The sequence below is a fragment of the Sphingosinicella sp. CPCC 101087 genome (assembly GCF_004151485.1).
GTDB lineage: Bacteria > Pseudomonadota > Alphaproteobacteria > Sphingomonadales > Sphingomonadaceae > Allosphingosinicella.
The window spans coordinates 1-57,419 of sequence record NZ_SBFF01000016.1; the positions used below are offsets into that span (position 1 = coordinate 1).

Annotated in this window: 50 protein-coding genes (1 of these 50 running past the window's edge); 31 read left to right on the plus strand and 19 right to left on the minus strand. The window is 65.3% G+C overall.

Annotated elements, in window-relative coordinates:
* The coding region (locus tag EKM57_RS20555) for a thiamine pyrophosphate-requiring protein (protein ID WP_129794415.1) at positions 1 to 1,235 on the minus strand (1,235 nt) is incomplete at its 3' end.
* On the minus strand, positions 1,222 to 3,549 hold the full coding sequence (locus tag EKM57_RS22820; RefSeq protein ID WP_129794416.1) for an acyl-CoA dehydrogenase family protein: 2,328 nt from the start codon (positions 3,547 to 3,549) through the stop codon (positions 1,222 to 1,224). The genes EKM57_RS20555 and EKM57_RS22820, both read right to left, overlap by 14 nt.
* A 207-nt stretch (positions 3,550 to 3,756) precedes the next feature.
* On the opposite strand from EKM57_RS22820, the gene EKM57_RS20565 reads away from it, so the two are divergent.
* The 14 genes from EKM57_RS20565 (at position 3,757) to EKM57_RS20625 (ending at position 19,502) form a co-directional block, all read left to right on the plus strand.
* Complete coding sequence (locus EKM57_RS20565) at positions 3,757 to 4,485, plus strand: SDR family oxidoreductase (RefSeq protein ID WP_129794417.1); 729 nt, start codon at positions 3,757 to 3,759, stop codon at positions 4,483 to 4,485.
* Between the two features lie 108 nt (positions 4,486 to 4,593).
* Positions 4,594 to 7,521, plus strand: a complete 2,928-nt coding sequence (locus EKM57_RS20570; RefSeq protein ID WP_165357586.1) for a TonB-dependent receptor domain-containing protein — start codon at positions 4,594 to 4,596, stop codon at positions 7,519 to 7,521.
* Between the two features lie 97 nt (positions 7,522 to 7,618).
* Positions 7,619 to 9,763: an acetate--CoA ligase family protein gene (locus tag EKM57_RS20575; protein ID WP_243451170.1), complete on the plus strand. Its 2,145-nt coding sequence runs from the start codon at positions 7,619 to 7,621 to the stop codon at positions 9,761 to 9,763.
* Positions 9,760 to 10,560, plus strand: a complete 801-nt coding sequence (locus tag EKM57_RS20580; RefSeq protein ID WP_129794419.1) for a crotonase/enoyl-CoA hydratase family protein — start codon at positions 9,760 to 9,762, stop codon at positions 10,558 to 10,560. Before EKM57_RS20575 ends, EKM57_RS20580 begins: the two co-directional genes overlap by 4 nt.
* Positions 10,561 to 10,563: 3 nt before the next feature.
* Positions 10,564 to 11,736 (plus strand): thiolase family protein, encoded by a 1,173-nt coding sequence (locus tag EKM57_RS20585; protein ID WP_129794420.1) that lies wholly within the window; start codon positions 10,564 to 10,566, stop codon positions 11,734 to 11,736.
* Between the two features lie 10 nt (positions 11,737 to 11,746).
* Positions 11,747 to 12,175, plus strand: a complete 429-nt coding sequence (locus EKM57_RS20590; RefSeq protein ID WP_129794462.1) for a Zn-ribbon domain-containing OB-fold protein — start codon at positions 11,747 to 11,749, stop codon at positions 12,173 to 12,175.
* A 157-nt stretch (positions 12,176 to 12,332) separates the two neighbouring features.
* Positions 12,333 to 13,301, plus strand: a complete 969-nt coding sequence (locus EKM57_RS20595) for a D-glycerate dehydrogenase (protein ID WP_129794421.1) — start codon at positions 12,333 to 12,335, stop codon at positions 13,299 to 13,301.
* Positions 13,298 to 14,158 carry a kinase gene (locus EKM57_RS20600; RefSeq protein WP_371414162.1) on the plus strand — a complete coding sequence of 287 codons (861 nt, stop codon included), beginning with the start codon at positions 13,298 to 13,300 and terminating at the stop codon, positions 14,156 to 14,158. Before EKM57_RS20595 ends, EKM57_RS20600 begins: the two co-directional genes overlap by 4 nt.
* Positions 14,159 to 14,248: 90 nt before the next feature.
* Complete coding sequence (locus EKM57_RS22050; RefSeq protein WP_165357587.1) at positions 14,249 to 14,419, plus strand: hypothetical protein; 171 nt, start codon at positions 14,249 to 14,251, stop codon at positions 14,417 to 14,419.
* 180 nt (positions 14,420 to 14,599) lie between these two features.
* Complete coding sequence (locus EKM57_RS20605) at positions 14,600 to 15,931, plus strand: nitrate/nitrite transporter (RefSeq protein ID WP_243451171.1); 1,332 nt, start codon at positions 14,600 to 14,602, stop codon at positions 15,929 to 15,931.
* Between the two features lie 221 nt (positions 15,932 to 16,152).
* Positions 16,153 to 17,163 (plus strand): protocatechuate 3,4-dioxygenase, encoded by a 1,011-nt coding sequence (locus EKM57_RS20610; RefSeq protein ID WP_129794422.1) that lies wholly within the window; start codon positions 16,153 to 16,155, stop codon positions 17,161 to 17,163.
* 7 nt (positions 17,164 to 17,170) lie between these two features.
* Positions 17,171 to 17,833, plus strand: coding sequence for an RraA family protein (locus tag EKM57_RS20615; RefSeq protein WP_129794423.1), 663 nt, complete (start codon positions 17,171 to 17,173; stop codon positions 17,831 to 17,833).
* Positions 17,833 to 18,507, plus strand: coding sequence for an RraA family protein (locus tag EKM57_RS20620; protein ID WP_129794424.1), 675 nt, complete (start codon positions 17,833 to 17,835; stop codon positions 18,505 to 18,507). The genes EKM57_RS20615 and EKM57_RS20620 overlap by 1 nt, the downstream gene beginning before the upstream one ends.
* Complete coding sequence (locus EKM57_RS20625) at positions 18,504 to 19,502, plus strand: amidohydrolase family protein (protein WP_129794425.1); 999 nt, start codon at positions 18,504 to 18,506, stop codon at positions 19,500 to 19,502. Before EKM57_RS20620 ends, EKM57_RS20625 begins: the two co-directional genes overlap by 4 nt.
* A gap of 34 nt (positions 19,503 to 19,536) precedes the next feature.
* Here the strand turns inward: EKM57_RS20625 and EKM57_RS20630 are convergent, their stop codons facing one another.
* Together EKM57_RS20630 and EKM57_RS20635 are read right to left on the minus strand one after the other, a co-directional pair.
* A complete protein-coding gene (locus EKM57_RS20630; RefSeq protein WP_129794426.1) occupies positions 19,537 to 21,231 on the minus strand; it encodes an FAD-dependent oxidoreductase in 1,695 nt (564 codons plus the stop codon).
* Positions 21,232 to 21,433: 202 nt separating this feature from the next.
* Positions 21,434 to 22,708: an aromatic ring-hydroxylating dioxygenase subunit alpha gene (locus tag EKM57_RS20635; protein WP_129794427.1), complete on the minus strand. Its 1,275-nt coding sequence runs from the start codon at positions 22,706 to 22,708 to the stop codon at positions 21,434 to 21,436.
* 186 nt (positions 22,709 to 22,894) lie between these two features.
* Here EKM57_RS20635 and EKM57_RS20640 point away from each other — a divergent pair, with 186 nt between their 5' ends.
* Both EKM57_RS20640 and EKM57_RS20645 read left to right on the plus strand, forming a co-directional pair.
* Complete coding sequence (locus tag EKM57_RS20640) at positions 22,895 to 23,518, plus strand: MarR family winged helix-turn-helix transcriptional regulator (protein ID WP_129794428.1); 624 nt, start codon at positions 22,895 to 22,897, stop codon at positions 23,516 to 23,518.
* An 87-nt stretch (positions 23,519 to 23,605) separates the two neighbouring features.
* Positions 23,606 to 25,057 (plus strand): aldehyde dehydrogenase family protein, encoded by a 1,452-nt coding sequence (locus tag EKM57_RS20645; RefSeq protein ID WP_129794429.1) that lies wholly within the window; start codon positions 23,606 to 23,608, stop codon positions 25,055 to 25,057.
* 124 nt (positions 25,058 to 25,181) lie between these two features.
* Here EKM57_RS20645 and EKM57_RS20650 read toward each other — a convergent pair whose 3' ends face one another.
* Positions 25,182 to 26,900: a thiamine pyrophosphate-requiring protein gene (locus EKM57_RS20650; RefSeq protein ID WP_129794430.1), complete on the minus strand. Its 1,719-nt coding sequence runs from the start codon at positions 26,898 to 26,900 to the stop codon at positions 25,182 to 25,184.
* 161 nt (positions 26,901 to 27,061) lie between these two features.
* Between EKM57_RS20650 and EKM57_RS20655 the strand changes: the two genes are divergently transcribed.
* From EKM57_RS20655 to EKM57_RS20670, 4 genes are all read left to right on the plus strand, one after another.
* A complete protein-coding gene (locus tag EKM57_RS20655) occupies positions 27,062 to 28,174 on the plus strand; it encodes a 5-methyltetrahydropteroyltriglutamate--homocysteine S-methyltransferase (protein ID WP_129794431.1) in 1,113 nt (370 codons plus the stop codon).
* Between the two features lie 10 nt (positions 28,175 to 28,184).
* Entirely contained in the window at positions 28,185 to 29,369 is a 1,185-nt protein-coding gene (locus EKM57_RS20660) for an alpha-hydroxy acid oxidase (protein ID WP_129794432.1), read from the plus strand.
* Positions 29,370 to 29,730: 361 nt separating this feature from the next.
* Complete coding sequence (locus tag EKM57_RS20665; protein ID WP_165357588.1) at positions 29,731 to 30,285, plus strand: MarR family winged helix-turn-helix transcriptional regulator; 555 nt, start codon at positions 29,731 to 29,733, stop codon at positions 30,283 to 30,285.
* Positions 30,263 to 31,096, plus strand: coding sequence for a p-hydroxycinnamoyl CoA hydratase/lyase (locus tag EKM57_RS20670; RefSeq protein WP_129794434.1), 834 nt, complete (start codon positions 30,263 to 30,265; stop codon positions 31,094 to 31,096). The genes EKM57_RS20665 and EKM57_RS20670 overlap by 23 nt, the downstream gene beginning before the upstream one ends.
* Here EKM57_RS20670 and EKM57_RS20675 read toward each other — a convergent pair.
* Together EKM57_RS20675 and EKM57_RS20680 are read right to left on the minus strand one after the other, a co-directional pair.
* Positions 31,093 to 32,400 carry an MFS transporter gene (locus tag EKM57_RS20675; RefSeq protein WP_129794435.1) on the minus strand — a complete coding sequence of 436 codons (1,308 nt, stop codon included), beginning with the start codon at positions 32,398 to 32,400 and terminating at the stop codon, positions 31,093 to 31,095. The two genes, EKM57_RS20670 and EKM57_RS20675, sit on opposite strands and share 4 nt — an antisense overlap.
* Positions 32,401 to 32,518: 118 nt before the next feature.
* A complete protein-coding gene (locus tag EKM57_RS20680) occupies positions 32,519 to 33,817 on the minus strand; it encodes a Rieske 2Fe-2S domain-containing protein (protein WP_129794436.1) in 1,299 nt (432 codons plus the stop codon).
* A gap of 77 nt (positions 33,818 to 33,894) precedes the next feature.
* Between EKM57_RS20680 and EKM57_RS20685 the strand changes: the two genes are divergently transcribed.
* The 3 genes from EKM57_RS20685 (at position 33,895) to EKM57_RS20695 (ending at position 37,881) form a co-directional block, all read left to right on the plus strand.
* A complete protein-coding gene (locus EKM57_RS20685; protein ID WP_129794437.1) occupies positions 33,895 to 35,388 on the plus strand; it encodes an FAD-dependent oxidoreductase in 1,494 nt (497 codons plus the stop codon).
* Positions 35,389 to 36,131: 743 nt separating this feature from the next.
* On the plus strand, positions 36,132 to 36,746 hold the full coding sequence (locus tag EKM57_RS20690) for a YdeI family protein (RefSeq protein ID WP_129794438.1): 615 nt from the start codon (positions 36,132 to 36,134) through the stop codon (positions 36,744 to 36,746).
* Positions 36,747 to 36,945: 199 nt separating this feature from the next.
* Positions 36,946 to 37,881, plus strand: coding sequence for a serine hydrolase (locus tag EKM57_RS20695; protein WP_129794439.1), 936 nt, complete (start codon positions 36,946 to 36,948; stop codon positions 37,879 to 37,881).
* A 35-nt stretch (positions 37,882 to 37,916) separates the two neighbouring features.
* On the opposite strand, the gene EKM57_RS20700 is transcribed toward EKM57_RS20695, so the two are convergent.
* A complete protein-coding gene (locus EKM57_RS20700) occupies positions 37,917 to 39,128 on the minus strand; it encodes an arylamine N-acetyltransferase (RefSeq protein ID WP_129794440.1) in 1,212 nt (403 codons plus the stop codon).
* Positions 39,125 to 39,673 carry an NADPH-dependent FMN reductase gene (locus EKM57_RS20705; protein WP_129794441.1) on the minus strand — a complete coding sequence of 183 codons (549 nt, stop codon included), beginning with the start codon at positions 39,671 to 39,673 and terminating at the stop codon, positions 39,125 to 39,127. Before EKM57_RS20705 ends, EKM57_RS20700 begins: the two co-directional genes overlap by 4 nt.
* A gap of 87 nt (positions 39,674 to 39,760) precedes the next feature.
* On the opposite strand from EKM57_RS20705, the gene soxR reads away from it, so the two are divergent.
* Positions 39,761 to 40,237, plus strand: a complete 477-nt coding sequence (gene soxR / locus EKM57_RS20710) for a redox-sensitive transcriptional activator SoxR (RefSeq protein ID WP_129794442.1) — start codon at positions 39,761 to 39,763, stop codon at positions 40,235 to 40,237.
* Here the strand turns inward: soxR and EKM57_RS20715 are convergent, their stop codons facing one another.
* The 4 genes from EKM57_RS20715 to EKM57_RS20730 form a co-directional block, all read right to left on the minus strand.
* Positions 40,238 to 41,167, minus strand: a complete 930-nt coding sequence (locus EKM57_RS20715; RefSeq protein ID WP_129794443.1) for a class I SAM-dependent methyltransferase — start codon at positions 41,165 to 41,167, stop codon at positions 40,238 to 40,240.
* 372 nt (positions 41,168 to 41,539) lie between these two features.
* Entirely contained in the window at positions 41,540 to 42,838 is a 1,299-nt protein-coding gene (locus EKM57_RS20720) for a sodium:proton antiporter (RefSeq protein WP_243451172.1), read from the minus strand.
* Positions 42,839 to 42,892: 54 nt separating this feature from the next.
* Positions 42,893 to 43,153 (minus strand): hypothetical protein, encoded by a 261-nt coding sequence (locus EKM57_RS20725; protein ID WP_129794444.1) that lies wholly within the window; start codon positions 43,151 to 43,153, stop codon positions 42,893 to 42,895.
* A 15-nt stretch (positions 43,154 to 43,168) separates the two neighbouring features.
* Positions 43,169 to 43,546, minus strand: coding sequence for a PRC-barrel domain-containing protein (locus EKM57_RS20730; protein ID WP_129794445.1), 378 nt, complete (start codon positions 43,544 to 43,546; stop codon positions 43,169 to 43,171).
* Between the two features lie 539 nt (positions 43,547 to 44,085).
* On the opposite strand from EKM57_RS20730, the gene EKM57_RS20735 reads away from it, so the two are divergent.
* Both EKM57_RS20735 and EKM57_RS20740 read left to right on the plus strand, forming a co-directional pair.
* Positions 44,086 to 45,306: a sulfotransferase gene (locus EKM57_RS20735; protein ID WP_165357589.1), complete on the plus strand. Its 1,221-nt coding sequence runs from the start codon at positions 44,086 to 44,088 to the stop codon at positions 45,304 to 45,306.
* An 8-nt stretch (positions 45,307 to 45,314) separates the two neighbouring features.
* Positions 45,315 to 45,830, plus strand: a complete 516-nt coding sequence (locus tag EKM57_RS20740) for a sterol desaturase family protein (protein ID WP_129794447.1) — start codon at positions 45,315 to 45,317, stop codon at positions 45,828 to 45,830.
* Here the strand turns inward: EKM57_RS20740 and EKM57_RS20745 are convergent.
* From EKM57_RS20745 to crtY, 3 genes are read right to left on the minus strand one after another with little or no spacing between them, the layout of a single operon-like run.
* Positions 45,804 to 46,736, minus strand: coding sequence for a phytoene/squalene synthase family protein (locus tag EKM57_RS20745; protein ID WP_129794448.1), 933 nt, complete (start codon positions 46,734 to 46,736; stop codon positions 45,804 to 45,806). The two genes, EKM57_RS20740 and EKM57_RS20745, sit on opposite strands and share 27 nt — an antisense overlap.
* Positions 46,720 to 48,198: a phytoene desaturase gene (locus tag EKM57_RS20750; RefSeq protein WP_129794449.1), complete on the minus strand. Its 1,479-nt coding sequence runs from the start codon at positions 48,196 to 48,198 to the stop codon at positions 46,720 to 46,722. The genes EKM57_RS20745 and EKM57_RS20750 overlap by 17 nt, the downstream gene beginning before the upstream one ends.
* Positions 48,195 to 49,361: a lycopene beta-cyclase CrtY gene (crtY, locus tag EKM57_RS20755; protein ID WP_129794450.1), complete on the minus strand. Its 1,167-nt coding sequence runs from the start codon at positions 49,359 to 49,361 to the stop codon at positions 48,195 to 48,197. Before crtY ends, EKM57_RS20750 begins: the two co-directional genes overlap by 4 nt.
* 65 nt (positions 49,362 to 49,426) lie before the next feature.
* On the opposite strand from crtY, the gene EKM57_RS20760 reads away from it, so the two are divergent.
* The 4 genes from EKM57_RS20760 (at position 49,427) to EKM57_RS20775 (ending at position 53,663) form a co-directional block, all read left to right on the plus strand.
* Positions 49,427 to 50,173 (plus strand): sterol desaturase family protein, encoded by a 747-nt coding sequence (locus tag EKM57_RS20760; protein WP_129794466.1) that lies wholly within the window; start codon positions 49,427 to 49,429, stop codon positions 50,171 to 50,173.
* Positions 50,118 to 50,537: a DUF2141 domain-containing protein gene (locus EKM57_RS20765; RefSeq protein ID WP_129794451.1), complete on the plus strand. Its 420-nt coding sequence runs from the start codon at positions 50,118 to 50,120 to the stop codon at positions 50,535 to 50,537. Before EKM57_RS20760 ends, EKM57_RS20765 begins: the two co-directional genes overlap by 56 nt.
* Before the next feature lie 63 nt (positions 50,538 to 50,600).
* Positions 50,601 to 51,626, plus strand: coding sequence for a 4-hydroxy-3-methylbut-2-enyl diphosphate reductase (gene ispH, locus EKM57_RS20770; protein WP_129794452.1), 1,026 nt, complete (start codon positions 50,601 to 50,603; stop codon positions 51,624 to 51,626).
* 102 nt (positions 51,627 to 51,728) lie between these two features.
* The gene (locus EKM57_RS20775) at positions 51,729 to 53,663 is read left to right on the plus strand and encodes a PAS domain-containing sensor histidine kinase (RefSeq protein WP_129794453.1); all 1,935 of its coding nucleotides are present in this window, start codon (positions 51,729 to 51,731) and stop codon (positions 53,661 to 53,663) included.
* Positions 53,664 to 53,728: 65 nt separating this feature from the next.
* On the opposite strand, the gene EKM57_RS20780 is transcribed toward EKM57_RS20775, so the two are convergent.
* Positions 53,729 to 54,958 (minus strand): sensor histidine kinase, encoded by a 1,230-nt coding sequence (locus EKM57_RS20780; protein ID WP_165357590.1) that lies wholly within the window; start codon positions 54,956 to 54,958, stop codon positions 53,729 to 53,731.
* A 189-nt stretch (positions 54,959 to 55,147) separates the two neighbouring features.
* Positions 55,148 to 55,582, minus strand: coding sequence for a GtrA family protein (locus EKM57_RS20785; RefSeq protein WP_165357591.1), 435 nt, complete (start codon positions 55,580 to 55,582; stop codon positions 55,148 to 55,150).
* A 312-nt stretch (positions 55,583 to 55,894) separates the two neighbouring features.
* Here EKM57_RS20785 and EKM57_RS20790 point away from each other — a divergent pair, with 312 nt between their 5' ends.
* Complete coding sequence (locus tag EKM57_RS20790) at positions 55,895 to 56,791, plus strand: iron-containing redox enzyme family protein (RefSeq protein ID WP_129794456.1); 897 nt, start codon at positions 55,895 to 55,897, stop codon at positions 56,789 to 56,791.
* 221 nt (positions 56,792 to 57,012) lie between these two features.
* On the opposite strand, the gene EKM57_RS20795 is transcribed toward EKM57_RS20790, so the two are convergent.
* On the minus strand, positions 57,013 to 57,419 hold the 3' end of the coding sequence (locus tag EKM57_RS20795) for an ATP-binding protein (protein ID WP_206185527.1). The gene runs 1,885 nt beyond the window's last position; 407 of the gene's 2,292 nt are visible here — the last part of the coding sequence; its start codon lies beyond the right edge, outside the window; it ends in the stop codon at positions 57,013 to 57,015.

Here is a 57,419-nt window from a genome sequence, read left to right on the forward strand (position 1 = left end):
GTGGACTTGCCCCATCCGATGTAACTGTGCGGCGCGATCGTCTTCCAGAAGGGCGAGAGCTGGTCGCGCGGGCTTCCGGCGTCGTGCGTGATGATCGTGTCCGCGACGTCGACGGTCTTCTGGAGGTCCCAGAGGACACGATAGGGGCTGAGCGGGCTCGCGTCGGAGGTAAGCTTCGGCAGCCAGCGGGCGAGCCATTCCGACTCCACCGACCTGATCTCGGCCGCAATGTCCGAAGGATCACGCGCGGCTCCGCCCAGCCGAGCGCTGCAGGCTTCGATCAGCGCACGCAGCGTCAGCTTGGCGTCGCCGATGAGGGCGTGCCGCACGGGCACATATTTGTTGATGTCGGAGGGATCGAGCGTTGCGTGAATGACCGTCTTGCCCTTGGGCATGGCGACTCCGAACGCGGTTTCGGTCAAGCTGCAGCCGGCGCCGAGAATCACGTCCGCCTCGTCCAGGAAATGGCGCACCGTCCTCGGCATCGCCGCGCCGCCCGAGCCGAGGGCGAGCGGATGCGTCTCGTCGAACGCGCTCTTCCCCGGGAGGCTCGTGCAGACCGGCGCGGCGAGCAGCTCGGCCAGCTCTTTCAGCTCGTCATAGGCGGCGGACCAGTGGATGCCCTGGCCGGCATATATGACGGGCCGCTTGGCCGTGACCAAAGCTTCCGCGGCCTTGCCGATCGATTCGCCGTCCGGCGCGAAACGGCTGCGCACGACCGGCTCGTAATCCAGCGGCCCTTCGAATGCCGGGCCGTGGGTCACGTCGGACGGCAGCTCGACGACGACCGGGCGAGGTCGCCCGTTGCGCAGAGCCGTGAAAGCGCGGCGGAAGACGCTGGGGATCTCGGACGCGGCGGTCAGCGGCTCGGCATGTTTGGCAACATGGCCCATAACGGCGGTCGAGTTGAAGTTTCCCGGCACATGGGCGCTGCGGGTCGGAAACCCGCCGGGCAGGACCAGTACGGGCACCGACTCCGCATAGGCCTGAGCGACTCCGCCGACCGCATTCTCGGCGCCGGGGCCATATTGCATCGCGAAGACGCCCATCTGCTCGCCGCGAGTCATGCGCGACAGCGCATCCGCCATATGCAGGCCGGTACGCTCCTGCCGGACGATGATGGTGCGGATGCCGGCGGCGGCCGCCGCCTCGATCACCGCATTGCGCGGATAGGCGAACAAGGTCTCGACGCCCTCGCGCTTCAGGACTTCGACGATCGCTTCAGCGGATTTCACGGGTGTTGACCCTTTCGTTCGTGCCGTTCGCCTGGAGACGCGACAATGAGGCGAAGCGCTGCAGGTGATCGTCGCCGTCGCCGAACGCCCGTTCGAACAGGCCGAGCCGCGCGAAGTAATGGGAGGCGGGATATTCCTGGGCAAGCCCCATCCCCCCATGGAGCTGGACGCACTGCTGGCCGACGAGGCGCGCGGATTCCCCTAGCTTGACCTTGGCGGCCGAAACCGCACGGGCCCGCGCCGTCGCGTCCGCACCGCGGCAGGCCTCAAGCGCGGCATGGGTGATCGGCGCGGCCAGTTCCTCGGCTATGGCCATGTCCACCAGCCGGTGCTGCAGCACCTGGAAGCTGTCGAGCGTGCGGCCGAATTGGCGGCGGGTCGCGGCATGTTCGCGCGTCAGGCGATTGGCTGCGCGGATCGCGCCCAGCGCGTCCGCGCAGGCGAGCGCCGTCGCCTCATCGAGGGCAAGATCGAGGGTGGCCTCGGTGCCATCAAGGCGGGCTTCGGCCGGCAGTACGAGACCGGAAAGATCGAGGTCCGCAGCCCCGGTCCAATCGAAGCAGCGATACGACCGGCGAGCGACCTTTTCGGCCGGCGCGAGGAAAAGCCCGATCTCGCCTTCGGCGCGGGCCGATATGATGAAGACATTGGCGGCATCACCCCCGGCGACTGCGCTCTTGCGGCCAGCGAGGCGCCACTTCGAACCGTCTCGCCGCGCCTCCGCCAGGACCGGAGCGCTCAGGCGTCCGGCCCCTTCATGATGGGCAAGCGCCGCCTTGGCCGAGCCGGCGGCGAGCGCAGGCAGCCAGGCGGCCTGCTGATCCTGCGTGCCCGCCGCAGCGAGCAGCCGCGCGGCCACGATCGTGGCCAAATACGGCTCCAGCGCCAGGGCGCCGCCAAGAAGCTCCGCCGCCATGGCGATCTCGGTCAGCCCGCCCGGCATGCCGCCATGTTGCTCGGGCAATCCCAAGGAAAGCAGCCCCAGCTCGCCATAAGCGGCCCAGGCCCTCTCCGAATGGCCCGACGGCGAGTGGAAGGCATCGCGCCGCTGGTCGAAGGCGTAATGTCGCGAAAGGACCGTTTCGAGCGATCGGCGGAGCAGGGCCAGGACTTCCGCGGCTTCGTCGGCGGCGGTCGGGGCGGGGGCGATGCCGTTCAAAGCTCCCATTCCGAGCGTCTTGGCGATGATGTTGCGCTGGATTTCGTTGGAGCCGCCATAGATGGTCACCACGCGGGCATCGAAATGACCCTTGAACAGCCGGTCGGCCCAGGGCCGATCGGGGTCATGAGCGCCCGGTCCATAGGGAGCCGCGCGTCGCCCCGCTGCCTCGACGAGCAGCTCTGCCAGACGCTGCTGCAATTCCGATCCCTTGATCTTCAGCATGTTCGCTTCGATTCCCGGCTCCGCGCCCGCGCGGGCGCGGTCCAGCATCGAGAGCGCCATTGCCTCCAGCGCCGCGAGATCGATCTCCGCAGCGGCGACCTTCGCGGCAAATGAAGGTGCATCGTTCAGCCCCTCCGCCGCGGCCACTCGCTTCAGCCTGGCGAGCTGCCGCCTGTTGAGCCCGATGCGCGCGATCGTCAGGCGTTCGTTGCCGAGCACCACTCGCGAGTAGGTCCAGCCCTTGTGGGGCTCGCCCACCAGATTTTCGGCGGGCACGCGCACATTTTCGAAGAACACTTCGTTGGTGGAGCGCTCGCCGTTCAACAGAATGATCGGTCGGATGTCGATGCCGGCTGTGCTGAGGTCGATGAGCAGCATCGAAATGCCCAATTGCGGCTTCGGCGCGGACGGATCGGTGCGGACCAGCGCGAACATCATGTTCGCCTCGTGCGCCATGGTGGTCCACATCTTTTGCCCGTTCACCACCCAATGGTCGTCGATGAACTCGGCGCGCGTCTTGAGCGAAGCGAGATCGGAGCCGGAGCCCGGCTCCGAATAGCCCTGGCACCAGAAGTCCTCGCCGGAGAGGATCCGGGGCAGATAGCGGCGCTTCTGATCCTCGGTGCCGTAGCGGATGAGGGTCGGCGCCAGCATCTTCAGTCCGAAGGCGCTCAAGTCGGGCGCACCCTCCTCGGCGAGAGTCTCGGAAAATATGTAGGTCTGAACCGTGCTCCATCCGGTACCGCCATGTTCGACCGGCCAATGCGGCGCCGCCCATCCCCGCCGATACAAAGCGGCATGCCAGGCGCGGCGTTCCTCCGAGGTGACCCGCTCCCCGGCGACGACCTTGTTGCGGACCGACTCGGGGCACTCGGCGCGGACGAACGCGCGCACTTCTTCCGCGAACGCCTGTTCTTCATCGGTCTGCATCTCGTCTCCCAGCCGGCCGCTTGCCAAACAGGGCCCGGTGGCGACCGCCGCAGCGTCGCCGTCAGACCCATCGCAAGTCGCTTTATATAAACCGCCTAGCGAAACATAGTTGTCATTAGCACCGATTCGCGCAACAATGGATCCGCAGCCTTCACCTTCAAGCCCAGCATAGGGCAACCGGTACGAGGGCTCGGGAGAGGCGCTGTCGTGAACTACATCGCTGACAAGGTTGTCGTGGTGACTGGCGCAAGCTCGGGCATCGGTGCGGCCGTGGCCGTCGAGTTCGCGGCGGCGGGGGCAAAGCTCGTGCTCGGCGCGCGGCGCAAGGACAGGCTCGACAGCCTCGCCGCGGAGATCGAGACCAAGGGCGCCGCCGTCGCCACTGTGGCCTGCGACGTCCGACGAGAGGCCGACGTTCTTTCCCTGTTCGCCGCCGGCCTGGATCGCTTCGGGCGCATCGACATTCTGATCAACAATGCGGGGGTGGCCGATCACACGCCGACCGCAGATCTTTCGCTGGAGCGCTGGTCGGAGGTGCTCGACACGAACCTTACCGGCGCCTTTCTCTGCGCGCGTGAGGCCTTCCGCATCATGAAGGCCCAAGGGGCGGGGCGGATCATTCATATCGGCAGCCTTTCGGCGCAGGTGCCGCGGCCCGACACGATCGCTTATGCGGCAAGCAAGTTCGGGCTTGCCGGCCTCAACCATTCGCTGGCGATCGATGGCCGAGCACACGGCATCGCATCGTCGATCTTTCATCCGGGCGTGGTCGGGACGGAGCTCGTCCGGTCGAGCGGCGCGCGTGATCCAAGCACGGTGATCGGCTCCGACGTCGCGGCCCGCGCAGTGCTGGCGATGGCGGATTTGCCGGATCATGTGAATGTCGTCGAGAGCACGATCCTGCCGCTGACCATGCCCTTTCTCGGGCGAGGTTAGAAGCTGGGTCATACAATAATATGGTCGTACGTCCGTCTCCAAGTTCATCGTACGGCAGTCATAAATGACCTGGGCTCGATGAGCTCCAGGCGTCACGGGGAGAGGAAAATGAACCGTCGCTCTTGGTTGCTTGGATCGGTCGCCGTCGGCGCGACCTTGTCCCTGACAGTGCCCGCTTCCGCGCAGGACACCACCAACCCCGAGCCAGCTACGCCATCTCCGGCCGAAGGGGAGGCGCCAGTTGGCAACGAGACGATCGTCATCACCGGATCGCGCGTCGCCCGCGACGGTTTCCAGGCGCCGACGCCGACCACGGTCCTCACTTCCGAGGCGCTCGACAATCGCGGCCTCGCCAATGTCGGTGACTTCCTCAACGAGATTCCGTCGTTTCGCCCCAGCGTGTCGAACCAGACGAATACGCAGTCGTCGAACCTGTCCGGCGGTACCTTCGCGGACCTTCGCGGTCTGGGCAATATCAGGACGCTCGTGCTGGTGGATGGCCGCCGGCACGTCCCGACTGCGGCCACCGGTCAGGTCGACCTCAACCTTATTCCCACGATCCTGATCGACCGGGTCGACGTCGTCACGGGCGGCGCGTCGGCCGCATACGGCTCAGACGCGGTTTCGGGCGTCGTCAACGTCATCATCAACAATCGGCTACAGGGCTTTCGAGGCGATCTTTCGCTGGGTATTGCGGAGGAAGGCGACAATTTCGAGCGTCGTGTGAGCCTGGCCTGGGGTACCGACTTCGCGGACGGCCGCGGCCACTTCGTGATAGGGGGCGACTACGTCCGCTCCGAGGGCGTGGACAGCTGGGAGGATCGCGACTGGAGTCGCCGCTATGAGGAGGTGGTCACTTTCTCGAACAATCGTCCGGCGGGAACGCCGTCGCGCGCCTATTTTGGTGGCGTCCGGTTCATCAACTCGCTGCCCGGCGGCCTGATCGTCGGCAACAACGCCGACACCAATCCTGCAAACGGCGCCGATGTGCTGCGCGGCATCTGGTTTCCGAGCCCCGGCGTGGTCGCGAACTTCGATTATGGCGAGGAATCCGGCGGGTCCTCTTACAATTTCTCGAGCTCGGCGGGAACGCCGCCGCGGCTTGGGCACACCCTGGTCCTCCCGGTGGACCGCCATGTCGCAATGGCGCATCTCGACTATGAGATCAGCGACGCCGTCACTTTCTTCGCGGAGGGAACATACGGCCGCTCGGGTTCCAACTATTCGGGGCCGATCCCGCGCGACACGGCGACGGCGGGTCCCCGCGCGATCACCATCCGCCGCGACAATGCGTTCCTCCCGGCGGAAGTCGCCGACATCATGGATGCGAACGGAATCACCTCGTTTGCGATGGGGCGCGCAAACGCGGACTATTCGTCCGTGCGCATCGTCAACTTCAATACGACCTACCGCATCGCGGGCGGTCTGAGTGGGGATCTCGGCGGCGGCTGGGGCTGGGACGGTTATGTCCAATATGGCGAGAACCGGACGGACTGGCAGATCCGCAACATGCGCATCCAGCGGAACTGGGGCTTCGCTTACGACGCGATCCGATTGCCGAACGGGCAGATCGTCTGTCGCAGCGAAGCCGCCCGCGCCGAGGGCTGCGTTCCGCTCAACCTATTCGGCAACGGCGCAATGTCGCCGGAAGCGATCGACTATGTGAACGGAACCCAGTTCCATGAGGTGACGCTCACCCAACTGGTAGCCGCTGCCAATATCCGCGGCGAGCCTTTCTCGACCTGGGCCGGCCCGGTCTCGGTCGCGGCGGGCGTCGAGTATCGGCGCGACACGGCGGAGGCCATCTCCGATTCGATTGCCGAGGCCGGCGGGTACAATTTTTCCAATCCCCGACCGTTTGAAGGCGCGTTCGACACCAAGGACGCCTATGTCGAAGCGGTGGTGCCTCTGGCCCGGGAGGTGCCCTTCCTGCACTCGCTCGAGCTCAATGGCGCGATCCGTTACACCGATTACAGTTCGTCGGGGGGCGTGACGACGTGGAAGATCGGCGGTTCCTGGGAACCCATCCCGGACCTGCGCTTCCGTGCCGTACGCTCTCGAGACATTCGCGCGCCGAACAGCTCGGAGCTGTTCTCCGAGAGCTCGACCCAATCGACCCTGCGCAATCCGTTCAGCGGCGCTTCGCGCTCGTACACGGTCATATTTGAGCCCAGCTCGACCCTGGCTCCCGAACGGGCCGACACGCTATCGATCGGCGCGGTCCTCGCACCCCGATTTCTGCCGGGCTTCACGGCTTCGGTCGACTTCTATGACATCGACATCAGCGGTGCGATCGCGAGCTTCCCCGCGCAGCAGATCCTCGACAATTGCTTCGCCGAATTTCAGGCGGGCGGCCCTGGGTCGTTCTGCGACTTCGTCAGCCTGACGGGCTCCGGCACGGCCACGGAAATCAATTCCGTCAGCGTGCAGTTGCTGAACCTTGCCTCGCTGCGCACCCGCGGCGTCGATTTCGAGGCGGCGTATCGCTTCAATGCCGGCCCCGGCCAGGTCGTCTCCCGTCTCTACGGAACCTATGTGGCCGATCTCATTTCCGACGACGGGCTGGGCATTGAGCCCACCTATGACTCGGCGGGCGTCATCCAGACCCGCGGCAGCGTGATCGACCGCGCAGGCCAGGTCGGCGGATTCACCTCCGGCCTCAATCTCGGCGCGACCAGCGTGCCGACCTGGCAGCTGAACGGCAGCGTCAGCTACGAGACTTCGCGTTGGTCGACGACCCTGATGGCGCGCTGGATCGACGGCGGCATCGTCGATGCGACGCTCGTCCAGCCCGGCGATCCGGACTACGATCCGGCGTCCCCCATTTCGGTCCTCGACATGAACGTGAATTCCCGATTCTATCTGAACTGGTCGGGCACGATCAACGTCATCGACGAGGGACAGCGCCGCCTTCAATTCTATTTCGTGGTGAACAATCTGCTCGATGCGGAGCCGCCGTTCCCCAACACGCAGGTCGCCGGCTTTTACGATAGGATCGGGCGCAGCTACAAAGTCGGCTTGCGCTTCGGGTTCTGACCTTCACGGCATCGGCGGTGCTGCGCCGTTGGTGCTTGCACCTTCTGTGGCCCGGCCATGTTCCGGGGTCGCGGTCCATTGAGAACGGAATGTGCGAATGACGGGTTCTGAAACGGGTAGGGGTGCTCCTGCGCTCAGCGGAGCCGAAGCGGTCGAGATTTTCATGCGCCCGCGCTCGATCGCCGTGGTGGGAGTGTCCTCCAAGCCAGGGACCGCCGGCCGCACCGTCCTCGCGAACCTCGGACTCAACAGCTACGCTGGCGGCGTTCATATCGTGGGCCGCGCCGAAGGCGAGATAGACGGACGCCCCGTCAAGCAGAGTATCGACGATCTGCCGGAGGGCGTGGACCTCGCGGTGTTCACGCTGCCGGCCGCGGGCGTCAAGGAGGCGCTTCAGGCCTGCGCACGGCGCGGCGTACGCGCCGTGACGGTCTTTTCGTCAGGCTTTGCGGAAGTCGGCAACCATGCGGCGCAGAACGAGCTGGTCGCGATCGCAAACGACGCAGGGATCGCCCTGCTCGGGCCAAATTGTCTCGGCTACACGAATCTCGTCGACGGGTTGCCCATCGGCTTCGCCAACGCCCGCAAGGTCGCGCTCGTGCCGAAGGACGGAAGGAATCCGGCCGTAGCGATGGTGTCGCAGAGCGGCGGGCTGATGGCCTATGCGAGCCTGACGCTGGCGGCTCGTGCCCTGCCCGTTTCCTATACGGTAGCCACCGGGAACGAGGCCGGCGTCGGCATGGCCGACTTCATCGACTTCTTCGCCGAAGACGCGGCAACCAGGGTGATCGCCCTCTATCTCGAGGAGGTTCGCGACCCGAAAGGCTTTCTCGCTGCGGCAGCGCGTGCGCGTTCGGCCGGAAAGTCGTTGGTCGCCATTCATCCGGGCCGGGGTGAGAAGGGCAAGGCCGCGGTCCAGTCGCATACGGGCGCCTTGGCCGGAGACTATGCGGCAATGCGCGTTCACCTCGAACGTGCCGGCGTCGTGCTGGTCGACACTCTCGAAGAATGGGTCGACGTCGTCGAGCTGCTCGCGCGCTATCCCGAGGCGCCGACCCAAGGGCCCGGCGTGCTCACTTTCTCAGGCGGCTTCTGCGCAATCGCGCACGACTTCTTCGAGGATCTCGGGCTCGAACTACCGCCGCTGACGGATGAGTCGGCGGCCGAGCTCGCGCCCCAGCTTCCACCCTACATACCTCCCAGGAACCCCCTCGACCTCGGTACGCAGGCCATTTGGCAGCCTGAGCTGACCGGTATCGGCACCTCGGCGCTTATCAAGGACGAAGGCGTCGGCAGCGTGCTCATCGCGATCAACAGCGGTACGGCGAAGTCGCAGGCCGTCTATGCCCCGCACTTCATCGCAGCGCTGAAGGGGCAGAAGAAGCCGGCGATACTGGGCTTCCCGGCGCCGGAGATGAACGAGGCGTTCGAGGCCTCCGTGCGGGAGAACGGCCTCATCCTCAGCCGCTCGCTCGAGCGGTCGATGCGGGCGCTGGCGCGCGTGACGCATCATGGCCGCAACCTGGAGCGTGCGGCGCGCTCGGTGTCGCATGCGTCGTTCGGCGATCTCCCGGAACTCGGCGTCGGGGCACAGCCGGAATGGCTCGGCAAGCAGCTTCTCGAAGCTATCGGCGTGCCGATCCCCCGAGGCGGCCTCGCGAAGAACCTCGCCGCAGCGCAGGAGATCGCCGGGCGAGTCGGCTATCCGGTCGCGGTGAAAGCACAGGCCGGCGCGCTCGCCCACAAGACGGAAGCGGGCGGCGTGCTGCTCGGCATCGGTGATGCGGACGCGCTCGCTGCCGCCTGGGGGACCCTTCATGACAATATTGCCAGGGCTGAGCCCGACCTCGTGCTCGACGGTGTGCTGGTCGAGCGAATGGCGCCCAGGGGACTTGAGCTGATGGTGGGGGCTAAGCGTGACGCCAGGTGGGGTCCGGTCGTATTGGTCGGGCTTGGGGGCGTCTGGGTCGAGGCATTGGGTGACGTGCGTCTGCTACCCGCCGACATGGCAGAGGCGGATATTGTCGAAGAGCTGGGTAGGCTGCGCAGCGCCAAGCTGCTCGGTGGGTTCCGCGGTTCCCCACCTCGGGACGTGGCGGCGGTCGCGCGCATCGCAAGCTTGGTAGGACGGCTCATGATGACCATTCCCCGGATCGTCGAAATCGACCTGAATCCGGTATTCGTCCACGGTGAAGGGGAAGGGCTGACCGCCGTCGATGCGCTCGTGGTGACCGCGTCATGAGCGAGCCGCTGGCGACCTACGAACTGGACGGAGAGACCGCGCTCGTCGGAATCAACCGCGCAGCCAAGCGCAACGCGGTGAGTAGCGCGGTCATGGCCGAGCTGCATGCGGCCTTCGAGCGGGCCGCTCAGGAAGCGCGGGTGGGCATCCTTTTCGGGCACGGCGACAATTTCTCGGCCGGACTGGACCTCGCCGAGGCCGCCTCGCGTATGGGCAAGCCGATCAAGCCTTGGGAGCGGGGTCGCTGGACGGTGCCGCTGGACCTCGTCGCGCGCGGACCGATACCGTGGGTGGCGGCGCTGAGGGGCGCCTGCATCGGCGGAGGCCTGGAGATCGCCTCGGCCTGCCAGATCCGTGTAGCGGACGAGACCACCTTCTTTGCGCTTCCCGAGGGCAAACGCGGCATCTTCGTCGGCGGCGGCGGCGCGGTACGCATCCAGCGGTTGGTCGGCTATGCGCGCATGGCCGACATGATGCTGACCGGGCGAGTGCTGAGCGCCGCGGAGGGAGAACGGGCGAATCTCTGCCAATATGTCGTGCCTGCGGGGCAGGCGCTGGCGAAGGCGAAGGAACTGGCGCTGCTCGTCGCGAGCAATCCGCCCAACACCAATTGGGCGATCTGCGCCGGCCTGCCCCGGCTCAACGACATGGGCCACGCAGACGGTCTCTTCTTCGAAGGGCTGGTCAGCGGCGGCGCGCGCAACGAGGAGGGCGCCAAGCGGATCGCCGCCTTCCTCGATCGCGGCGAGAACAAGGTCGCCGCCCCGCCTCGCGAACCGGACGACGAGGAAGGCTGAACGATGGCCCTGCACGATTCCGCCATCGTCGGATACGCCGAAACCAAGATCGTCCCGAAGAGCGAGGTCGACGTCTGGGAACTCGGGGCGGAGATCCTCGAAGCTCTGCTGCAGCGCACCGGCTTCGAAAAAGCCGAGATCGATGGGCTCGTCCTCTCTTCCTCCTCGACCGGGGCTGGAAACATCTTCTGGTCCCAGACCACGGCCGACCAGCTCGCGCTGGAGCTGGACTTCTGCCAGACGGTCGACATCGGCGGCAGCTCGCCGCTTGGTGCGGTCGCCCGCGCCAGCGCCGCGATCGATGCGGGCCTGTGCGAGACGGTGCTCTGCCTCTTCGCCGACACGGCGGTCGCCGAGAATAATGGGCGTCCTCGATCCTACGGAGCCGAATGGACCACACCCTATGGCTATCTCGGCGCGCCCAATGCTTTCGGTATGCTGAGCTCATATTATGACGGGTATTTCGGGCTCGACTTCCAGGCGCTCGGCAAGTTGGCCGTCGCCCAGCGCGCGCACGCTGTGCTGAACGACAATGCCTGCGAGAAACTGCGCAAGCCGATCACGGTCGAGGATTATCTGAACTCGCGGATGATCAACGATCCGATCCGCTTACTCGATTGCGTCATGCCGTGCGACGGCGCCAGCGGGCTCATTATGACGAAGCGCAAAACCGTCGAGAAGCGCGGTTTCGGCAAGATCGCGGTCCCAGTCGGCTATGGCGAGCGTACCAATTTCGGCGCGGCTCAGTCGGTCGTCGATCCCACCGTCACCGGCCACCGCGCGGCCGGCGAGAAGGCCTTTGCCCAGGCCGGCCTCGAGCCCGCCGACATCGCCTCCTTCCACCCTTATGACGATTTCATCATCGCGATCATGATGCAGCTCGAGATGCTGGGCTTTTGTGCGCACGGCCGGGGTGCGGGATTCATCCACGAGAGAGATTTCCTCTTCTCCGGAGACCTGCCGCTGAACACTGGGGGTGGGCAGATCTCCGCCGGACAGTGCGGACTGGCTGGCGGTGGCACCAACCTGGTCGAGGCGGTGCGGCAGCTGTTCGGCGAGGGCGGAGCGCGGCAGGTGAAGAACAAGGCCAACGCGCTGGTCACCGGAATCGGCGGAATTCCCTATGGGCGAAACTGGAACACCAGCACCGTCCTGATCCTCACTCCGGATGCATGAGGTGGCGGCGATGCGCGAAGTGAACGACCTGTTCGAGATCGAGCGCCCGCTGCCGCCGGAGCGCAGCTTCTCCCGGCCCTTCTGGGCAGCGACGCGCGAGAAGAAGCTGGTCATACAGTACGACCGGGCCGCAGACGCCTGGCAATTCTATCCACGCCCGACGAGCATCTATAGCGGCCTTCGCGCGGATCTCGAATGGCGCGAGGTTTCGGGTCGCGGCCAGGTGTTCAGCTTCACGATCGTGCGCCGCGCCCGTCCGCCCTTCCGCGACCACGAGCCCTATCTGCTCGCGATGGTGACGCTAGACGAGGGCGTGAACGTGATGAGCAACCTGATCCGCTGCCCACTCGAGGAGGTGCGGATCGGCCTTCGCGTGAAGCCCTGCTGGCAGCCGCTCCCCGACGGCCGCCACCTCCTGCTGTTCGAGCCCGACCGGTGATGGCGGATCCCACCTCGTGCCAGCGAGGGTCGCGGTCGCACCCGACGTTGCGGACGGCGGCCGCCCGAACCAGGTTAGGCCCCCGCCCGAAATGGTCCAGGCTTATCGGGCGACCCGCATATTCCCTGCACGCGGCCGTGTGCTTGCGAAGGGCTAGATGATGCGGCCGCGCGTGCTGCTGACCCGGCGCTGGCCTGCCGAGGTCGAGGCGCATCTTGCCGGCCTCTACGACCTGACGCGCAACGAGGCCGACGTGCCCATGTGTACGGAAGACCTGGCAGAGGCTTGCCGGGTTTACGACGCGATATGCCCGACCGTGACGGACAGAATCGACGCAAAGGTGCTTGCCCGGCCGCTCCGTGTTCGCATCCTGGGCAATTTCGGGGTCGGCACCAATCACATCGATAGCGAGGCCGCAAAGGCGGCCGGGCTCGTCGTCACCAACACGCCGGACGTGCTGACCGATGCCACGGCCGACATCGCAATGACCCTGCTGCTGATGATCGCGCGCCGGGCAGGGGAAGGGGAGCGGCTGCTCCGCGCCGGCCGGTGGGAGGGCTGGAACCCGACACAGCTCATGGGCGGGCAGCTTTCCGGCAAGACCCTCGGCCTGATCGGCTTCGGGCGCATTGCCCAGGCGACCGCACGCCGGGCCGCGCACGGCTTCGGCATGCGCATTCTCTATCATGGTCGCCGCCGCGCACCCGCCGAGGTCGAGGCGGAGACGGGCGCCGCCTATGTGGAAACGGTCGAGGCTCTGCTGCCCGAGGTCGACTTTCTCTCGATCCACACACCCGGTGGGGCGACCACGCACCATCTCCTGGACGCCCAGCGGCTGAGCCTGTTGCGGCCGCATGCGCGGATCGTCAACACGGCGCGCGGCACGGTGATCGACGAGGCGGCGTTGGCCGACGCGCTGGCGCAGGGGCGGCTCGCCGGGGCCGGGCTCGACGTCTACGAGGCGGAACCGCAGGTCCATCCGCGCCTGCTGGATCTGGAGAATGTCGTGCTTCTCCCGCACCTCGGCAGCGCGACGGTCGAGACGCGTGTCGCCATGGGAATGCGCGTGGCCGCCAATCTCGACGCCTTCTTCGAAGGCCGAAATCCGCCGGACCGGGTCGCTTGACCGGAGATGCGCTCGAAGCCATCGCGCGCACGCTCGGGCTCCCCGTGCCCTTTCCCTCGGTCGAACATTATCGGCGAGTCGCCGCTGCGATCGCCGGGCGGGCGGGGAACGGACCCCTGCTCGCAGGCATTAGCGGGCCGCAGGGGAGCGGCAAATCGACCATGGCCGCCTTCGTTGCGGCCTTGCTGGAAAAGTCAGGTCTGCCCACCGCCGTGCTCTCGCTCGACGATCTCTATCTCGATCGCGAGGACCGGCCGACGGCCCTTCATCCGCTCTTCGCCACGCGCGGAGTGCCGGGAACCCACGACGTGGCGCTGGGACTCGATGTAATCGACCGGCTCTTTGCCGGGGGCGGGAACATCCCGCGCTTCGACAAGGCACGGGACCGGCGGCGGCCGCCAGCGGAGTGGGACAATTTCCCACGGTCGGCCGGGGTCGTTCTGCTCGAGGGATGGTGTGTCGGCGCGGGTCCTGAGGACGAGACGGCCTTGGCGGCGCCGATCAACCGGCTCGAGGCGGAGGAGGACCCGGCGGGCATCTGGCGGCGCCAGGTCAATGCTTTCGTCGCCGGCCCTTATCGCACCCTGTTCGACCGGATCGGCTTCCTCGTCTATCTGCGTGCGCCGTCCTTCGATTGCGTCCTGCGGTGGCGGACTCTGCAGGAGCGCAAGCTTCGCGCCCTCGAAGGGAAGAGGGCGGGCATGGATGATTCGGAGCTCGCTCGCTTCGTCAGCCACTACGAGCGGCTGACCCGCCACCTTGCGGCGACGTTGCCGGCACGGGCGGACCTCCTGGTTCATCTGGACGAGGCCCAGGCGATCGCTGGACTGGTTGTTCGAGACAACTATGTGGATTGACTCGGCCGCTATCGACAGGGATAGATATAACCATAATACAAACAGCTTCGCCGGGCGCTTCAGGCGGCGGCAAGCGCGGTGGAGAGAGGGATGAGCGAGCACCTGCTCAGTTCATGCGACGATCATCACGATCCCTACATGCTGCCGGCCGCTGTGTGGACTGGACGCATGCCCGCCCAAGAGGGCCGCACGGGCCATATCGAGATTTGCGACGGCAACGTCGTCCGGCTCCGTGAGGTCGGCGGCGCGCGGGCCGGGTAGATGGGGATCGCGATCGCCGCCAAGATGAAGCCTCCACTCTATCGTCGCCGGGGCGGTATTTTCGACCAGACGAAGCTCGACGCTTTCGATCTGCATGGGTCACGAGAGGCCATCGCGATCGCTGCGGAATAAGGAGGCCGGAAGGCACCGCGGCGACCGGAGAGGGAGAGGAACAGACTAGTGGCGACGACCGAGCTTCCGACGACCCCCGCTTCGCCCTCCGGTCCCGCTCCGATCGCGCTGAAGAGGGGCCTTGCTTATCCCGGATGGTGGGTGGTGGCGGCGGGCTTCGTCATCTTCTTCTTCTCCTTCGGCGGCCCGACCCTTTCCATGTCGCTCCTCTACAACGAAGTGATTGCGGAATTCGGCTGGACGCGAACGCAGGCAACCGGGATCTATGCATGGAAGGGGATCACCGGCGCGGTCGTCGCCATCCTGCTGATCGGGCCGGCCGTGCAGCGCTTCGGGTTGAAACCGGTCTTTCTGACCGTCCTGACCTTGCAGGCGCTCGGCTTCTTCACGTTTCTGAACGTCAATTCGATCCCGACCTACTTCCTCGCGGGATTCCTGATCGGCCTCGGGCAGGGGGCCGTTCTGCTCTGCATCAAATTGCTCGTCGCGCGCTGGTTCATCCGCAATGTCGGCTTTGCCGGCGCGATGGCCCTGGTGGGATCGAGCGCCGGCGGCGTGGTCTTTCCTATCGTCATCGCGTCGCTGCTGCCGGACCTCGGCTGGCGCACGACCTACGCGCTGATCGGCGTCTCCATCCTCGCCATCTCGGTGCCCCTCGTCCTTTTCACGAAGCTGAATCCGACCGAGGAGGACTTGCTCCCCGAAACGGTGGGAGCCAAGGGCCCTCCGCCGAGCCCGGAGCTGGTCGAGGCCACGCGCGCGGCGGACATACCGGCTACCTACGGCGAGCTGATCCGCAAGCCGATGTTCTGGGCGATCATGGTCGGCATCTTCGTCATTGCCGGCGTGGACCAGGGGCTGTTCCAAAACATGCAGCTCTATTTCGTCCAGGAGGTGGGCCTCAGCCGCGGCACCGCCGCTTGGCTGCTCTCGTTGACCGCCCTCATCGGCCTGCTCGCCAAGTTCATCGCGGGCAAGTTCTTCGACGTCTATTCGGTGAAGGGAATCGCCATCTGGTACCTGCTGATCGCCGCAATGGTCTTAATCGCCTTCACGGTGAGCAATCTTTGGACCGCCATAATCTTCGCGTGCGTGCTGGGCCTCGCCCATGGCGGACTCGTGTGCGAGGGCCCGGTTCTGGCCAAACATGTCTTCGGGCCGAGAAACATGGACAAGGTCCTGCCGATCGTCACCGGCTGCTTTGCCCTGGGATCGTCGGCGGGGCCGATATCCCTGGCCTTCATCTACGACCAGATCGGCCATTACGATCTGGGATTCGCCTTGTTCTCGGTCCTGGCGCTCCTCGCCGCCTTCCTCCTCACGTGGTTCGTGCGCCCCCTGTACCGCGACCGCCTGCGCGTTGCGATCGGCGGCGCCTGAGCCGTGCAGCGCCGGGCGCTGGCCGTCCCGACGGTCCGTCATCGGCCGGAACCTTCGCGACCCGCGGGAAGAATCGTCTGGGACGCAGCTGTCGGCGCGCATATGGCTGACGATCGGCATCTCCGCGCGGTTCCTCCGGCGATCGAACTGCCGGAGGCCGTTGCGCAGCGCACCGTAATTGTTTACTCAGTCTACTAAATAGACTGTCAGGGACGAGGATTATGGCCGAGATCGCATTGGGCATGTGGACGTCGCACGGGCCGACCCTTTCCACGACGCCGGAGCAGTGGCTGCTGCGCGTATCGGCGGACAGGAAGAACAGGCATCCCTTCCGCGGACGGGTGTACGACTTTGACTCGCTGGTCGAGCTGAGGAAGGACGAGGGGCTTGCGGAGTCGAGCTCGCTCGCCGAGCGGGAGCGCAAGGCCGCATCCTGCCAGAGATCGATCGAGGAGATGGCTGACCGCTTCGCCGCCGCCCGGATCGACGTCGCGGTGATCATGGGCAACGATCAGAGGGAGCTTTTCCTCGAGGACATCACCCCGGCGATCACCGTTTACCTGGGGGACACGATCTGGGACCAGCCGGCCAGCGAGGAACAGGCGGCGCGCATGCCGCCGGGCATTCACGAGGCCGAACCGGGTCACAGCCCGCCCGAACGGCGCGAATATCCCTGCCTGCCGGACCTCGGCCTCCACGTCTGCAACTCGCTCGTGCCGCAGGGCTGGGATCTGGCCGTCTCCAAGAAGCTGCCCGAGCCGCCGGGGCATTGGTCGAGCGGCGCGCCGCACTCCTTGGGTTTCATCTATCGGCAGATCATGCGCGACGAGGTGATCCCGAACCTGCCCATCATCATCAACACCTTCTTCCCTCCCAACCAGCCCACGGCGCGGCGCTGCTTCGAGTTGGGCAAGGCGGTGGGCGCAGCGATCAGGAACTGGGACAAGGACCTGCGCGTCGCCGTGTTCGGCTCGGGCGGCATGAGCCATTTCGTGATCGACGAGGCGTTCGACCGCATGTTCTTCGAGGCGCTTCGCACCCGAGATGCGGAGACCCTCTGCGGAATAGAAGACAAGTATCTCCAGTCCGGCACGTCCGAGCTCAAGACGTGGATCGCTGCCGCTGGCGCGCTCTTCGACACCGATCTCAAGGGCGATGTCGTCGGCTACGAGCCCTGCTACCGCTCGGAAGCCGGGACCGGCACCGCCAACGGCTTCGTCGCCTGGCAGTGAGCTGGACATGAGCGATCCCAATGCCGAACGCCTCCGCCGCCTCGATGCCTGCGCCGTCTCCGACGCGCTCGACAAGCTCGGCCTGCCGGGATGCGTCACCGGACTCCGCTCCGCCTCTCCCGGCCGGCGCATTGCCGGCCGCGTGCACACGGTCAAGCTGAAGGCCGGCACGCCGCCCCCCGGCCGGCCGCCCGTTCATCTCGGCGCCGCGGCGATCGATGCGAGCGAGCCCGGCGACGTGATCGTCGTCGAGCAGTCGACCGGCATCGACGCCGGCTGCTGGGGCGGCATTCTCTCGCGCGGAGCCCAGCACAAGGGTGTTTCCGGCGTGATCTGCGAAGGGCTGGCACGCGATGTCGACGAGGCGCGCGGGATCGGCTTTCCCGTCTTCTGCCGTGGCTATACCGCGCGGACCGCGCGCAACCGCGTCCATGAGGAAGCGACCGACGTGCCGATACAGGTCGGCAGCGTCACCGTGGAGCCGGGCCATTACGTGATCTGCGATTCCAGCGCAGCCGTCTTCGTGGCACCAGAGGACATCGAGCGCGTCCTGGCCGCCGCCGAGGAGATCGCCGCGCGCGAGGCGGAGATGACGCGCCGACTCGATACCGGCGAGGCGGCGTCCGCCGTGCTCGGCGCCAGCTACGAATATATGCTGAGACGGGACTGATGAGCGACGATCCCAATGTGGCGCGCGCACGCGCGCTCGACACGGCGACGCTCAGCGACGCGCTCGATCGGCTCGGCATCGTCGGCCAATGCTACCGGATCGCAGGACGAGATCCCGACTTTGCCATGGCGGGGCGCGCCTTCACGATGCGATGCGGCCCGGCGTCGACGCCTCCAGGGACGGTCGGCGACTATATCGACGACGTGCCGGTCGGCCACGTCGTCGTGATCGACAATGGCGGGCGAGAGGACGCGACGATCTGGGGTGACATATTGACCGAGATCGCCCACCGCCGCGGCCTCGCCGGAACCGTCATCGACGGAATCAACCGTGACGTCGCGCTCTGTCGCAAGCTCGGCTATCCCGTGTTCAGCCGCGGCCACTGGATGAGGACGGGCAAGGACCGCGTCCAGGTCGAGGAGACGGACTGCGTGGTCGAGATCGGCGGCGCCCGCGTCGCGCCCGGCGACATCGTGCGCGGCGACGCGGACGGCGTGATCGTCATTCCACAGGCGCACGAGACGGACGTGCTCGGCGCAGCCGAGGAGATACAGGACGCCGAGGCCCGCATACGCGAGGCCTGCCGGGGCGGCATGCGCCTCGACGAGGCCCGCGCCCAGTTCAAATACCACCAGCTTCAGACAAGACAGAAACAAGAGGGACGCTCGGAATGATCATCGATTGCCACGGCCATGTCAGCGCGCCGGTGGAGCTCTGGGCGTACAAAGCGGGCCTGCTCGCGCATCGCGGCTCGCATGGGCGGGGCGGCGTCAGGGTCACGGACGAGCAGCTGATGGCGGCCGCCCATCACAAGGAAACCTGGCCCGACGGCCATGTCGAATTGCTGCACAGCCACGGCACCGATCTGCAGCTCATCTCTCCGCGGCCGTTCCAGATGATGAACTCGGCCAAGCCGGCGCGGCTGGTCCACTGGTTCTGCGAGGAAGTGAACACGATCATCCATCGCCAGTGCACGCTGCTGCCCAACCTGTTCATTCCCGTCGCCGGCTTGCCCCAGGCGGCGGGGGAGCCGATCGAGGCCTGCTTTCCGGAGATGGATCGCTGTGCCTCGATGGGCTTCAAGGGCTTCCTGCTGAACCCGGACCCCTATGAAAACGGCGAGGAGGAGGCTCCGCCACTCGGCGACCGTTATTGGTATCCGCTCTACGAAAAGCTCTGCGAGCTCGACCTGCCGGCCCACATCCATGCCACCGGCTCGCAATCCGAGCGTACGCCTTATTCGCTTCACTTCATCAACGAAGAGACGATCGCGACCTACAATCTCTGCACATCGTCGGTGCTCGACGATTTCCCGGAGCTCAAGATCGTCGTCAGCCATGGGGGCGGCGCGATTCCCTATCAGCTCGGCCGTTTCGAGTCCCAGTCGCGGCGAACCAAGCACTTGTTCTCGGAGCGTATGGCGAAGCTCTATTTCGACACCGTGCTCTACACCGAAGAGGCGCTGCGCCTCCTGATCAAGACGGTGGGGCCGGACCGTTGCCTCTTCGGTTCGGAATGTCCGGGGGTCGGCTCGACCATCGACCCTGCCACCGGTCACACGATGGACCATATCGCCCCCTTCATCGCCAGGTTCGACTTCCTGAGCGATGCGGACAAGAAGCTGATCTTCGAAGACAATGCGAGGAAGGTGTTCAACCTCGACGTCTGAACGGCGGTCTCGCGCCGGCCTTCGCCCCGCGACCCTATCCGGATGCCGCCCGGCTATGTTCGGGCGCGGCGGCAACGGGCGCTTCGTCCCCGATATGGAGCAAGGCGCCCTGAGCGCGTAGCGCCTGCTGCACGGCCGTGACGTCGACGTCGCGCGGTACCACGCCGGCCCGGACCGCGATGGCGGCAGCGGCGCCGGCGGCCTCGCCCATAGACATGCAGGTCGCCTGGTCGCGGACCGCGCCCAATGCTGCGAAGGTGGTCGAGACGCAGCGGCCGGCGACGAGAAGGCCCTCGACGCCCCGGGGCAGGAGGATGCGGTACGGGATATCGTAGGGCGCCTTGAACGGCGAGGCGACGCCGTCGCCCCAAAGGCCGGTGACGCTGTGCAGGTCCGGTCCGCGCGGACCGCCCTTGGCGATGACGTCAGGAAAGCGGCGCCCCGTCAGCACGTCGTCTTCCGTCAGCATGTAGTCGCCGATGATGCGCCTGCCTTCGCGGGCGCCTCCGGTCGGCGATTCCATGACGATATACGCCTCCTCGAAGCCGGGGATGCGCTCGCGAAGGAAGTTGAGGTACACGCGGTTGAGCTTGCGGCGGTAGATCAGCGACTTGCTGACTTCCTCCTCGTCGGTGTGGTCGTACCAGACCTCGTAGACGCCGGACATCATCTGGCCATGGCGGATCTTTCCGTGGCGGAAGATGCCGAGATTGCCGAACCGGGGCGGCGGATAGACCGGCTCCGCCGCGCCCAGAAGCAGCGGCACCTTGCCCGCCTTGATATAGTCCACCCATTCGCGGTCGAGTCCGGCGGGAAGCGGCATGTACTTGCCGTCCGGGCCTTTGGGCGCGGTGGCCTTCCCCGGGATCGGACCGCCGGCCGCCGGCGAGAGGCGGAGCTTCGGGATGCCGCCGGCCGCCCGGATGCGGTCGACCTCGTCCCAGTCGGTGGGCTGGACGACGGGCTCCTGATAGATCGTCTCGCCCGTGAGCGACTTGTAGACGTTGGCCGGGCGACCGCCGCCCATCAGTTCCGAGCGCTCGCGCTCCAGCTCCTCGCGCTCCTCCTGCGTGAGGTTCGGCTGGGCGCGAAGCCAGGCGATCAGCTTGTCGATGTCGATTCCGCCGATCTGCATGTCCATCGAGCCGCCATGATGACGTCCATCCTCTTCGCGGCCATGGTTGAAGGGTGCCCCCGCGCGCGCGGCGATGTCGCCGTCGGCCGAAGCGTCGACGACGACGTCCGCCGTCACCACCTGGCCGCCCGACTTGTTCGCGATCGCGACGCCCTTGACGCATCCGTCGTCGACGAAAGCGTCGAACACGACGGTGTTGAACAGCACGTCGACCCCGGCTTCTTCCATCATCTCGTCGAGGAGGCTGGTCATCATCACCGAGTCGGTGGGGTGACGCGCGGTGGGCGGGCCTTCGGGCGCGCCGCCGATCGCCTGGATGCGGTGGAGGATCTCGAGCGAGATGCCTTTCACGACCTCGGTCCCGACGCCCTTTTCGATGATATAGCCGTTGATTCCGATCCCGCCGATCCCGCCGCCGGTCATCATGCCGCCGAGATAGCCGACGCGCTCGATCAGCATCACGTCGGCGCCGTTGCGCGCCGCGCTCAGCGCCGCGACGCAACCGGCCGGTCCGCCGCCCACGACCACCACGTCCTTCTTCTTCGCCAGCTTCAGCGACGCGCTGAAAGCGCCCTCCTGGCCCAGCACCGGCATACTTCTTCCTCCGCGTCCGAGTTCGAGCCGGTCATAGATGAAAATACATATTATGAACAGAGTGTATTACAGTTAGGAGGGATGGCCGGACCTCGCCCGAGGTGTGGGGACCCGGCCGGCGTTGGGCACAAGAAACCCGGCCGGATCGCTCCGGCCGGGCAGATTTCCCCCCTGGATGGGAGGAGAAAGATCGAGCCGACGCCTAGGCGTCTACATAGCCCTTGGAATCCTGCGCGATCCCCATCGCCTGCTCCTGGAGGAGGCGCACCGCCTCGGGCTGGCCGTACTGAAAGATGAAGCGCTTGAGGTGCAGGGCGCCGCCCGCCTTGATCTCCTCGGCGGTCATCCCTTCGGTCACTGCTTCGCGGTCGATCGTGGGCAACGGCACCCTCTCGTTGATTGTCGGATCGCGGATCACGCCCTTGGGATCCTCGCCGTTCCTGACCTTTTCGATGTCGCGCAGGAATTGGCGGCGCATCATGCCTACGCCCTTATCCGACAGGCCGAGATGCTCCTGCGTGCGGTCGGAGATCCTCCCCTGGCCGATCCAGGCGACGAAATCCTGGTTCATCACGTGACTCGTGATCCACTCGCCCTTCTCGTCCTTGATCGGCCCGTACCAGACAGGGATCGAGTTCTGCTCGTAGGGTTCCTGGTCCTTCGGCACCCGCGTGAAGAACCAGGCGATGCTCAGCATGTTCTCGTCGTCGACCGGCACGCGATATTCGAAATGGTCTCCGGTGAACATGGCGTTGGGCCAGAGGCAGGCGCGTCCGATCGTCCACAGCGGGTGGTTCTCGTCGGTGTCCTCGCGGATGCGATTGTAGGTGAAGCCATATTCATATTCGCGGAAGTCGATCTTGAGGTGCTTGGGCCCGTAAGGGCCGAGCTCGCCGCGCAGCCGCTTGCTCCAATTGGCGTGCATCCATTCGAAGTGGATCGGGTCGATCGAATTCTCCTGTCCCTGAAGCCAGTTGCAGGGCAGTTCGGAGATCACGATCTGGCGGAATCCGTTGTTCCAGGAGAAAGGCTCCCAATCCGGCAGCTCGGGCGCCGGCGCCGGACCCATATAGGCCCAGAGCAGCCCGCCCTTGCTTCGGACCGGGTAGGACTTGATCGTGATCCGGTCCTTGTACCGGCCCGACGGGTTGGCGGTTTCCTCATAGGGCTGGTCGAGGCACTTGCCGTCGCGGCCGAACAGCCAGCCGTGATAGGAACATCTGAGGCCGCATTCCTCGACCATTCCATAGGCCATGTCGGCGCGGCGGTGCGGACAGTGGCGGTCCACCAACCCATAATTGCCGGACAGATCCTTGTAGAGGACCAGGTCCTCGCCGAGGATGCGGACGGCCTTGGTCGTGCGCTTCTCGAACTCGCTTTCGCCACCGATCGGGTGCCAGTAGCGGCGCAGCAATTCTCCCATGGGGGTGCCTGGGCCGACCCGGGTCAACAGCTGGTTCTGTTCCTCGGACAGCATCTCTTCCTCTCCCGCGGAGCCGCAGCCACGCCCGGCTCCACTTTGTTCTCCGTAGGACAATTTCATTGTCTCAAACAACAATATCCGTCAAGCCAGGATTGACCCACGACGCTTTCTCGAGGAGCCGCGCTTGTGTGAGCGGGCCACCCCGTCTTATGCTGGCGTGCGATCGACAGGGGTTCATGCGTGGCGACGAGGAAAGGCGAGCAGGCGACGAAGCCGCCGAGCTTCCGCAATCTGATGACCTTCCGCCTCCACCGCGTGGCGCGCATCTCGGAACGGATATCCGAGCAATATTATCGAAAGCACCTCGACCTCTCCCTGCCCGAATGCCGAGTCATCGGAATCACGGCGGGCTTCGGATCGGTCTCGTTCAAGCGGGTCGCCGCCGCCGCCAATCTGGAAAAGAGCTATGCCAGCCGCGTGGTATCCTCGCTGGTCGAGCGCGGCATCATGGAGAAGAGCCCGAACCCACAGGATAGCCGCTCGGTGCTGCTGCAGCTCACCGACCATGGGAAGGGGGTGCACGAGCAGACCTATGCCCTCGCGCTGAGTCTGAACGAGCTGCTTCAGGCCCCCTTCCGGCGCGGGCAGGTGGCAGATTTCGTGGCCTTCCTGAACACGCTCGAGCAACAGCTCGAACGGACGAGCGGAATGATCGAGGCTGGCGGCGATCTGGGCCAGGCGCCCGCACTTATGGCTCCGGTAGCAGAATCACTGTCCGCCGAACCGGGCCAGTCCTTCATGCTGGATCGCGCCTTTGCGCAGCAGCTCCACGACATGCTGGGCCAGTATCTGGCCAAGGATTGAGCATTTTACGTCCGTGAATCGAATCCGGGTTGTGGATTCAGACAACAATATTCATGATCCCGCGAAAGCAGCTCGCGGGAGATGGAAATGAGCGAGACCGATGCACTGGCGCGCCTGGCGCCGTCTGACGGAGCGAATGCCCATCTGATCGACGGGCAGCTGATCACCGGCAATCGCTTCTTCGAGGTGGTGAATCCGGCAACCGGTCGGGCCTTCGCCCTCTGTCCGGACGCATCGCAATTCGAACTCGACAAAGCCGTCGCCGCCGCGCGCCGTGCCTTTCCGGCCTGGGGCGCCTTAGGCTTCGCACGCCGGCGCGAGCTGATATTCGAGCTGGCGGACCGCATTGCGGCGGCCGCCGATGAACTTGCGCCACTCTTGACCAGCGAGCATGGCAAACCGCTCGAGCAGGCGAAGCTGGAGCTTTCCCTCTCCGCCCACCACATGAAGCAACTCGCCTCACTGGAATTGCCAGACGAGTTGCTCCGCGACGATGCGCGCGGCCGAGTCGAACTGCGTTATCATCCGCTCGGCGTGGTCGGCGCCATCGCGCCGTGGAACTTCCCCGTGGCGTTGGCCATGCACAAGGTCGCCCAGGCGCTCTATACCGGCAACACCCTGGTGCTGAAGCCATCGCCCTTCACGCCGTTGACGACGCTCGCAGTCGGAAGGCTGGCCGCGGACCTGTTGCCTCCGGGCGTGCTCAACTTGGTCGCCGGGGGCAACGATCTCGGCGCCTGGATGACGGCGCACGAGGATATCGACAAGATCAGCTTCACCGGCTCGGTCGCCACCGGGAAGAGGGTGCTTGCCGCCGCCGCTGGAACGCTGAAGCGGGTGACGCTGGAACTGGGCGGCAATGACGCGACGCTCGTGCTCGAGGATGCGGACCTCGACCTCGCGGCGGCCGGAATCGCGCGCAGCGGCTTCTTCAACTGCGGCCAGATCTGCATGGCGATCAAGCGCGTCTATGTCGCGGAAAGCGTGCGCGACGATTTGCTGGAGAAGCTGGTCGCCAAGGTCTCGGCCCTCAAGGTCGGCGTCGGCACCGAGCCCGATACCGACATGGGGCCGATCCAGAATGCAGTCCAGTTCGAGAAGGTGAAGGCCTATCTCGAGGATGCCATCGGGCGGCCGGGGGCCGAGGTGCTGACCGGCGGCCGCGTCCGTGGAGGGGAGGGCTATTTCATCGAGCCGACCATCATCGCCGGCCTCGGCGAAGATGCGCCCTTGGTTCGCGAGGAGCAGTTCGGTCCGGTGCTACCGGTACTGACCTTCACGTCGGTAGACGAGGCGATCGCGCGCGCCAACGATACGCGCTTCGGCCTTGGCGCCTCGGTCTGGAGCCGGGACGAGGCCCGGGCCAGGGCCGTGGCGGGACAGCTGATGGCGGGTACGGTCTGGATCAACCGGCACGGCCTCAACGAATCCGACGTGCCCTTCGGGGGAATGAAGGAGTCGGGCTACGGACGCGAGCATGGCGTCCTCGGCATTCGCGCCTATCAGGAGCTGCAGGTAGTAAGCCGGCCCTCCTCCTGATGGCGCGCGGGCATCTTGCTCACCACCGTCGCCACGTGCCGAGCCTCCCGATGACCGGGACCGATCGAGATGTCCAGCGCGGCAGTGACGGGGAGCGATGGCGGCCGAAGCACTCGGCGTTTGACTAGGCGTGGCGGGCGACCTTCACTTCGATAAGCGCTTGCCTTCTTTCCTCCCGGATCACGCGCGCCGCCTCGGCGAGCGTCGCGGCCAGGTCCTCCGCGCGCTCCACCCGCGCGGCCCACGCGCGCGAGGCCTCGGCGATCTTGCAGAAGTCGGGAAGGGGATCGAGCGAGGTGATCGGCATGACATTCGCCCGGGCCGCGTGACCTTGCGGATAGATGCCGAGCGTCGAGCCGCGAACAGCGCCCCAGATGCCGTTATTGTAAACCACCGTGAGCAGGGGCAGGCGATGCGCCTCCGCCACCTGATGGCAGGCGACCGGGTTGGAGAACATGTAGCTGCCGTCGCCCACCGTGGCGATCACCAGTCGGTCGCGATCGGCGAGCTGCACGCCGAGAGCCGTCGGCAAGCCCCATCCGAGCCCGCCTGAAATCGGATTCTGAAAGAATTGATGGCCTTTCAGCGTCGGCACGAACTCGGCCTTGGCGCCGAGCTCGGTAACGATGCAGCCATGATCGCCGACCAGCTCGGCGAGCGCGCGGGTCACGAACGCCGCCGACATCGGCGGGCCCGCCTGCGCGGCTTTGGCCTCGAGCGCGGCGCGAATGAGCGCGTTGCGTTCGGCGACGGCTCTGAAACGCCCGCTGCGATCCCTGACCGGCATGGCCGCGTCGAGCGCGGCGACGATGTCGGCGGATTCGCCGGTCAGTGCGAGATCGACAGCGAAGCCGCGAATGGGGGTCTCTACCTGGTGCGGGTCGGGTCCGGCCTGGATCACCGTGGCATTGTCGGCGAAGCCGTGCCGGTGCGGCAGCCATGGGACGATCGAGTCGAGCACCAGCACCACGTCCGCCTTGGCGAGATCCTCGCTATGATCGTAGCCGGCATGCATCGGAGAAGTGCCCGCGATGGAGAGCTGGGACGGCCAGAACTCGACCACCGGAATGGCGTGCTTTTCGGCGAAGGCCGTGAGCCGGTCGAAGCCGCCGTCCCGCGCGCCGAGGCGGAATGCGACGATCAGCGGACTTTTCGCGGCGTCGAGTAGCCGCGCCGCTTCAGCGACCGCATCCGGATGAGGCGCGGCCCGGGCGGGGGCGTTGCGCGGCGGTGTCTCGCGATAGGTGGCGACGCCGCACAAGGTCTCGCGCGGCAGCCCCAGATAGACGGGGCCGCGGGGACTGGAGGTGGCGATCGCGACGCCCCGGTCCACGAGGGCAGCCATCTGGGCCGGATGCGAAAGCGTCGCGTCCCACTTCACCGGCTCACGCACCATTGCCGCCTGGTCTCGCATATTCTGGCCCCAGTTGATCGGCGAGTTGCGGTGGCCGAGCGGGCCATGTTCCGTGGCCGGAGTGAGGCCGCTGGCGAGGATGATCGGCACCTGGTCCGAGGCGGCGTTGATCAGCCCCATCACGCAATTGGCGAGGCCGACATTGGTGTGGACCATCACCGCCTGGGGCCGTCCGGTCGCGAGGTAGTAGCCGTGCGCCATGCCCATCGCCGCGGTCTCGTGCGGCACGACCACTGGTCGCGGCACCTTGAAGTCCGCAACCTGAGCATGAGCAAAGCCCTCGATTATGGGGGCGAAATCGGTGCCGCCATTGGCGAAGAGATAGTCCACGCCGTTTGCGGCTAGGCGGCGCAGGAAAATCTCCCCGGCCGTGGCTTCGATTTCCGGAAGTGCTTGTTCTTTGGGAGCTGACGCGGCGGCAGGGTTCATGATCTCTCTCTCCCGGATTGCTCTTCGGTCGGTTTTGTTGCCTTGGGTAACGAAACTCACCAACTGAGCAAGGCGATTTCTGGCGCTCGGCCGCGCTTTCCGCTTGAAAATAGTTTCTTCCGGCTACAAAAATCACCGTCGAACCAGATTGGAGAGATGCTTTGAAGCCTGCGCCGTTCCGCGCCGACCATGTCGGCAGCCTGATACGTCCGGACTACCTGATTTCGGCGCGCGAGCGTCGCGCGGCCGGCGAGATCAGCGACAACGAGCTGAAGGAAGTGCAGGAGCGGGCGATCCGCGAGGTCGTGGCGCTGCAGGAAGGGATCGGCCTCAAGTCAGTCACCGACGGCGAATATAATCGCGGGAGCTGGCATACGGACTTCCTGCTCCGCTTCGCCAACGTCGAGCCCTGGCAGTCCAACTACAAGACCACGTTTCACAACGAGGAAGGCTCGGTCGAAAGCAAGCCGCATACGGTGCGCGTCACCGGCAAGCTCAGCCGTCCCCAGCCGATCTTCGTCGAGGATTTCCGGTTCCTGAAATCCGTGACCCGCGAGACGCCGAAGATCACCATCCCGTCGCCCTCGATCATGCATTTTCGAGGCGGACGCGAAGCGATCGACACGACGGCCTATCCGACCATGGACGAATTTTACGCGGATCTGGCTGCCGTCTATGCCGAGGAGATCGGCGACCTGGCCGATGCCGGCTGCCGCTACCTGCAGATCGACGAAACCAACTTCGCCTATCTTTGCGATCCCTCGCTTCGCGCCCAGGTACAGACCAGCATCGGCGAGGATCCCGACGAGCTGCCGCACGTCTACGCGAAGCTGATCAACAACGCGATCGCCGGACGGCCCGACGACATGGCCGTCTGTATGCACGTCTGCCGAGGAAATTTCGCGGGCCGTTGGATCGCCGAGGGCGGCTATGAGCCGGTCGCCGAGGTGATGTTCAACGAGCTCGAGATCGACGGCTATTTTCTCGAGTACGACTCAGCTCGCGCTGGCGGATTCGAGCCACTGCGCTTCCTGCCCAAGGGGAAGAAGGTCGTGCTCGGCCTCGTGACCACGAAGTGCGGCCAGATGGAGAGCGCCGACGAGCTGAAGCGCCGGATCGACGAAGCCGCGAAGTTCGTCGATCTCGACCAGCTCGCTTTGTCACCCCAGTGCGGCTTCTCCAGCGGCATCGGCGGCAACACGATGGGCATCGAGGACGAGAAGTCCAAGCTCAGCCTCGTGCTCGAGGTGGCCAGGGACGTCTGGGGCGACTAGGTCTCCGCGCGTGCGGCAGGCCGGAGGGGCGCTCGTCACGGGCAGGTTCGGCTGCCACAATGTCGAGGATCTCCACGAAGCGGCGCGGCGCCGCCTGCCGCGCGGCCTCTTCGACTTTCTCGACCGCGGCACCGAGGACGAGCTCAGCGTCGCGCGCAATCGCCAGGCGTTTCGTGCGGTCGGGCTGTTGCCGCGCGTGCTACGCGATGTCTCCAAGGTGGATCCGTCAACCAGGCTGCTCGGGATTCCGGCCGCGTTCCCGCTCGCCATTGCGCCCACGGGTGGGGCGGGCCTCGCCTGGCACGAGGGCGACCTTCACCTTGCCCGTGCCGCGGCCGCGGCCGGCGTCCCCTTCACCATTTCGAGCGCGAGCACGATGGACGTGGAGGCCATCTGCGCGGCCGGAGGCCGGCTCTGGTTCCAGCTCTACCTTTGGGAGGACCGCTCGCTCTCCATGGCCGTGGTCGATCGTGCGCGCGCCGCGGGCTGCGAAGCGCTGATCGTCACCGTCGACATGCCGGTGCCGCCCAATCGCGAGTATAACCGGCGCAGCGGCTTCGCCTCGCCCTTTCGTCTGCGGCCCAGCAATGTCGTCGATATACTCTCCCACCCGCAATGGTTCGCCGGAGTCATGCTCCGCTACATGCGCGAGGGAGGGATGCCGACGCAGGCGAACCTGCCGGCGGAGTTTCGCCACAAGGTCACGAGGCAGGCGGCGAGGCCCGCCCGCTTCAAGGGTGATGCGCTTACTTGGGATGACGTGGCGAGAATTCGCGACAAGTGGTCCGGCTCGTTCCTTCTCAAGGGTATTCTCCGCCCCGACGACGCGGGGCGCGCCGTCGCCTTGGGTGCGGACGGCGTGATCGTTTCCAACCATGGCGGGCGCAGTCTGGACTGCGCGGTGGCGACGCTCGACGCCCTGCCGGGGGTGGTCGCCGCGATCGGGGCACAGGCGGAAGTCTTCGTCGACAGCGGGATCCGGCGCGGCAGCGACATAGCCAAGGCCATCGTTCTGGGCGCGACCGGGGTGCTCGTCGGGCGTGCTCCGCTCTACGGCTTGGCGATCGGTGGCCAGGCCGGTGCCGAACATGCGATCGATCTCCTGAAGAGCGAATTCGTTCGAGTCATGGGCCTGTGCGGCGCTGCCCACGTCTCGGAGTTGAATGCCGGCCTGCTTGCCCCGATGCCGTCCTGAGGATCTCTGCTCCGGGCCATCATGACATCGGGCGGGCGATCGGGGCGATCGCAACTCATCGCCGGGCTCAACTGACATTCGTTGCAGCACTGGGTGCAGGTTGAGCCGTTGGAACCGGAGGCGTTGACACGTCCAACCTGGCCGATGACGATCTTCAGGCTCGGGTAGATCCCGACGCTCCGGGAAGCTGCGCGTACCGCATTGGTTCTCGTCAAGCCGTCGATCGACACCCGCCTCGCCCCAAGACCATCCTGACCGGACTCACGTTGAGGCTGTCGTCGTCGGCCCGACGATGGGCGGTCAGCGCTCCGACTATCGGCGCGGGGTCGGCGGGCGACTCTTCCCCTCCCGGCCGACGCGATTGACATCGACCTCGATCGATCACAAGGTAATTTATATAAAGCTACTTGTGATAGGGCTGATGGCACAGGCACGGCATGTTGCGAGAGAAAGACAGGGCGGCCAACGGCCAGCGCGGCTGCTTTATCTTATCAAGCGCTGGTACAGCGCCACGCGGGCACGCCTCGATGAGATTACCCGCAAGCATAATCTCACCGCCGGCGACTATACCATGCTCTCGTTTCTGAAGCGGCTGGAGCCCTGCTCGGCCGCGGAGCTTTCGCGGGAACAGAGGATCACGCCGCAGGCGGCGACGCAGCAGATCGCGCAGCTCAAGGCCAAGGGAATGGTGACCGCCCAGGAGAAGGAGGCGAACCGCCGCATCTCCCTGATCAGCATGACCGCGGACGGCCGAGAGACTCTCGCAGCGATCAATTCCGAGGCGCGGGCGCTGGAGGAGGAGATCCTCGCGGGCTTCACGCCGGAGCAAAAAGATTTGCTGCTCGCGCTGATGGCTCGGTCGGTAGATTTAGCTGAAGAAAGGCAGAGATCGGATGACCCACGACTACGCGTATGAGACGGTGAAAGTCGTGCTGGACGACGGCATCGCCTGGGTGACGCTGAACCGCCCGGCGAAGCGCAACGCGATCAGCCCGCTCGTCAATCGCGAGATGCGGCAGGTTCTGGACGAGCTCGAGCTCGACGAAGCGGCCGGCGTGATCGTCCTCACCGGCGAGGGCGAAGCCTTCTCCGCCGGCATGGACCTCAAGGAATATTTCCGCGAGACGGAAGGCGAGAGCGCGCTTGTTCAGGCCCGCGTTCGACGCGGCGCCACCGATTGGATGTGGCGGCGGCTGATGCATTACCCCAAGCCCACCATCGCGATGGTCAACGGGTGGTGCTTCGGCGGCGCCTTCACCCCGCTCGTCGCCTGCGATCTCGCCATCGCTGCGGACGAAGCCACATTCGGCCTTTCCGAGATCAACTGGGGCATCATCCCTGCGGGCAACGTCACGCGCGCGGTCGCCCAGGTGATGAACCACCGCGATTCGCTCTATTACATCATGACGGGCGAGACGTTCGGCGGGCGCAAGGCGGCGGAGATGGGGCTGGTGAACCGCTCCGTTCCCCTCGCCGAGCTGCGCGCAGCGACCGAGGCGCTGGCCCGGACTCTGCTTTCGAAGAACCCGACCGTGCTGCGCCACGCCAAGTCGGCCTTCAAGTTCGTCGAGAGCCTCGATTGGGATACGTCGGAAGCCATGCTCGGTGCCATGGCCGCGTCCGCGGCATCGCAGGATCCGGAGCGCGGCCGCAAGCGCGGAATGACCCAGTTCCTGGACGAGAAATCCTATCGCCCCGGGCTCGAGGGCTATCGCCGCGAAGGCTAGGCGGTCCTTCCCGCCGTCGTTCCGAGCGGCTCCGCCGCCTCCTTTGCCTGCGCCTTCTGCTCGGCCTTGAGCTGCTTCCAGAAGACAGGGTCGACGCGCCAGATCAGCAGCGAGGCAAGGATGGGAATGACGGCAAAGAGAAGGAAGGCCGAAGCGTAGGAGCCGGAGGCGTCGTGTATGCGTCCCATCAGCCACGGACCGACCGCGAAGCCGGCGCTGACGATCGCCGTGTAGGTTCCGAGCAGAGTGCCGAGGTTCTTGTTCGTGCCCCACACGTGCTTGGTCATGGTGACGGTGTCGAGCATCACCGCGGAATGGCCGGTCGCGCGAAAAACGATATAGGCCATGAAGATGATCGGGTTGGTGAGCATGAATGCCATCACCACCGAGATCGACAGCACCCACCAAAGGATGGCGAGGCCGCGATTAGACGTTGCGTCGAGAATGTTGCCGACGAGGAGCCGAGTGATGATTCCGAACAGGCCGATCGCGCTGATTCCGATCTCGGTCCACGCGCGGTCAATGCCGGCATCGTCGTAGATCAACACCTGGTGCTGCGTGAAGGCCTGGTCGACCAGCGCGACGAGGAAGACTGCGATTCCGATCAGCCAGAAGCGGCCTTCGGTCGCTATGTGCCGCAGGGTCTCGATCTTCGGCGTCTCCGCGGCGACAGAGCCGGGCGCCGCCTTGGACGGTCGGTGCCCGAAGGACATCGCCGGGGAAACCAGGCCGAAGAAAAGCAAGGGCACCGCAACCACCCATATTCCGGTGGACATCAGGGCGATGCCCCAGCGCCAGCCGAAAGCGTCGATCGCCGTACCGATGGCGAAAGGCAGGATCACGGAGCCCACGACGCTGCCCATCAGCGCGATTCCCATGGCGGTCGCCTGGCTGTGGTGGAAGGCCCGGCTGATCAGCACCTTGATCGCCACCATCGTGCCGCCGGAAGCGAAGCCGAGGAAAACGCCCATCAGATAATAAGTGGTGAGGGTTTCGATCCACAGGAAGCTCAGCAAGGCGACGCCGCCGAGCGAGACCGTCACGAGCAGAGAGAGCCAGGCGCCGGTCTTGTCGACGAAACGCCCGACCAGGAGGGCGCAAACCGCGCCGATCGCATATTTCGAGGAGGCGAGCAGGGTCGCCTGTTCGCGCGTCCAGCCGAGATGCTCGATCACCTCCGGAAAGATGAAGGGCAGGGTGAAGGCCGGCATCGAAAAGCCGAACATGAAGGTCAGGAAGGCGATCGCCAGCACGAGCCAGTTTTCGCGGAACTCGGCGCGGAACGCGGCGTCGAACTTGAACATATCTCTCCGTGCGCACGATGGCGGCCCCGGCACTCTGTCGTTGCCTTCGGGATCGTGGTCGAGCTTAGGCCACCGCCTCGCCGTGCGGCAAGCAATTTTGTTTACTCAGTCTACAATATCAGGGGCGGAGCGGGAGGGACTCGGCGGCCTGCGCCCAGGCCATTTCCGGCGGATTGAGGGCGTCGATCTTTTTCCAGTCCTCGCCTCTGGCGTAGGTCGCAGAGATGGCGCGCAGGCCGCGGACGTCCTGCTGCACGCCCAGGAAGGGGACGATGCCGGCCTCGCGATGCGCCTTGACCGCCTGGAGGAGCAGCCGCCGGGCGAGCGAGATAACGACGTCGGCCGCACCCAGAAACTCTCGGCTGCGGTCAACGATCGGACCCATGCTCTCCTGGACGATGAAATCCTCATAGGCATTCTGTCGCCCGACGATCCCGCTCCAGTGTCCGGCCTTCATCGCCGCGCGGTCCTGGTGCCACATGTTCGAGACGTCGCCCATGTCCGAGTTGAAATGGTCGGGATCGCCCGAGTCGGTGCCGAAGGCGAGATAGGCGTTCGGGTCGATGGGCCCATCGAGGTCGTAGCGCACGTACCACTGAATCACGGCTTCGTCGTCGACAGGAACGGAGATCACGGTGACGCCGTTATCGCCGGGCAGGCGCGGGATCAGCGAGTAACTGGGCAGCACCACTTCGCGGATCCGCGTATAGCATTCATCGTCCGGGAGGTCGCGGATCGCCGCTTCACGGAAGCCATATTGCCGAACCTCGAATTCGAATCGTGGCGCCTTGTTCATCCGCATGAAGGCGGATTCCGAACGCTGCCCCATCGTGCCGCGTGGTTGGCCGTCGCGGGCATGGAGGAAGCCGACGTGAGCGGAGTCGAGCGTCGCCTCCAGCGCCTGCAGCCAATTGCACTTGAGTAAGCCGCGCAGCGGCTGGAGATGGTCGATCGGCAGCTCGGTCCATTCGAAGTTGGGAAGCGGCGGCGGCGTCTCGCGCGGGCCGATATAGGCCCAGACCATGCCGGCCATCTCGCGGGCATGACGGCGGCGAGTGGGAACGAGCGTGGCAAAACGCTCCCGGCGGGCGGACGGCTCGGTGGGGCAATCGACGACCCTGCCTTCGACATCGACCTTCCATCCATGGAAGATGCACCGGAGGCCATTCTCTTCGTTGCGGGCGAGCGCCATCGAGACGCCGCGATGGGGGCAGGCCTCGTCGATGAAGCCGACCCGGCCGTCGCTGGCGCGGAACGCGACAAAATTCTCGCCGAGCAGGCGCACGCGCTCGGGAGCCCCATCCGCTACGAGCTTCGCCGCGCGCATGACGGGGAACCAATATTCTCGCATCATCTCGCCCATCGGCGTGCCAGGCCCGACGCGGGTCAGAAGCGCATTGTCCTCCTTGCTAAGCATATTCTCTCCTCTCCGCCTTCTCGCGCCCGCCGCTGCGACCCCTTGCTCACGTCTGGGTATAAGAATATGACACTAAGATGGAAGACGGAACCACCATCGCGGCGGCGCGGGAGACGATACTCGAACCGGCAAGGGAGATACCGGTCGCCCGGCGCACCCAGGTCCTGGTCGTGGGCGCCGGAGCGGGCGGCTATCCCGCGGCCATTCGGGCGGCGCGCCACGGGGCCGAGGTCCTCCTTATCGAACGCCATCCGGTGGTGGGCGGCACGGGTCCGATGTCGTTCGTCACGGAATTCCTGAGTTGCGAGAATATCAGCGGAATCCTGCGCGAAGTGCAGCAACGCCTTGCCGCCCATGATGCGGCGCCGGCCGAGTTCCTGCCGGAATATTTCAATCTCGCTTATGACCCCGAGATGCTGAAGCTCGTGATCCTGGATATGCTGGTCGAATCCGGAGTCGACCTGCTTCTCAACACCCAAGTCGTCGATGTGATCATGGATGGCGATGCGGTGAAGGGCGTGATCATCGAGAACAAGTCGGGCCGCCAGGCGATCCTCGCAGACGTCATCGTCGATGCAAGCGGCGATGCCGATGTGGCGTCGCGTGCGGGCGCCGCCATGCACCCGCGCGAGGCGCCGCAGCCGATGATGATGCTGTGCCGCATGGGCGGCATCGACTGGCAGCGGCTGCAGGCCCACGCCCACGCCAACCCGGACGATTTCTCGAAATTGTGGGGAGTTCCCCCCAACGTCCTCGACGGCGCGCAATTCGTCCATGTGACCGGCTGGAAGTCGCTAGTCTTGCAGGGCAAGGAAGAGGGTGCGCTGCCCGGGACCTTCGGGCATCATATATCCGTCTTTGGCGCGACGCCCGCAAATCTGCGCAACGGCATCGGCTACCTCTACGCCGTTCAGGTGCTGAACCGGGATCCCACCGATGCCGCCGACCTGACCGGCGCGGAAATCGAGGGGCGTCGGCGCGCGCGCGACTTCCTGCCGTTCGTGAAGCGAATTCCGGGCATGGAGCAGGCGTTCCTTATCGATATGGCGCCGCAGATCGGCGTTCGCGACAGCCGCCGCATTGTCGGTGATTACACGCTCACACGGGACGATATCTTCGCGGAAACCCGCTTCGACGACGAGATCGCGCTCAAAGTCTATCGCGGACCCGACCTCAAGGGCTGGGTTCGGCACAAGCCGGACGGCAGCGAAGGCGGCAAGGGGCATGACCCTGCCGATCTGCCGCTGTCCGTGGTGGTGCTTGGCTTGCCCTATCGGTGCCTGCTGCCGGCAGGAATCGAGAATCTGATCGTCTCGGGCAAGACGGTGTCGTTCGACAACGAAGCCCACCAGCGCATTCGGTTGATGCCGGAATGCATGGCGATGGGGGAGGCGGCGGGTGCAGCGGCCGCTTTGGCCGCGCGCGACGGTCTCCCGCCGCGCCGCATCGATCCGGCGGCGGTGCGCGCGCTGCTCGCCGAGGGCGGCTTGAACCTCGAGCGTGCGAAGGTGCGGCTCTCCGAGGTGCGCCAGACCCTGGCGAGCCGCGGCATCAACGTGGTGATGCCCTGAGCTTCACCGCGTCGTGTAGCGGGACCAAAGTTGCTGCAGGCGGGCCTGCAGGCGCTTCGCAATGATCTGCAGACAGGTGGACTGACCGCCGGGTCCTTTCAGCAGTGGAAGCGTGGCACGGCAGACCGAGCGCCGTCCAAGCTGTTCATGATCGGATGGTTTGCCGACTGGACCCGGACGGGCGCCGCGAGCGTCAGCACGCCTAGCCAGTTTGTTACGGGTGTGGCGTAAAACACTGTAAAATCTACAGTATTTCACAATGGTTATGCGTAATTTCCCCTAGGTCGCCGCCGTCAGGGCTCACGGGCGCATTGTGTTCGAATCATCAAGTCACGGGCGCTCGTTCGCCCGAACGGCAGCTTGTCGCGGCCTGCCGGCATCATATCTGCAGATGATCGCGGGTTTGCTGCGAATCCTGCCGCAAAGGGCCTACACCTATTCCACCGGTTGCGGAGAACATGATTCCCTGTTCAATCCGACGGCGCGGAATGGCTGGACGCTGGGGCAGCGCTGGCGTGCCTCGAACCAGGTGAACCTGTTCGACGAGACCCAAACTTCCGGATCGGCGTTGGCTACAACTTCAGCAACGTCAGCGACGACCTCACGGACTTCGACTATGATCAGCGCGGTTGGTTCATCAACTTGGCCGGCAGCTACCAGACCCAGCAGACTGGGCGCTCGCCATTTACCGGGTCCGGCAGGACGGCGGCCCGGGGATGCCGAGCCGCTGACGGGAGACTGCGATGCCGACGGTTCAGGTCGATAACGCAAAGATACGTGAGTTCGTGGATGCGGAGAGCTTCGAGCAATGGCTAAGCGAACATCACGCCACCGAGCGCGAGGTCTGGATCAAGATCCATAAGGTCTCGTCGGGGCTCGGATCTATCTCGCCGGCCGAGGCGATCGACGTCGCCCTTTGCTGGGGGTGGATCGACGGCCTGCGAAAGGGCTTTGACGCGTGCAGCTACCTTCAGCGCTACACGCCACGGACCCGGCGAAGCCTCTGGAGCCGGATCAATGTCGATAACGTCGCCAGGCTCATCGCCGAGGGCCGGATGACGGAACATGGCCTCAAGCAAGTCGAGGCGGCCAAGGCCGACGGGCGATGGGAACGTGCCTATGAGAGCGGCCGCAACATGTCTCTGCCCGAAGACCTTCGGGCTGCAATCGAGGCCAGTCCGCGCGCTCGAGCAATGCTTGCAATCCTGTCGGCGCAGAACCGTTTCGCGCTGGCATTCGGGGTTCACAGGATGAAAACCGAGGCGGGGCGCCGGCGGAAGATCGCCGCTCTGGTGGCAATGCTCGAGGCCGGTGAGACGCCACATCCGCAGAAGAGGCGGCCGGAGCGAGGGGGGTAGACGTTTTCCAGCTATCCGACGAGGAAGTTCGAGCCCCAATACCTATCTTGACATGATGACGCGTGCCTTTCGATCCTTCTTCATATTGTCGGCTTCAGCCCTGGCGGGATGTTCCGCTCCGGAGGCGGCGGGTTCGGGCGCGGAGCAAGCAAGTCTGCAGCGGACGCAGCCAAAAGCTCTGGGCTTCGATCCATCGCTCATGCGGCAAGTGGCCCTTCGAGCCGAGGCGCTTCCGCGGCTGCGGGCGCTGATCGTTGCGCGGCATGGAAAAGTCCTCGCCGAACACCGCTTTAGCGGGCCCGGCCTCGATCAGCCGGTCAACATCAAGTCCGCATCCAAGTCGATTCTATCCGCTCTGGCAGGGATCGCTATCGGTCGCGGCGTTCTGGAGGGGACCGAGCAGAAGGTCGCGCCGATCCTTCGCGCCGATATACCGCCCGATGCGGATCCGCGGATCGAGCAGGTCGAGATCGGCCACCTGCTGTCGATGCAGGCAGGCCTCGGTCGGACCTCCGGCCCGAATTACGGCGCCTGGGTCGCGAGCCCGAACTGGGTCCGCTACGCGCTGTCGCGGCCATTCGTCGACGAGCCGGGCGGCGCAATGCTTTATTCGACCGGATCGTCGCACCTGCTCTCGGCCGTGCTGACCCGGGCGTCGGGGCGGTCCACGCACGATCTGGCGCAGGCGTGGCTTGCCGAGCCGCTCGGCATCGCGCTGCCACCCTGGCCGCGGGACCCGCAGGGCATCTATTTCGGAGGCAACGACATGCTGATGTCGCCGCGGGCGCTGCTGCGCTTCGGCGAGCTCTACCGGCAGGACGGTGTGATGAACGGGCGGCGCATCCTTCCGGAAGGGTGGGTCGCCGAGAGCTGGCGCCCGCGCACGACCTCCCCCTGGAGCGGCAATCCGTACGGCTACGGTTGGTTCTCCCAGCGCAGCGGGGGCTATGATGTCCACTTCGCGTGGGGCTATGGCGGGCAGATGCTGTTCATCGTACCCGACCTCGAATTGACGGCGGTGATGATCTCCGACCCCTCGCCGCATCCCCGGGCCGAGAGTCATGTGCCCGCGCTCCATGCCCTGCTGGCGGAGGGCATCATCCCCGCCGCCGAGAAAGGCGCACCCGCCAGGTAAGGACGCAGACCCGGAGCCGGCCTGGCGGTCGGCGATCACGCCTCTAAACCGGTACCGGCCCGGCTTCGAACGAGAGCAGGCGTTCCGCAGCCTCCTGGTCTATCGTTCCGCCGCCCTGCTTCCCTGACGGTCCGCGCTGCCGCGCGCTCGACCGCCGACCACCAGCCGCTTTCCGCCGGCAAGCCGAAAAGGTCGTTGAGCGCCCGCCAGATTCCCTTGGCGTCGAGAAATTCTCGCTCCACAGATCCGCTCGCCGAGCGAGTCGTCAGCCTCCCGTCAAGAAGGCTGTGCCGTGCCTCGGGCGTGCTTCGGGCGATTACGAGCCGGTTCCGGAAATGGGAGCTCGGATGGGTCGCGGTGAACCAGTTGTACAACTCGTAATGGCCGTCGAGCTGCGGCTCCAGCGAGACGTCGTAGAGCGGCTGCCAACGGCCGAGCACCTCGATCTGCACGAGCAGGCCGGCACCAAATGGCGTCACGCGGTACGTCTCGTGTGGGGTCGACTGCGGGTCGGATAGGTCCATTCGCAGCGGCACGGTCGGGACGGCCGAACCGAAGCCGACATCCGCCAGCCATGGGACACCCTCCATCGTCACGCGCAGCGCCATGTGGGAACGTGGGGGCGGGGCGGAGGCCGGTTCGTTCATCCACCGCACGCTGGCAAGAAGGCCGTCGACCGCGAACCCGACAGCGGCGAGCACGCGCTTAAAGAGGCCGTTCTGTTCGTAGCAGTAGCCGCCGCGGCGCTTGTGGATCAGCTTCGCATCGACCGCCGAAGGAGACAGGTCGATACCGCGGTCCAAGAGGGCGTCGAGCGCTTCGAACGTGATCGTGGCCACATGACGCTGCTGCAGCGCCCGGAGAACGTCCAAGGTCGGTTCGAGCGGGCCCGAATAGCCGATCCGGGCGCAATAGGCCTCGAGGTCAACCGGTCTTGTTTCATCGGCCTGGCGCACCGCACGAAGGATCTGATGGGCTGCGTAAGGCGCGTAAACCTGCAGGAAACGCGTCGCCGGCCTGCGCGATCGAAACGCTCGTTCGAGCGCCTGCCGGTCTTGCGCCGGCACGCCGGCCCCGAACACGACGAGATCCGGCGCGCTCTCGATGAAGTCGTTGGCCGAGCTTGCCGTGGCGCGAAGGGCCTCCACGCCCGCATCCGCGACTTCTTGCGCGACGGCTTCGAGCACCAGAGGATTCTGGCCGACGATGAGGACACGGGCGCCGGAAAGTCCGTCGCGGCCGGTCATGCTGCCACTCCGTAGGCGTCGGCCTCGCGTGCGGCCTTGAGCGCCCCAGCCCACCAGGCGAGCTGCGAGAGCAAGGTGTTCAACGCACGCGCGTAGCGCGCGCGCTCCACGGGCACGCCTTGGGCGAATGCCTCCCACGGGTTGTGAAAGCTCACGCAGTCGCGGATCGTCACGGCTCTCAGCTCGGTGAAGACGTTGCGCAGATGCTCTACCGCGCGCAGTCCGCCCGATACGCCGCCATAGCTCACGAAGGCGACCGCCTTGCCATTCCATTCGCTGCTCGCCGTGTCGATCAGCACCTTCAAGGGGCCGGGATAGGACCGGTTATATTCCGGTGTGACGATGACAATGGCGTCCGCCGCCTCGATGCAGCGGCGAAAGCGGCGTTCGTCGACCTGTGGCCAGTCGGGACGCGGGTCGAACACCGTGAGCTCGAAATCGGAATTCGACGCCATCTCGGATACGACCCAGCCCGCAACCGTGTCGCAAAACCGATCGGGCCGCACGCTGCCGTAGATCAGCGCGACGCGCAGTGGTTGGTTCATCGATTCGCTCCTCCTTGCAGTGGACGGAGCAGCGACATAGTCCCTCAACCATAGTTGAGGTCAATAGCCAATCGTGAGGTTTCGAAGATGGACGAGCGCGGGTCTGGACTGACGGTCGGGCAGGTGGCTGCGCGAAGTGGCATCCGCGTATCGACGGTACATTTCTACGAGGCGAGGGGGCTCATCAGAGGCTGGCGCAACAACGGCAATCAGCGGCGCTTTGCGCGCGAGGTACTCAGGCGCATCGCGGTCATCAGAGTTGCACAGCTTGCCGGAATCCCGCTCGCCAGAATCAAGAAGGCGCTCGACGAGCTGCCGGCGGATAGAGCTCCGACAGGCGATGACTGGACGAGGTTGTCCGCGCAATGGCGTGCCGACCTCGATGCCCGAATTCAGCGGTTGACGAAATTGAGGGACGATCTTGACGGCTGCATCGGATGCGGCTGCCTGTCGACCAGCCAGTGTCCCCTGCGAAATCCCGGCGACCGGCTGGGGAAGGAAGGGGCGGGGCCCAGACTGCTCGACCTACCGGTCTCAGACTTGGGGACCTCGGCCCTGCGATGACTAGCCACCAGTGGCTGAATTGCGTCGGATGACTGCACCGACGGCCGCGATCCGCTCCACTTCGCGATAGGCTGCGCCTTCGAGCTGTTCGCCGAAAATGTCCGGGTCGATCTCCTGGTAGCGAAGCGTGCAGCCTAGTGCGGGCAACTCCCGCTCCAGCGTCTCCCGCAGGCAGTCCCGGCCGTTCACGATCGCACTGCCCGTGTAGAGAAAGATGCGGCCGCCCGGTGCGAGACGAGCCGATGCGGCCAGCGCCCACTCGATCGACACTTGCGCGCCCAACATGGCGCCTCCGGCGCGATAGGTCGGGCCAGCCACGTCCGCGATGAAGGGCGGATTGGCGATGACAAGCTCGAACTCCCCTTCCAGTGCATCGAACGAACAGGCCTCGATCGCCTCCACATCGACCCCTGCTGCCGCAGCGTTGATCCGGGCAAGGCGCAAAGCTTTCGGGTTGGAATCGAGGAGGACGATGGAGGCGTTGGGTACCATCGGGGCAGCGCAAATGCCGCCGGCGCCGGTCCCCGTTCCCATGTCGATCAGCCGGGACGCCGGTGCCGGAGACCGACCCAGCACGAACCTTATGAAGCGATAGGTGTCCGGACCCAGAAACACCGAATCCGGCTCATCGGTAGGATAGGCCGAATGCAGGAACAGCCGCCCGCAGACGCGCGACACACGATATCTGCAGCGCAAGTCGTTCCCCGAAACTGCGAGCGCATCCGCCGCCTGAAGCAGTTCGAGAAGATCGGAGTCGATAATGTCCGCGGAGAATGGAAGGCTCCAGCCGAAAACGTCCCGCAGAGATTCCGCCCGGTCCCGCTTGGCGCCCACGAATCGTCTGTGGGTGCGCGGGGTGGTGGTCACGAAATCATAGCCGCGCCGATCGAGCCAGCGCAGCAGCTCCAGGAGTGCCTCCTCGCTTACCATGGGAATTTCCACGAGCTGGCGGAGCGGTGTGCTCCGCCGGTCAGGCGGATCGCCGTACCTTGCGCCATTGCAGCGCTCCGCCGGCCGTTCCTGATCCTTTCGAGCAGGAATCCTCGCATCCCTTCCATTGCCGGGCTCCTTCTCGTCTTGACGATCACGGGCGAGTTCTACCTTGCCGAGACGGTATTCAGTACCGTCCTCGGATCCAGGGCGCCATAATGGTTAGCGATCAACGGCATTCTCGGCCTGGAAGTTCGACATGACGGGCAGGCCGACGAAGTCGACCACCGGCGAATCCCGGGGATTCTCGAGCTCGTGGACCAGGTCTACGCCGGGACATGGTCACCCAACAGCGGGGGGGCGGCAACCATTTCAGGGCGGCCCCGTGCTACGCGCGGCGGCGGCAAGGCGTTCCCGACGGCGTTCTGCCGCCCTCGTGACCCGCTCGACCGCCGAGCCTGCCGTGAGTCCATGGATCAGGGTGGAGGCAAGGATCGTGAAAGCCACGATGCCCCACAGCTGATTGGCATTCTCCATGCGAAGATGGCCGGTCGCGAAGCCGAGATAGTAGATCGAACCGATGCCGCGAACGCCATAGGCCGCGATCACGAAGCGCTCGCGGCCTTGGAGATCCGTCCCGATGAGCGAGATCCAGCCTCCGAGCGGCCGGACGACGAGGATGAGGGCCAGGGAAAGGGCGATATGTCGCCAGCCAAGTTCCGGCCATAGCAGCGGGAAGGCGCCTCCTATGAGGATCAGGAGCAAGGCCGTGAGCGAGTGCTCCACCGCTTCGCTGAAGCGGTGGAGCTGATTGTGGAACCGATGATCCGCTTCGGCCCGGCGAAGGGTCAAGCCGGCGACGAAGACCGCGATGAAGCCATAGCCTTCAACGAGCTCCGCTGCGCCGTAGCAGAAGAGGATGCCGGCAAGGGCGACGACGCCGGACCCGGTATCCGCCAGTGGATTGCCGCTGGGCAGAGCGAAAAGGATTTTCCCGAGCAGCCATCCCGACGCAGCACCTGCCGCGGCGCCCACCCCGATCCGGTAGAGGCAGTCGCGCAGCAACCATTCGAGGCCCCAGCTTTGGGGCGCCAGCCCCTCCGCCGCGACGAAGAGCGCGAGATAGACAAAGGGAAAAGCGAGCCCGTCGTTGAGGCCCGCTTCCGCCGTGAGGGAGAAGCGCACGGGATGCTCGCCGCCTTCGGTCGGCGGCCCCACCTGGACGTCTCCGGCGAGCACCGGGTCGGTCGGCGCCAACACGGCGCCCAGCAGCAGCGCACCCGCGAGCGTCATGCCCGCCAGTCCCCATCCCAGCAGGGCCACCGCGGCAATCGTCAGCGGCATCAGAATGGCGAGGAGCCGGACCGTCGGTCGCCAACGCTCATAGCTGGAAAGGTCGTCGATGCGAATTCCGCTACCGAACAAGGCGACGATCACGGCGAGTTCGCTGGTGATCTCCCAGAAGCCGGGCGCCGCTCGCGGGTCGATTCCTTCCGGCATTCCCGGAACCGCTGCGAAGGCGAGCATGCCCAGGAGGATCAGCAGCCCGGAAGCGGCGGGCTCGCGGCCCGAGAGAAAGCGGGGAATCCAGTAGGCCAGGATGATGCCGGCGCCGACCGTCGCCATGGCCACATGGTAGGCGGTCAGACTGAAGAAGGGCTCTGTCTGCACGCTGTCGCCTCTCGCTGAGTGGCTCGTGCAACAGGGGAGACATGACTTCGTTCCTCAAGCGGCGAACGAAGATTGATGGATCTGCTGGCGTTCGGCCAGCAAGCGGCAGAGGACCGAACGCGTAGAACCACCAATACCGGCAGGCCGCATCATCGAGGCGAGCAGCGGATCGAGTGCCACCGGGATCTGGTTCAGGCGTGGAGCCGCGATGATGACCTGAGGTTCACCCTCTATCGGAAGCCGGTCCAACCTTGCCAGGCCGCTGATGGTGAAAGGCCGGTAGCGGGCGGCCCCGGCCGCCCGCCCCGAAATCAACGCCCGCCTCCCGAATTAGTAGGCGACGCCGTAATAGCCGAAGATCTGCTCGTTATAAGCGCGATCGAATGCGGGCTCTTGATCGCGCTCGTAAGAGGGCGCGCCCTCCAGCCGGTCCTTGTCGAGGTCGACGACGTAGCCGCCTTTCTCCGTATCGTAGGTGAGCACGTCCCACGGCAGGGGATGATAGCGCTCGCCCATGCCGAACAGGCCTCCGAAGCTCAGCACCGCATGACGGACGCGGCCGTCGCGCTTCCCGACCATGAAGTGGTGGATCGTCCCGAGCCGCTCGCCGTCACGATTGTAGACCACCGTGCCGTCGACCTTTTCGGACGAGATCATCTCATGAGTCTCGTCGCGCTCGATCGTATTCTTGTCATTGTCGAATGCCATTTCGACATCTCCTCTGCTCGGGTTATGGGGATATGAGGGGAACGGATCAGTCCGTCTCTCCGTTCCGCTCTTGCTGACGACGGGGCCAAGAAGTGACGGCGGCCCTCCCTTCGATCGTCCCGCACAGCTGCCCCGTCGATTTGCATAGGTCAGGGCGGGCGAGCGGGGACGGAGACGATCTTCCCATTTATAACCGTCCGGGTTACGTGCCTCGGCGGCTGGGCGGCCCCAACGTCGTTGGACGCGGTTCCGCCTTGCGCAAGCCTAGCCCGGACTGCGTGGAAGCTGCCGCTAGACCATGGTCAGGGTGGAGAATGGGGTGGTCAAACCTTCGACCCTGCTGGCCCTGATGGAGGCGCGGGCATCGGCGATCCCCGTCGAGGCGCGCTTCTACCTTCGGGTAAATGGGTTCGACGGCTCCCCATGATGGGCATTCCGCGTCTGCACAGGGGCGCCGTCGGGAATGCAGGGGGCGCCTGCGCCGCCTTTCGGAATGCGGTACCTCCCGTTGCGGATCTCCGTCTCAATGGGCGCTTTCGATGATGACCCCGCCAGGGAGCGACGCGTTTAGCGCGAGGCCACGGCGAGTCGGTTCCTTACTGTCGAAAGCCTGGGAGAAGGGGCTCCTGCCCAGGCCGGACCTCGAGGAAGTCAGCGCGAAGGCCGCGGCGCTGGACGAGAGCTTCGGCGCGCAGCCGGCAGCCCCGTGGCGCGCCGCGCTCGAGCGGCTGATCCTGAGCCTGGCGCAGGAGGCGCGGCTGAACGAAATCGGCCTTACATTCGCCTACGTGCAGCTGAAAGGCCTGCTTCAGCAGAGGCAATCGGTTTGGAGACAGTGGAAATCGGAGCCCGCCATTCTTACGCTCCCCGTCGCCATGCCCGTGATCGTCCTGGGGCACATGCGGTCGGGGACGACGCGGATCCAGCGACTCCTCGGCTGCGACCACCGGCTGAACCACACGCGCTTCTACGAGGTGATGCACCCGGCACCGCCGGCGGGGCTGGGTCTCAGAGTGGCGAGAAGCTGGGCGGAGCTCAGACTGCTCAACTTCCTCAATCCCGCCTTGCGCGCGGTCCACCCGACATCGGCCAGGGCGGTGGAGGAGGTGTTCGGGCTTCTCAGCTTCTCTTTCTACGGAGCGCAACTGGAGGCGCAGTGGCGCGTGCCAGGGTTTGCGCGCCAATGGGAGGGAGAAAGCCGGACGGGCGTCTATGAGGAGCTGAAACGGCTCGTGGCAACGATCGCCTGGACGCGCGGCGGCACGCTCAAGCCCTGGGTCCTGAAAGCGCCTCAGTTCATGGAGGATCTGGACGTGCTGCTGGATATTTTCCCGGACGCACGGCTGATCTGCCTTCACCGGGACCCCGTCGAGGTGGTCGGATCGTCGGCGTCCCTCGTCTGGAACCAGATGAGGGTACAATCCGACGCCGCGGATCGGCGCTGGATCGGCGCGGAATGGCTGTACAAGACGGCGCGCAGGAGCCGGATCTGCGCGGCCGTGCGCCAGTCCCGCCCCGAAGTGCCTCAGATCGACGTCTCGTTCGACGACGTGAACCGCGACTGGCGCGGCGAGATGCGGCGCATCTATGCCTTTCTGAATCTCGACCTGACGCCTCAGGTCGAGCGCAACATGCAGGCTTACCTGAGCAAGGCGGCAAGGAGCGGCTATCGAAAGCACAGCTATCGCCTCGAAGATTTCGGTCTGAACGCCGATACGGTTCGCAAGGAGGTTGGGCCCGGCCACCCCTTTCCTATATAATGGACGCAATGACCTGGCCCGTCGGCATCTTCCTTTTTCTTCTCACCATCCTGGCCATGGAGGTCGTGGCTTATGCCGCGCATCGGTGGGTGATGCACGGGCCGGGCTGGTTCCTGCACAAGAGCCATCATCGCGAGCGGGAGGGCCTGTTCGAGGCGAACGACCTTTACGCCCTCATCTTCGCCATTCCCTCCGTCCTGCTGATCCATAGCGGCGTCAATCTCGGTTGGGGCAGTTGGGCGATCTGGACAGGTGCGGGAATCGCTGCCTACGGCGCCATCTACTTCGGATTTCACGACGTCATCGTCCACCGGCGGGTCGGGCACCGCTATCTGCCCAGATCAGCCTACATGAAGCGGATAATTCAGGCCCATCGGCTGCATCATGCGACCGAGACGAAGGACGGGTCGGTGAGTTTCGGCTTCATCTGGGCGCCGCGGCCGCAGGTCCTCAAGGCGGAGCTTGCGCGCCGAGGGCATGCGGGCATCAGGACACCGTCAGCGCGGACGCGTCCAGAGGCCTGATCGATCGACGGGCTCGGGACTGGCCAGCGCCTCTCGCGCCGCGGCCAGGACATGCTTCAGCTTCTCCGATCTCGACACGAACGTGCGGCTGTCCCACGCCGCCGGGCCACGCTCGGCCACCTGGCCGGCGATCGCGCCGTAGATGCGCGCCGCGGAAAGCACCGCCCAGCGGGATCGCAAGGGCAGCCGTGCCGCGCCCACGCGCGCCGAAGCCTCATAGGCCCGGACGAGGCGGCATAGCCGGGAGACAACGACCACCAGCCCTTCACGGTTGATCGAGTCCATATGATTGCTCCGGGAGAGGTGCGCTTCGGCCAACCACTCGGCGGGAAGGTAGCAGCGGCCGATCGCATGGTCTTCGCCCAGATCGCGGACAATGTTGGCGAGCTGGAAAGCAATGCCGAGATCGGCGGCACGATCGAGCGTTTCCTCGTCATCCGGGGAGATGCCCATGAGGACCGCCATCAAGCAGCCGACTGCACCCGCAACCTGATAGCAGTAAGAGAGCAGATCCTCTTCCGTGACGGGTGCCCAGCCTGCGGCATCCCTCGCGAAGCCCGCCAGATGATCCTCGATGAATCGCCGCGGGAGCGCGCATTCGGCCGACAGGAGCCGCAGCGCATCGAAGGCCGGATCCAGGCTCTCCCGATCGGACAGGGCTCGTTCGGTCTGCTCCTTGATGTAGGCCAGCCGTCCTTCCGGGTCCGCCACGGCACTGGCGCCATGGCCGTAGGACTGACTGTCGGACAAATCGTCGCAGGCCCTGCACCAGGCATAGAGAAGCCAGGCGCGCACCCGTGTTGGGCGGTCGAACAGGCGGCTGGCGAAGCGGAACGATTTCGACCCCTTCTCGATCGCCTGTCGGGCATAAGCGACGATCCGTTCGCGTTCAGGCGCCGAGGTCATCGATCATCAGCCCTGCCGTCGCCTTCGCGCTGCCGACGACGCCCGGTATGCCGGCACCGGGATGTGTCCCGGCACCGACGAAATAGAGGTTGCGGAGCTCATCGTCCCGGTTGTGCACCCGGAAATAGGCGCTCTGCGTCAGGAGCGGCTCGAGGCTGAAGGCGGAGCCGAGGTGCGCGCCGAGGTCGTCCGCGAAGTCCTGCGGCGTATAATGAAAGGACAATTCGATCCTGCTGCGGAGCCCCGGCATCAGCCGCGCCTCCAGGATGGAAAGGATGCGGTCGGCATAAGCGGCCCCTTCCGCCCTCCAGTCGATATGGAGCTTGCCCAGGTGCGGCACGGGCGCGAGCGCATAAAAGGTCGAGCATCCGGCGGGCGCCATGTCCGGATCGGTCACCGTAGGATGGTGAACGTAGAGCGACGGATCGTCGGCAAGCTCCCCCCGGTCGTAGATGTCCCCGAGCAGACCCTGATAGCGTGGGCCGAACAGGATGGTGTGGTGCGGGATGGCGTGCCACTCGCCGCGAACGCCGAGGTGAAGGACGAAGAGGGAGGGCGAGAAGCGTTTCCTCCTGAGCCTCGCGGCGGCCTTCACGCCCCGCCGGTGGCGGCCAAGGAGCTCATAGCTTCGAACCACGTCTCCGTTGGAGGCGATCGCGTCGAAATCGCCGTGCCAGCCGCTTTCCGAGGTGACTCCGGTGACACGATCCGAGCGTGCTTCGATCGCGACGACCGGATCGGACAGCCTGAGCGTTCCACCGAGCCTCTGAAAATGCCGCGCCATCCCCTCGACGAGCCGATTCGTGCCTCCCTTGGCGAACCAGACACCGCCGTCCCGCTCGAGCTTGTGGATGAGCGCGTAGATCGCGCTCGTCGTCATCGGGTTGCCGCCGACGAGCAGCGTGTGGAAGGAAAGCGCCTGCCGAAGCTTCTCGTTGCGGACGAATCCGGACACGACCGAATAGACCGAGCGCCAGGCCTGGTAGCGGGCGAGCTGCGGCGCGGCGCGCAGCATCGACTTGAAATCCAAGAAGGGCACGGCGCCGAGCTTCTCATAGCCTTCGACGAAGACGCCTGCCGAATAGCGAAGGAATCGCCGGTAGCCGTCCACGTCGGCGGGATCCAGCTTGGCGATCTCCTGCATCAGCGCCGGATCGTCGTTCGAATAATCGAAATTCGTCCCGTCGGGCCAGTTCAGGCGGTAAAAGGGGGTGACCGGCACGAGCTCGACATCGGTTGCCATGTCGCTGCCGGAAAGGTCCCAAAGCTCTCGAAGACAGGCCGGATCCGTAATGACGGTCGGCCCGGCGTCGAAGGTGTAGCCCTGCCGCTGCCAGACGTAGGCACGGCCGCCAGGCCGGTCGCGGCCTTCCAGGATGGTCGTGTCGATCCCGGCCGACTGGAGGCGGATAGCGAGCGCGAGGCCACCGAATCCGGCGCCGATGATCGCCGCCCGCTTCATTCCGAGTGACTCCCTTGGCCGAGGAGGGCCGCCAAAGCACGGCCCACCGGAACCGGGGGCTTGCCGCTCAGGATGCGGACCTTGTCCGCAAGGCTGGACCGACCAGCATAGAAACGAGCCACGAGGTTGGGATCAAGTCGATAAAAATGCTCGAGAACCTTGTAACGCTGCGCCGGTTCGACGGCGCGGAACAGCATGCGGTTGAGCAATCGGTAGAATCGCCGCTCTTTCCAGAGCCGCGCCGCTTCGCGCTGAAATACGTGGTGAAGAGCGGCGCCGCCGAGGTCCGCCTGCCGGGCTGCAAGGACCGCCATCCGCACCGCGTCGGGAAGCGAATAGCCGGTCGTCGGATGGAAGAAGCCGCCGCGCAGCCCAAGCTTGGCCACGCCGGGAAGATCCTTCCAAAGTGCATCGACCTGGCCGCCCATCGCCACGGGAAGGACCCCCGTCTCCTCGCGCTCCAGCGTTGCCCCCTTCCATCCGCTGGCTTCGACATAAGCGCGGATTCGCTTGCGGAGGGTAGGGACGTCGAGTGCGGGCGAGAGGGAGTAATAGGTGTCCTCCACCAGCATGCGCGTATCGGAAAAAGGAAGGCAATAGACGAAGCGGTAGCCCTCCGCCTGGTCTACGGTCGCGTCCATCACGATCGGCCGGACGAGCCCGTGGGGGCGATCGAAACGATATTCGCAGCCGACGAACTTCTGCCATCCGGGCTCCAGCACCGAAAGGTTCGCCGGCCCGCGGGCGTCGATGACTCCGGCGGCAGCGATCCTCTCTCCTCCAGCCAGCCGCACATGGTCCGGGGCGACCGCTTCGATCCGGCTCCCGAGCCGATATTGGTCGGGCCGCAGCCGATCTCGCACGGTGCGATCCAGCCGGTCCGACGTGACGCTGTTGTAGGAAGTTCCGAGCGTGCGCCGGCGCTTGGGGAAACGGATGTCATAGGCGTCCCAACGGGCGGCGACGAGCGGGTCCACCAGCCAGCGCGAATCCTCTTCCACGTCCGTTTCGAAGAACGACCAGGTGTGATTGCCGCCGAAGGTCTGCCCGCTCTCGAGGAGCAGAATAGGCACGTCCTGCCTAAGCTTCGCCAAGGCAAGCGCAGCGAAGCAGCCGGAAAGTCCGCCGCCGGCTATGATCAGCCTGTCTGCCACTTGCCCCATCGGCCCGCTCTTAAGGAAGTGCGTCGCCCCAAGCTAATCATTGTTGTAAGGGCGCGCTTATGGAAATGGTCCTCGCCGTCCTGCTTTCCACGTTCGCAATGGTTGCGATCATCGCAGGCCGCTACTTGGCCGTGAGCGGCGGTTTCGCCTGGCTGACGCAACGACGGCTGCCCGGCCTTTATGCCGGCCAGGAAAAGCAGATCAGGAAGGAGATAGGCTGGTCCCTGGCGAGCGGGGCCATTTACGGCATTCCCGCCGGTCTCGTCGCGTGGGGATGGCAGGAACATGGCTGGACCCGAATCTACCTGGACGTGAGCGACTATCCGCTCTGGTGGATTCCCGTCTCCATCCTGGTCTACCTGTTCCTGCACGACACCTGGTTCTACTGGACGCATCGCTGGATGCACCGGCCGAAGCTTTTCCGCATCGCCCATGCCGTGCATCATGCGAGCCGACCGCCGACCGCTTGGGCCGCGATGAGCTTCCACCCATTGGAAGCCCTTACCGGGGCGATCGTCATTCCAGCACTCGTCCTCTTCATTCCGATCCACGCCGCCGCACTCCTGGTCGTCCTGACGGTCATGACGGTCATGGGGGTGACAAATCACATGGGATGGGAGATTTTCCCCCGACGGCTGGTGCAGGGCCGCGCCGGCAACTGGCTGATTACCGCCAGCCATCACCAACGGCATCATCGCGAGTACAGGTGCAATTATGGGCTCTATTTCCGTTTCTGGGATCGGATTTGCGGTACTGATGGGGGCCTGGGCGACTTCGACCGCGTCGCCCCCCGCCGGATCGTCGGGAACTGAACTTCACGTCCAGGTCGAGGCGCTGCGGAACGGGCGCGGGCTGGTGCATGCCTGTCTAACGCGAGACCAGGCGCATTTCCCCAACTGCAAGGCGGATCCGCTGGCGTTCAGACTGAGCGCACCGGCGAGCGAGGCGGGGCAGCTTCATTTCCGGAATCTGGCCGGCGGGACCTATGCGCTGGCCATCGTTCACGATGAAAATGCCAATGGCCAGCTCGATACGCTCGTGAGGATACCGCGCGAAGGATATGGCTTTTCGCGTAATGCCCCGGTGCGGTTCGGGCCGCCCGAGTTCGGCGAGGCGAGCTTTACGCTGACGCCAGGACGGAACATCCAAGTGATACGTATGCGTTATATCCTCTAGTGTGTGTGAACGCCGTCCTTTGGGCCTCCTAGGCCTGCTTCGCAGGGGGGACAGAAGAACATCATGCCGAAACGCATCCCCGCTTCAGCCGAGGAGGCAAGCAGCGCCACAACGGTGCGTGGCCGCCTCAATGTCCTGCTGGCCGCTCCGCGCGGATTTTGCGCCGGCGTCCGAAGAGCCATAGATGCGGTGGAGGAGGCGCTGGAGCGCTTCGGACCGCCGGTCTACGTCAGGCGCGCCATCGTCCATAACCTGGCGGTCGTCCGGTCCTTGGAGGCAAAGGGCGCAATCTTCATCCAGGAACTCGACGAGGCTCCGGAAGGCGCGGTGGTCATATTGTCGGCGCACGGGGTCGCGCGAAGCGTCACGATGGAGGCCGAAAGGCTTGGCCTGCGGCATTTCGACGCCGTCTGTCCGCTCGTCGCCAAGGTGCACCGGGAGGTGGCGAACTATCACCGCCATGGAAGGCACGTCGTCCTGATCGGTCATGCCGGACATCCGGAGATCGTTGGAACCCTTGGCCAGATCCCTGACGAGACGGCGACCGTCGTGGCGAGGATCGAGGAGGTGGAAGCGCTCACGCTCGCTCCGGATGCACCGGTCGCTTATGCTGTTCAGACCACTTATTCCGTGGACGACGCCGCCGAAATCGTGGGCGCCCTCAAGAAGCGGTTCTCGGACATCAAGGCTCCCGCCAGCAGTGACATCTGCTACGCGACGACGAACCGCCAGGCAGCCGTGAAGCAAATGGTGCCGAAGGTGGATGCCATCATCGTTGCCGGAGAAGCCTTTTCATCCAATGCCTCTCGCCTGGCCGAGGTCGCGAGGGCGTTCGGCTGCCCGTCGGTGCAATTGGTCGCGAACGCCTCCCACGTGGACTGGGCATTGCTCGAACATTGCCGCTTCCTAGGGATCACCGCGGCCGCCTCGACGCCGGAATCCACCGTGCAGGCAATCGTCGAGGCGCTTCGCGAACGCTTTGACATCCACGTCGAGGAGGTTGGGCGATCGCGCGAAAGCGCGGTATTCAAGCCGATGAAGATCGACGGCCCTGCTCGACCCGGGAACTTCAGAACCTCTGGCGGCTGAAAAACAGACCTCTCGTTGCGCTCCGCTGCCCCCGGAACCGACGCGGAACAGCCGGGTACAAATTCTCGTTACGGTTCTCGGCTTTGCGCGTACAGGGACCTCATGATCCACTCCGAACAACCTTCAAGCACCGAGGGCCGCTTCGAGCTGCTCGTTCAGAGCATCATCGATTATGCCATCTACATGCTCGACCCGACGGGGAAGGTGACGAGCTGGAATGCGGGAGCGCGCCGCTTCAAGGGCTATGAGTCCGACGAAATCATCGGCGAACATTTCTCTCGATTCTACACCGACAAGGATCGCGAGCGGGAAATTCCGAGAATTGCCCTCGAGACCGCCGAGCGCGAAGGGCGCTTCGAGGCGGAAGGCTGGCGGGTTCGGAAGGATGGAACGCGCTTCTGGGCCAATGTGGTGATCGACGCCATCCGCGACCGCCACGGCAATCTCGTAGGCTTTGCGAAGGTCACTCGCGATCTCACCGAGCGCAAAGCGGCTGAAGAAGAGCTTCGCCGCAGCGAGGAGCGGTTCCGGCTCCTCGTCGAAAGCGTCACCGATTATGCGATCTACATGCTCGATCCCGAGGGAAAGATAAGCAGCTGGAACGCGGGCGCCGCGCGGTTCAAAGGCTATCAGGCCGACGAGATCATCGGCGAGCATTTCTCGCGTTTCTATTCGGAAGAGGATCGAGCGGCCGGCATCCCGAAAATCGCGCTGCAGACGGCCGAACGCGAGGGCCGTTTCGAGGCGGAGGGGTGGAGGATGCGCAAGGACGGCACCCGGTTCTGGGCCAATGTCGTCATCGATCCGATCAAGACGCCGGACGGAAGACTCCTCGGGTTTGCGAAGATCACCCGCGACCTGACCGAGCGGAAGCACGCGCAGGAGGAACTCGAAAAGACGAGGGAGGCATTCTTCCAGGCGCAGAAGATGGAGGCGGTCGGTAAGCTTACCGGCGGCGTCGCTCACGACTTCAACAATCTCCTCTCGGTGGTACTCGGCAGCCTGACGCTGGCACAACGTCGGTTGCAGCAGGGTGTCGACGTTTCCGGCCTCATTACCAACGCCATCAAGGCTGCGGAGCGGGGAGCCTCTCTGACGCAGCGCATGCTCGCTTTCGCCCGCAAGCAGGAGTTGGCGCTCGAGGCCGTCGATCTTTCCGACCTGGTCCGCGGGATGGCAGAGCTGTTGCAGCGAACGATCGGCCCCGGTGTCACCATCGACACGCGATTTCCCCTCATCCTTCCCCACGTGCAGGCAGACGCGCGACAGCTTGAACTGGCATTGCTGAACCTTGTGGTGAACGCTCGGGACGCGATGCCCCACGGCGGAACGATCACGATCGCCGCCCAACGCGAGAGCGTCGTCGCGCCTGAGGACGATCTGGAGGCAGGCGATTATGTACGGCTTTCCGTGACCGACCCGGGCGAAGGCATGGACGAACAGACGCTGGCCCAGGCACCTGAGCCGTTCTTCACGACCAAGGGTGTCGGCAAGGGGACGGGACTAGGGCTGCCGATGGTTCACGGGCTGGCCCGACAGTGCGGCGGCAAATTCGTTCTGAGCAGCGACCCGGGCTCGGGAACCACGGCCGAGATCTGGTTGCGAGTCGATACGACCGAGGCTGAGAGCGACCAGGGAGCCGCTCCGGCCGAACCGGAGGATGCCGTCACGGTCGACTCGCTCGTGATCCTGGCCGTCGATGACGATCCGCTGGTGCTCGAGAATACGGCAGCCATGCTGATGGAGCTCGGACATGAAGTGCTGCAGGCGCATTCAGGCCCCGAGGCTCTCCAGATGCTCGATCGGCATAATGTCGACCTGATCATAACGGACTATGCGATGCCGGGAATGACGGGCGAAGAGCTGACGCAGCATATATTAGCCAGCCAGCCCACGCTCCCGGTCCTCATGGTGTCAGGCTATGCCAGCCTACCGGAAGGTGCGGGGACATCGGTGCCGAAACTGGGCAAGCCCTTCAAGGAGCACGATCTTTCTCGAGCCATTTCGGACGTGATCGCCGTCAAAAGGGCAGCTTAACGGTCGGCCGGGGCAAGCGTTTCCAGCTTTGGGTTCGCCTCTGCGCCGGGGCCGAGCACCCTATGCTAGCTGACTACCTGTCCCACGGCCGGGACTTCCCGCACGCATTGCCACGTGACGCTGATTACGGTCCCTACCTGTCCCTTTATCTCGAGGACGCCGCCAAGCTGCCGGGCGAGGCTTTGGATGAGCCGCATTCCCAGGCTCCCTTGACGCGCCGGCTTTTCAAAGCCGCAGCCATTGTCGCTTATTCTCAGGGTGCAGCTGTTCCCGAGATGCAGGAGCTCTACCTTGATCTCCCCGGAACGCCCGTCAGGGAAGCCGTGCTTGAGCGAGTTCGTGACCGCTTCGTTGACGATGAGGCCGATGGGTACGGCTTCGCTCGCCGAAAGAGACAGCGGATCGCACTCCGCGACGAGCGAAATCCGACCGGCAGGAGAAACGCTGTCGCACAAGGCTGTCATGAGAGTCTCGACGAGCGAGACGACGTCGACGTCGCGAGAATGGCCATTCTCGGCCGGCGTGAGGAGCGCCTCGTAAACCTTCGCCAGCACCAATAGCCTCGTCTGCGCTTCCTTGAGCGCCGCTCGCGCTTCGGTGGAACTGACGGTACGCTGCTGCAGGTGCAGGAGCGCGGAGGTCATCTGAATGGTATTCTTGACCCGGTGATGAACTTCCTGAACGAGCAAGTCGTTCTCATTCACCATCCGCTCCAGATCCGTCAGCACCTTGGCCTTGCGACGCAGCTTGATGGCCAGGACCAGCTGAACGGCGAGCTGCTCCACCACGCGCGCGTCGGTGGCGTCGAACTTCATCTCGGGATCGTGGCTCGTCACCCACAGCGTTCCGAGCGGTCGCTTGCCCGTATCGTAGAGTGGGACGATCAGGCCCTCGACAATGGCCGGAGCGGCTTCCTCGAAGTAGGGGAATGCTCTGGCCGGACATTCGACGAGAATGGTGTGGTGCTGATCGAGGCATAAGCCGCACGGACTGAAGTCCCGAGGCGTGGTGCCGCCGACATGTTGGGCCAGCGCTCCGCTAAGCGCCGTCCATCTGAACAGATACTCCCCACCTTCATGAACCAGTTCGCTGAGACCGGCCGAAGACGCTGCCGGACACAGTTCGATCGCGATTTCGAGGAAGCGATGGATCGCGAGTTCGGGATCGACCGTCATGAGGGACGAGAGCTCGCGATAGGCATCGAGCTCCGCCTCGAGCTGAGCGGGGCGGCGCAGTCGCCGGTACAGATCCGGCGTAATCAATATGTCGTCTTTTTGGAGAGGCTTCGCCTGCATTGCATCCCCCCCTTTCCGCGTAGACATAGCATGGCGCGCGGTGGGCTGCGTGAACTTAGATCAAGCATGGCTGGGATGCCGGCTGGGAGGACGTCCCGCGGCAGAGCCGGCAAGAGCGCTCACGTCTCGTTCGGCGTCGCGATCGCTGCTCCCCCTCATCGGAGCAACTTCAACTGCTAGGGAGGAGGATTAGATCGCTTTGAAGTTGAATACGGCGTTGAGAAAGAAGACCAGAAGTCCAGCGATGATCGAGGCGATGACGCGAGCTATGAGGTACTGGACGTCGAGAATATTGATCAGGGCCCAGAATACGCCGAGCGTCACGACCAGGCCGATGCCGGCATTGATCAGGAAGTAGAGATAGCCCGTGGCGAGGCCTCGCTGGCTCTGCTTGAAGACCCAGATCCGCGAAAGGATATAATGGACGCTCATCGCGAACAGGAACGCGAAGGCCGCGGCGGGCAGATAGGTCAGCCCGGCAAACTCAACCAGCGTCCACAGCAGTGCGATGTCGATCCCGAAGGCGAAGAAGCTGGCGACGGTGTTGCGGCCGAACAGCCTGGCGCTGCGGCTCTCGGCCACCTTGGTCCCGGCCGCGGCGAGGCGGCCTGCTTCAGAGCTCACGACTGACCATCCCGAGCGGGTAACGCGCGCCGCGTCCGCGGGTGCCAAGCCATTGCCCGAGCGCGTAGTGGCGGTGCGCTTCAGCCGAAAGAAGGTCTCGTTTCGGGGCAGCATCAGCGAGGGCCCCCGGGGGCCGCTATGTCAAAGGCGCCTGGTTCGGCCGTTGGCGCCGACCGCCCGCCTCTCGCGCACTTGAGTGCCGACCGGGATGACCTTTCATCCTCGGGCGGGAACGTTTCATCGTCGAGCGGGAACGTTTCGCCGGAACGGCGGTTCTGCCTGCGACCCTTCCTTACATCGAAGTCGGCAAAAATGGCAACAAAACCAATGCGTGAGGCGTCCCGCGGCGCTTCACAATTCTTCAATGCGCGCTTCCAGCGCGCGCTCGCGCACTGGAATCGCCGACGGCTCGCACCAGCCTTTCCTACTCCGGACTGGCAAAAGCAGCTCGACGAAGACCTTCGGATGCAGCGGTTCGAAGGGGCCTTCCTCGAGGAGCTGAGGCTCGAGATCGCATCGCAGGCCGCCGCGGCCCCGACGGACGTGGAGGGTTTCCTCGCCTGGTTCGAGGAGCTCAAGGCCACCGGGCCGGGCCAGGGCGATCCGCTCTTTCCCTGGCTTGCCGCCGAGGCGGACGTGGAGGATTTCAGATATTTCCTGTCGCAGGAAGCCGCGGGCGAGGCCGGATTCGAGGACCTGACCGCGCTTGCCCAGGTCAAGGTGCCGGCATCCGCGAAGATGGAGCTCGCCAACAATTACTGGGACGAGATGGGCCGCGGGAATCCGAAGGGCATGCATGGACCGATGCTCGACGCCCTCGTCGCCGAGCTGAAGCTGGAGGTCGAGATCGACGAGACCATCTGGGAGAGCCTGGCGCTGGCTAACGCGATGACGGCGATGGCGACGAGCCGGCGCTATGCCTGGCACGCAATCGGCGCGCTCGGCGCCATCGAGCTGACAGCGCCCGGGCGAAGCCGGGCGACCGCGGATGGCCTGAAAAGGCTCGGCTTCGGCGGAAAGGCGCGTCGCTATTTCGAGCTCCATGCCGTGCTCGACGTCAGGCATAGCGAGGATTGGAACGCCAAGGTGTTCGCGCCGCTCGTCGCGGAGGATCCCCGTCGCGCGACCGCATTCGCGGAGGGCGCGCTGATCCGCCTCACCGCCGGTGCGCGCTGTTTCGAGCGCTATCGGCAGACGCTCTGGAGCTGAGTCACAGCCGTACGTCGCGTCACGTCACTCACTGCGCGCTAGGGTTGCGCGGCTTGGCCGCGACCTCGTCCGGCCATGAGACCGCCTGCAGGCTGACGCGCGCCGCGGCGCTTCGGCATGCATGTCAGGGGACGACGGCCGGGCCCGACGCAGGCGCGGGAGCCGTGTGACGGGCAGCTAGCGGACCTGGAGTTCTACGTCCGCTCCACATCCGGCTCGGGCTAACGGTCCAGAAGGTCCCTGATCCGGGCGGCGAGGTCAGGAACGCTGAACGGTTTGGTGATGAGCTCGACCCCCGCATCGAGCCGGCCCTGATGAACGATGGCGTTGCGGGCGTAGCCGGTCGTGAACAGGACCTTCAGGTCGGGCCTGAGTGCCCTGGCCCTCTCCGCCAGAACGGCGCCGGTCATGCCGCTCGGCAGCACGACGTCGGTGAAAAGCAGGTCGACCTTCCCCTCCTGACGATCCAGCAGCCGCAGCGCCGAAGGCCCGTCATGCGCCTCCAGGACCCGATAGCCGAGCTCCCGCAACACCTCGACCGAAAAGGTGCGGACGTCGTCGTCATCCTCGCACACGAGAATGGTCTCCTCGCGCGTGCCTTCCGGCGCCTGGGCGGGCACGACTTCTT

Excerpts from the sequence above, each read along its gene's own strand:
- EKM57_RS20730 (WP_129794445.1), bottom strand. The coding sequence starts at position 43,546 with ATGGCATTCGACAATGACAAGAATACGATCGAGCGCGACGAGACTCAT.
- EKM57_RS20750 (WP_129794449.1), bottom strand. The coding sequence starts at position 48,198 with ATGAAGCGGGCGGCGATCATCGGCGCCGGATTCGGTGGCCTCGCGCTC.
- EKM57_RS20765 (WP_129794451.1), top strand. The coding sequence starts at position 50,118 with ATGGGGGCCTGGGCGACTTCGACCGCGTCGCCCCCCGCCGGATCGTCG.
- EKM57_RS20645 (WP_129794429.1), top strand. The coding sequence starts at position 23,606 with ATGAGCGAGACCGATGCACTGGCGCGCCTGGCGCCGTCTGACGGAGCG.
- crtY (WP_129794450.1), bottom strand. The coding sequence starts at position 49,361 with ATGGGGCAAGTGGCAGACAGGCTGATCATAGCCGGCGGCGGACTTTCC.
- EKM57_RS20650 (WP_129794430.1), bottom strand. The coding sequence starts at position 26,900 with ATGAACCCTGCCGCCGCGTCAGCTCCCAAAGAACAAGCACTTCCGGAA.
- EKM57_RS20740 (WP_129794447.1), top strand. The coding sequence starts at position 45,315 with ATGACCTGGCCCGTCGGCATCTTCCTTTTTCTTCTCACCATCCTGGCC.
- EKM57_RS20790 (WP_129794456.1), top strand. The coding sequence starts at position 55,895 with ATGGCAACAAAACCAATGCGTGAGGCGTCCCGCGGCGCTTCACAATTC.
- EKM57_RS20690 (WP_129794438.1), top strand. The coding sequence starts at position 36,132 with ATGCCGACGGTTCAGGTCGATAACGCAAAGATACGTGAGTTCGTGGAT.
- EKM57_RS20670 (WP_129794434.1), top strand. The coding sequence starts at position 30,263 with ATGACCCACGACTACGCGTATGAGACGGTGAAAGTCGTGCTGGACGAC.
- ispH (WP_129794452.1), top strand. The coding sequence starts at position 50,601 with ATGCCGAAACGCATCCCCGCTTCAGCCGAGGAGGCAAGCAGCGCCACA.
- EKM57_RS20715 (WP_129794443.1), bottom strand. The coding sequence starts at position 41,167 with ATGGTAAGCGAGGAGGCACTCCTGGAGCTGCTGCGCTGGCTCGATCGG.
- EKM57_RS20620 (WP_129794424.1), top strand. The coding sequence starts at position 17,833 with ATGAGCGACGATCCCAATGTGGCGCGCGCACGCGCGCTCGACACGGCG.
- EKM57_RS20775 (WP_129794453.1), top strand. The coding sequence starts at position 51,729 with ATGATCCACTCCGAACAACCTTCAAGCACCGAGGGCCGCTTCGAGCTG.
- soxR (WP_129794442.1), top strand. The coding sequence starts at position 39,761 with ATGGACGAGCGCGGGTCTGGACTGACGGTCGGGCAGGTGGCTGCGCGA.
- EKM57_RS20585 (WP_129794420.1), top strand. The coding sequence starts at position 10,564 with ATGGCCCTGCACGATTCCGCCATCGTCGGATACGCCGAAACCAAGATC.
- EKM57_RS22820 (WP_129794416.1), bottom strand. The coding sequence starts at position 3,549 with ATGCAGACCGATGAAGAACAGGCGTTCGCGGAAGAAGTGCGCGCGTTC.
- EKM57_RS20735 (WP_165357589.1), top strand. The coding sequence starts at position 44,086 with ATGATGACCCCGCCAGGGAGCGACGCGTTTAGCGCGAGGCCACGGCGA.
- EKM57_RS20610 (WP_129794422.1), top strand. The coding sequence starts at position 16,153 with ATGGCCGAGATCGCATTGGGCATGTGGACGTCGCACGGGCCGACCCTT.
- EKM57_RS20700 (WP_129794440.1), bottom strand. The coding sequence starts at position 39,128 with ATGACCGGCCGCGACGGACTTTCCGGCGCCCGTGTCCTCATCGTCGGC.
- EKM57_RS20580 (WP_129794419.1), top strand. The coding sequence starts at position 9,760 with ATGAGCGAGCCGCTGGCGACCTACGAACTGGACGGAGAGACCGCGCTC.
- EKM57_RS20630 (WP_129794426.1), bottom strand. The coding sequence starts at position 21,231 with ATGCCGGTGCTGGGCCAGGAGGGCGCTTTCAGCGCGTCGCTGAAGCTG.
- EKM57_RS20575 (WP_243451170.1), top strand. The coding sequence starts at position 7,619 with ATGACGGGTTCTGAAACGGGTAGGGGTGCTCCTGCGCTCAGCGGAGCC.
- EKM57_RS20705 (WP_129794441.1), bottom strand. The coding sequence starts at position 39,673 with ATGAACCAACCACTGCGCGTCGCGCTGATCTACGGCAGCGTGCGGCCC.
- EKM57_RS20760 (WP_129794466.1), top strand. The coding sequence starts at position 49,427 with ATGGTCCTCGCCGTCCTGCTTTCCACGTTCGCAATGGTTGCGATCATC.
- EKM57_RS20675 (WP_129794435.1), bottom strand. The coding sequence starts at position 32,400 with ATGTTCAAGTTCGACGCCGCGTTCCGCGCCGAGTTCCGCGAAAACTGG.
- EKM57_RS20745 (WP_129794448.1), bottom strand. The coding sequence starts at position 46,736 with ATGACCTCGGCGCCTGAACGCGAACGGATCGTCGCTTATGCCCGACAG.
- EKM57_RS20595 (WP_129794421.1), top strand. The coding sequence starts at position 12,333 with ATGATGCGGCCGCGCGTGCTGCTGACCCGGCGCTGGCCTGCCGAGGTC.
- EKM57_RS20570 (WP_165357586.1), top strand. The coding sequence starts at position 4,594 with ATGAACCGTCGCTCTTGGTTGCTTGGATCGGTCGCCGTCGGCGCGACC.
- EKM57_RS20635 (WP_129794427.1), bottom strand. The coding sequence starts at position 22,708 with ATGCTGTCCGAGGAACAGAACCAGCTGTTGACCCGGGTCGGCCCAGGC.
- EKM57_RS22050 (WP_165357587.1), top strand. The coding sequence starts at position 14,249 with ATGAGCGAGCACCTGCTCAGTTCATGCGACGATCATCACGATCCCTAC.
- EKM57_RS20780 (WP_165357590.1), bottom strand. The coding sequence starts at position 54,958 with ATGCAGGCGAAGCCTCTCCAAAAAGACGACATATTGATTACGCCGGAT.
- EKM57_RS20625 (WP_129794425.1), top strand. The coding sequence starts at position 18,504 with ATGATCATCGATTGCCACGGCCATGTCAGCGCGCCGGTGGAGCTCTGG.
- EKM57_RS20680 (WP_129794436.1), bottom strand. The coding sequence starts at position 33,817 with ATGCTTAGCAAGGAGGACAATGCGCTTCTGACCCGCGTCGGGCCTGGC.
- EKM57_RS20590 (WP_129794462.1), top strand. The coding sequence starts at position 11,747 with ATGCGCGAAGTGAACGACCTGTTCGAGATCGAGCGCCCGCTGCCGCCG.
- EKM57_RS20695 (WP_129794439.1), top strand. The coding sequence starts at position 36,946 with ATGCGGCAAGTGGCCCTTCGAGCCGAGGCGCTTCCGCGGCTGCGGGCG.
- EKM57_RS20615 (WP_129794423.1), top strand. The coding sequence starts at position 17,171 with ATGAGCGATCCCAATGCCGAACGCCTCCGCCGCCTCGATGCCTGCGCC.
- EKM57_RS20685 (WP_129794437.1), top strand. The coding sequence starts at position 33,895 with ATGGAAGACGGAACCACCATCGCGGCGGCGCGGGAGACGATACTCGAA.